Annotated in this window: 40 protein-coding genes and 1 tRNA gene (2 of these 41 cut by a window edge); 30 read left to right on the top strand and 11 right to left on the bottom strand. The window is 59.8% G+C overall.

The window, feature by feature from the left end; genetic code table 11:
- The 3 genes from H3S97_RS06750 to H3S97_RS06740 all read left to right on the top strand — a co-directional run.
- Positions 1 to 938: the 3' portion of an Nramp family divalent metal transporter gene (locus H3S97_RS06750; protein ID WP_232342605.1), read on the top strand. Its footprint begins 505 nt before the window's first position; 938 of the gene's 1,443 nt are visible here — the last part of the coding sequence; the start codon falls outside the window, past its left edge; its stop codon occupies positions 936 to 938.
- A gap of 321 nt (positions 939 to 1,259) precedes the next feature.
- Complete coding sequence (locus H3S97_RS06745) at positions 1,260 to 2,702, top strand: catalase (RefSeq protein WP_198183617.1); 1,443 nt, start codon at positions 1,260 to 1,262, stop codon at positions 2,700 to 2,702.
- Positions 2,703 to 2,828: 126 nt separating this feature from the next.
- Positions 2,829 to 2,916, top strand: a tRNA-Ser gene (locus H3S97_RS06740).
- A 606-nt stretch (positions 2,917 to 3,522) separates the two neighbouring features.
- On the opposite strand, the gene H3S97_RS06735 is transcribed toward H3S97_RS06740, so the two are convergent.
- Together H3S97_RS06735 and H3S97_RS06730 are read right to left on the bottom strand one after the other, a co-directional pair.
- Positions 3,523 to 4,956 (bottom strand): MDR family MFS transporter, encoded by a 1,434-nt coding sequence (locus tag H3S97_RS06735; protein WP_198176891.1) that lies wholly within the window; start codon positions 4,954 to 4,956, stop codon positions 3,523 to 3,525.
- A 63-nt stretch (positions 4,957 to 5,019) separates the two neighbouring features.
- Positions 5,020 to 5,469 (bottom strand): MarR family winged helix-turn-helix transcriptional regulator, encoded by a 450-nt coding sequence (locus tag H3S97_RS06730; protein ID WP_198183615.1) that lies wholly within the window; start codon positions 5,467 to 5,469, stop codon positions 5,020 to 5,022.
- A 531-nt stretch (positions 5,470 to 6,000) separates the two neighbouring features.
- Between H3S97_RS06730 and H3S97_RS06725 the strand changes: the two genes are divergently transcribed.
- On the top strand, positions 6,001 to 6,438 hold the full coding sequence (locus H3S97_RS06725) for a MarR family winged helix-turn-helix transcriptional regulator (protein ID WP_198178630.1): 438 nt from the start codon (positions 6,001 to 6,003) through the stop codon (positions 6,436 to 6,438).
- On the top strand, positions 6,435 to 8,708 hold the full coding sequence (locus tag H3S97_RS06720) for an ATP-binding cassette domain-containing protein (RefSeq protein WP_198183613.1): 2,274 nt from the start codon (positions 6,435 to 6,437) through the stop codon (positions 8,706 to 8,708). The genes H3S97_RS06725 and H3S97_RS06720 overlap by 4 nt, the downstream gene beginning before the upstream one ends.
- 26 nt (positions 8,709 to 8,734) lie before the next feature.
- Here the strand turns inward: H3S97_RS06720 and H3S97_RS06715 are convergent, their stop codons facing one another.
- Positions 8,735 to 9,157, bottom strand: a complete 423-nt coding sequence (locus H3S97_RS06715; RefSeq protein WP_332468274.1) for a GNAT family N-acetyltransferase — start codon at positions 9,155 to 9,157, stop codon at positions 8,735 to 8,737.
- Positions 9,158 to 9,858: 701 nt separating this feature from the next.
- Here H3S97_RS06715 and H3S97_RS06710 point away from each other — a divergent pair.
- The gene (locus H3S97_RS06710; protein WP_198183609.1) at positions 9,859 to 10,479 is read left to right on the top strand and encodes an isochorismatase family protein; all 621 of its coding nucleotides are present in this window, start codon (positions 9,859 to 9,861) and stop codon (positions 10,477 to 10,479) included.
- An 18-nt stretch (positions 10,480 to 10,497) separates the two neighbouring features.
- Here H3S97_RS06710 and H3S97_RS06705 read toward each other — a convergent pair whose 3' ends face one another.
- Positions 10,498 to 11,244, bottom strand: a complete 747-nt coding sequence (locus H3S97_RS06705) for an SDR family oxidoreductase (RefSeq protein WP_198176897.1) — start codon at positions 11,242 to 11,244, stop codon at positions 10,498 to 10,500.
- A 219-nt stretch (positions 11,245 to 11,463) separates the two neighbouring features.
- On the opposite strand from H3S97_RS06705, the gene H3S97_RS06700 reads away from it, so the two are divergent.
- Entirely contained in the window at positions 11,464 to 12,387 is a 924-nt protein-coding gene (locus tag H3S97_RS06700) for a glycosyltransferase (protein ID WP_198183607.1), read from the top strand.
- 18 nt (positions 12,388 to 12,405) lie between these two features.
- Positions 12,406 to 14,451 (top strand): DUF6541 family protein, encoded by a 2,046-nt coding sequence (locus H3S97_RS06695; RefSeq protein ID WP_198220071.1) that lies wholly within the window; start codon positions 12,406 to 12,408, stop codon positions 14,449 to 14,451.
- On the opposite strand, the gene H3S97_RS06690 is transcribed toward H3S97_RS06695, so the two are convergent.
- The gene (locus tag H3S97_RS06690) at positions 14,424 to 15,419 is read right to left on the bottom strand and encodes a glycosyltransferase (protein ID WP_198220070.1); all 996 of its coding nucleotides are present in this window, start codon (positions 15,417 to 15,419) and stop codon (positions 14,424 to 14,426) included. The genes H3S97_RS06695 and H3S97_RS06690 overlap by 28 nt on opposite strands.
- Positions 15,420 to 15,572: 153 nt before the next feature.
- Here H3S97_RS06690 and H3S97_RS06685 point away from each other — a divergent pair, with 153 nt between their 5' ends.
- From H3S97_RS06685 to H3S97_RS06640, 10 genes are all read left to right on the top strand, one after another.
- Positions 15,573 to 16,895 (top strand): MFS transporter, encoded by a 1,323-nt coding sequence (locus H3S97_RS06685; RefSeq protein ID WP_198220069.1) that lies wholly within the window; start codon positions 15,573 to 15,575, stop codon positions 16,893 to 16,895.
- Positions 16,896 to 17,449: 554 nt separating this feature from the next.
- Entirely contained in the window at positions 17,450 to 22,921 is a 5,472-nt protein-coding gene (locus H3S97_RS06680; protein ID WP_232356348.1) for an endo-alpha-N-acetylgalactosaminidase family protein, read from the top strand.
- A 296-nt stretch (positions 22,922 to 23,217) separates the two neighbouring features.
- Positions 23,218 to 24,543: an ABC transporter substrate-binding protein gene (locus H3S97_RS06675; RefSeq protein WP_198176903.1), complete on the top strand. Its 1,326-nt coding sequence runs from the start codon at positions 23,218 to 23,220 to the stop codon at positions 24,541 to 24,543.
- Positions 24,544 to 24,674: 131 nt separating this feature from the next.
- Positions 24,675 to 25,631: a carbohydrate ABC transporter permease gene (locus H3S97_RS06670; RefSeq protein ID WP_198176904.1), complete on the top strand. Its 957-nt coding sequence runs from the start codon at positions 24,675 to 24,677 to the stop codon at positions 25,629 to 25,631.
- Positions 25,631 to 26,536 (top strand): carbohydrate ABC transporter permease, encoded by a 906-nt coding sequence (locus tag H3S97_RS06665; protein WP_198176905.1) that lies wholly within the window; start codon positions 25,631 to 25,633, stop codon positions 26,534 to 26,536. The genes H3S97_RS06670 and H3S97_RS06665 overlap by 1 nt, the downstream gene beginning before the upstream one ends.
- Before the next feature lie 49 nt (positions 26,537 to 26,585).
- Positions 26,586 to 28,781: a 1,3-beta-galactosyl-N-acetylhexosamine phosphorylase gene (gnpA, locus tag H3S97_RS06660; RefSeq protein WP_198176906.1), complete on the top strand. Its 2,196-nt coding sequence runs from the start codon at positions 26,586 to 26,588 to the stop codon at positions 28,779 to 28,781.
- Positions 28,768 to 29,847 (top strand): phosphotransferase enzyme family protein, encoded by a 1,080-nt coding sequence (locus tag H3S97_RS06655; protein WP_198176907.1) that lies wholly within the window; start codon positions 28,768 to 28,770, stop codon positions 29,845 to 29,847. The genes gnpA and H3S97_RS06655 overlap by 14 nt, the downstream gene beginning before the upstream one ends.
- Complete coding sequence (locus tag H3S97_RS06650; RefSeq protein WP_198176908.1) at positions 29,844 to 31,376, top strand: galactose-1-phosphate uridylyltransferase; 1,533 nt, start codon at positions 29,844 to 29,846, stop codon at positions 31,374 to 31,376. The genes H3S97_RS06655 and H3S97_RS06650 overlap by 4 nt, the downstream gene beginning before the upstream one ends.
- A 59-nt stretch (positions 31,377 to 31,435) precedes the next feature.
- Positions 31,436 to 32,176 (top strand): SDR family oxidoreductase, encoded by a 741-nt coding sequence (locus H3S97_RS06645; protein ID WP_198176909.1) that lies wholly within the window; start codon positions 31,436 to 31,438, stop codon positions 32,174 to 32,176.
- 112 nt (positions 32,177 to 32,288) lie between these two features.
- Positions 32,289 to 32,654, top strand: coding sequence for a TIGR02328 family protein (locus tag H3S97_RS06640; RefSeq protein ID WP_198176910.1), 366 nt, complete (start codon positions 32,289 to 32,291; stop codon positions 32,652 to 32,654).
- A 157-nt stretch (positions 32,655 to 32,811) separates the two neighbouring features.
- Here the strand turns inward: H3S97_RS06640 and H3S97_RS06635 are convergent, their stop codons facing one another.
- Positions 32,812 to 34,062 carry an MFS transporter gene (locus H3S97_RS06635; protein WP_198220068.1) on the bottom strand — a complete coding sequence of 417 codons (1,251 nt, stop codon included), beginning with the start codon at positions 34,060 to 34,062 and terminating at the stop codon, positions 32,812 to 32,814.
- A 531-nt stretch (positions 34,063 to 34,593) separates the two neighbouring features.
- Between H3S97_RS06635 and H3S97_RS06630 the strand changes: the two genes are divergently transcribed.
- Positions 34,594 to 39,051, top strand: coding sequence for an SdrD B-like domain-containing protein (locus H3S97_RS06630; protein WP_198220067.1), 4,458 nt, complete (start codon positions 34,594 to 34,596; stop codon positions 39,049 to 39,051).
- 236 nt (positions 39,052 to 39,287) lie between these two features.
- On the top strand, positions 39,288 to 39,704 hold the full coding sequence (locus tag H3S97_RS06625; protein ID WP_154313260.1) for a glycerophosphodiester phosphodiesterase: 417 nt from the start codon (positions 39,288 to 39,290) through the stop codon (positions 39,702 to 39,704).
- An 82-nt stretch (positions 39,705 to 39,786) separates the two neighbouring features.
- Here the strand turns inward: H3S97_RS06625 and H3S97_RS06620 are convergent, their stop codons facing one another.
- Together H3S97_RS06620 and H3S97_RS06615 are read right to left on the bottom strand one after the other, a co-directional pair.
- Positions 39,787 to 40,557, bottom strand: a complete 771-nt coding sequence (locus H3S97_RS06620) for an MIP/aquaporin family protein (protein WP_198187579.1) — start codon at positions 40,555 to 40,557, stop codon at positions 39,787 to 39,789.
- Positions 40,558 to 40,814: 257 nt separating this feature from the next.
- Complete coding sequence (locus H3S97_RS06615) at positions 40,815 to 44,309, bottom strand: SNF2-related protein (protein WP_198220066.1); 3,495 nt, start codon at positions 44,307 to 44,309, stop codon at positions 40,815 to 40,817.
- Between the two features lie 160 nt (positions 44,310 to 44,469).
- On the opposite strand from H3S97_RS06615, the gene H3S97_RS06610 reads away from it, so the two are divergent.
- The 4 genes from H3S97_RS06610 to H3S97_RS06595 all read left to right on the top strand — a co-directional run bounded on the left by H3S97_RS06610 (position 44,470) and on the right by H3S97_RS06595 (position 49,202).
- Complete coding sequence (locus tag H3S97_RS06610) at positions 44,470 to 45,942, top strand: DHA2 family efflux MFS transporter permease subunit (RefSeq protein ID WP_198220065.1); 1,473 nt, start codon at positions 44,470 to 44,472, stop codon at positions 45,940 to 45,942.
- Positions 45,943 to 46,043: 101 nt separating this feature from the next.
- On the top strand, positions 46,044 to 47,279 hold the full coding sequence (locus H3S97_RS06605) for an FtsX-like permease family protein (RefSeq protein WP_198220064.1): 1,236 nt from the start codon (positions 46,044 to 46,046) through the stop codon (positions 47,277 to 47,279).
- Complete coding sequence (locus tag H3S97_RS06600; RefSeq protein WP_198220063.1) at positions 47,276 to 48,238, top strand: ATP-binding cassette domain-containing protein; 963 nt, start codon at positions 47,276 to 47,278, stop codon at positions 48,236 to 48,238. The genes H3S97_RS06605 and H3S97_RS06600 overlap by 4 nt, the downstream gene beginning before the upstream one ends.
- Positions 48,239 to 48,260: 22 nt before the next feature.
- Positions 48,261 to 49,202 (top strand): hypothetical protein, encoded by a 942-nt coding sequence (locus H3S97_RS06595; RefSeq protein ID WP_198220062.1) that lies wholly within the window; start codon positions 48,261 to 48,263, stop codon positions 49,200 to 49,202.
- On the opposite strand, the gene H3S97_RS06590 is transcribed toward H3S97_RS06595, so the two are convergent.
- Positions 49,181 to 49,846, bottom strand: coding sequence for an HD domain-containing protein (locus tag H3S97_RS06590; RefSeq protein ID WP_198176919.1), 666 nt, complete (start codon positions 49,844 to 49,846; stop codon positions 49,181 to 49,183). The genes H3S97_RS06595 and H3S97_RS06590 overlap by 22 nt on opposite strands.
- A gap of 231 nt (positions 49,847 to 50,077) precedes the next feature.
- Here H3S97_RS06590 and zwf point away from each other — a divergent pair, with 231 nt between their 5' ends.
- The 3 genes from zwf to pgl all read left to right on the top strand — a co-directional run bounded on the left by zwf (position 50,078) and on the right by pgl (position 53,435).
- Positions 50,078 to 51,559, top strand: a complete 1,482-nt coding sequence (gene zwf, locus H3S97_RS06585) for a glucose-6-phosphate dehydrogenase (protein WP_232340616.1) — start codon at positions 50,078 to 50,080, stop codon at positions 51,557 to 51,559.
- Positions 51,556 to 52,563, top strand: coding sequence for a glucose-6-phosphate dehydrogenase assembly protein OpcA (locus tag H3S97_RS06580; RefSeq protein ID WP_198220061.1), 1,008 nt, complete (start codon positions 51,556 to 51,558; stop codon positions 52,561 to 52,563). The genes zwf and H3S97_RS06580 overlap by 4 nt, the downstream gene beginning before the upstream one ends.
- Before the next feature lie 80 nt (positions 52,564 to 52,643).
- Positions 52,644 to 53,435: a 6-phosphogluconolactonase gene (gene pgl, locus H3S97_RS06575; RefSeq protein WP_198187586.1), complete on the top strand. Its 792-nt coding sequence runs from the start codon at positions 52,644 to 52,646 to the stop codon at positions 53,433 to 53,435.
- Between the two features lie 20 nt (positions 53,436 to 53,455).
- Here the strand turns inward: pgl and H3S97_RS06570 are convergent, their stop codons facing one another.
- Positions 53,456 to 54,241 carry a FadR/GntR family transcriptional regulator gene (locus tag H3S97_RS06570; RefSeq protein ID WP_198220060.1) on the bottom strand — a complete coding sequence of 262 codons (786 nt, stop codon included), beginning with the start codon at positions 54,239 to 54,241 and terminating at the stop codon, positions 53,456 to 53,458.
- 232 nt (positions 54,242 to 54,473) lie between these two features.
- Between H3S97_RS06570 and H3S97_RS06565 the strand changes: the two genes are divergently transcribed.
- Genes H3S97_RS06565 through gnd form a run of 3 tightly spaced genes read left to right on the top strand, consistent with a single transcriptional unit; the run spans position 54,474 to position 57,599 of the window.
- Positions 54,474 to 55,919: a GntP family permease gene (locus tag H3S97_RS06565; RefSeq protein WP_198176923.1), complete on the top strand. Its 1,446-nt coding sequence runs from the start codon at positions 54,474 to 54,476 to the stop codon at positions 55,917 to 55,919.
- Between the two features lie 36 nt (positions 55,920 to 55,955).
- Positions 55,956 to 56,633: a gluconokinase gene (locus H3S97_RS06560; protein WP_232356347.1), complete on the top strand. Its 678-nt coding sequence runs from the start codon at positions 55,956 to 55,958 to the stop codon at positions 56,631 to 56,633.
- Between the two features lie 9 nt (positions 56,634 to 56,642).
- A complete protein-coding gene (gene gnd / locus H3S97_RS06555) occupies positions 56,643 to 57,599 on the top strand; it encodes a phosphogluconate dehydrogenase (NAD(+)-dependent, decarboxylating) (protein ID WP_332468275.1) in 957 nt (318 codons plus the stop codon).
- On the opposite strand, the gene H3S97_RS06550 is transcribed toward gnd, so the two are convergent.
- Positions 57,589 to 57,671 carry the 3' portion of a family 43 glycosylhydrolase gene (locus H3S97_RS06550; RefSeq protein WP_198220058.1) on the bottom strand. 847 nt of this gene lie beyond the right edge of the window, so 83 of the gene's 930 nt are visible here — the last part of the coding sequence; its start codon lies off the right edge, out of view; its stop codon occupies positions 57,589 to 57,591. The genes gnd and H3S97_RS06550 overlap by 11 nt on opposite strands.

Genomic DNA, 57,671 nt, shown 5'->3' with positions numbered 1-57,671 from the left:
TCGGCATTCCACTGATCCTGGGCGTGACGCTGACCGTGCTGGACGTGCTCATCCTCCTGCTGCTGACCAAGATCGGCTTCCGACGCATCGAGGCCATCGTGGCCACCCTGATTCTGGTCATCATGGCGGTATTCCTCTACGAGGTCTTCCTTGCCAGGCCCGACATGCCCGCGGTCTTCCGCGGCTTCATCCCTGACAAGGCCATCCTGGGCAACGGCCAGCTGACCATGGCTCTGGGCATCGTGGGCGCCACGGTCATGCCTCATAACCTCTATCTGCACTCATCCATCGTCCAGACCCGCGACTTCGACCGGAGCGACGACCGTCAGGTTGCCAACGCTGTCCGCTTCGCCACCTGGGATTCCAACATCCAGCTGTCCGCCGCCTTCGTGGTCAACTGCCTGCTGCTGATGCTGGGTGCGGCCATGTTCTTCGGACACGGCGAAGGGCTGGATACCTTCACCGCCCTCTACAACGCCCTTGGCGACAAGACCATCGCCGGTCCGGTCGCCTCCGGTCTGCTCTCCACCCTCTTCGCCGTAGCCCTGCTGGCCTCGGGCCAGAACTCGACCATCACCGGCACTCTGACTGGACAGATCGTCATGGAGGGCTTCATCCGCATGAGGATTCCTCTCTGGCTGCGCAGGCTGGTCACCCGTGTGATCTCCATCATCCCCGTGCTGATCTGCACCATCGCCTTCGGCGGCAAGGAGTCCGCCCTGGATAGTCTGCTGGTCTACTCCCAGGTCTTCCTGTGCGTGGCCCTGCCCATATCCATGATCCCCCTGGTCTGGTTCACCTCCTCCAAGAAGATCATGGGCAAGTACGCCAACCCTCGATGGATGGCCTTCCTGGCCTGGATTGTGGTGGCGGTCCTGACGGGGCTCAACCTCCAGCTGGTCATCCAGGATGTGGGAGAACTTATACAGCTGCTCTGAGCACAGGTGCTCTGATGAGAGCCGCCGCCATTTGCCGATTGAATAAGGCAGTGCCGGCGGCTCTCTTGTAATTCCGCCCGCAACAGACACGTCACTCTTCGTCGTCATGAGCATCTTGCTCGATTAGTGACATATCTGACTCTCGCTCAGCGCGCATATCCACCAACTCAATCCCCAGTCAGATACGGTGGAGAATAGCAGGATTTTATCAAGAGTCCTGCCATCAGCGACCGGACAGTCGACCAGGAGCTGGGTCGCAGACCTGGCTCGCATGGGACCGTCAATCGCGAAAATCATAGGTGTCAGAGGAATCGAGCAGACATGAACGACAAACTTACTACCAACGAAGGGCAGCCCTGGGCAGACAACAACCATAGCCAGACAGCGGGCACCCGGGGGCCCATCCTCATGCAGGACTACCAGCTCCTCGAAAAGCTGGCCCACTTCAACCGCGAGCGCATACCAGAGCGCGTAGTCCACGCCAAGGGAGCCGGAGCCAAGGGAACCTTCACCTTGACCAAGGACATGAGCGCCTACACCAAGGCCGACGTATTCAACGGAGCAGGCAAGACGACGCCCGTCCTGCTGCGCTTCTCCCAGGTGGCCGGCGAATCCGGCTATCCCGACACCCTGCGCGACGTGCGTGGCTTCGCCCTGCGCTTCTACACGCAGGAAGGCAACTACGACGTGGTGGGCAACAACACCCCCGTATTCTTCGTCAACGACCCCCTGAAGTTCCCCGACTTCATCCACTCGCAGAAGCGGGACCCGGCCACACACCTACGCAGCCAGGAGATGCAGTGGGACTTCTGGTCCCACTCCCCCGAGTCTGTCCACCAGGTGACTTATCTGATGGGCGACAGGGGCAACCCGGCCAGCTACCGGAACATGAACGGCTACGGAAGCCACACCTTCAAGTGGGTCAATGCGAAGGGTGAACAGTTCTGGGTCAAGTACCACTTCCTGAGCGAGCAGGGCGTGAAGAACATGACCGACGAGACTGCTGCCAAGGTCGCCTCCGAGGACACGGACTTCCTCCTGCATGATCTTTACGATGCCATCGACAGGGGCGACTACCCCAAGTGGAAGGTCTGCGTGCAGATCCTGCCTTACCAGGAGGGACTGGACTACAAGGACGATATCTTCGACGTGACCAAGGTTGTCTCCAAGAAGGACTATCCGCGCATTGAGATAGGCGAGTTCGTGCTGGATACCAACCCGACCAACTACTTTGATGATGTAGAGGAAGCCGCCTTCTCCCCCGCCAACTTCGTTCCAGGCATCGAGCCCTCGCCCGACAAGCTGCTGCAGGGCCGCCTGTTCGGGTACAAGGATGCTGAGCGCTACCGTCTGGGCGCCAACTACGAACAGCTGCCCATCAACCGCCCGGTCAGCGAGGTCCACAACTACGAGCGGGACGGTTTCATGTCCCAGGGTCAGGATGGATCGGTCAACTACGAGCCCAACAGCAAGGGCGGCCCCGTGGAAGACAACGATGCCAAAATGCACAGCGATGCCGTCCAAGGGCAGACCGAATACTCCCGCCCCTATGACAAGGACTACTATTCCGCAGCCGGCCGTCTCTACAGGCTGATGAGCCCGGAAGAGAAGGACCGCCTGATCCAGACCATCAAGAACACCCTGGGATCCGTCGATGACCAGGAGATCCAGGTTCTCGAGACCAGGCAGTTCTACCAGGCTGACCCCGACTACGGCCAGCGCGTGGCCGAAGCTCTTGGCCTTTCCATGGATCAGATCAAGTAACACAGGAACAGGGCGGGAATTGTCGGCGACACGTCTGGACTGGCCTGCAATCCCCGCCCTGTGTTACTATTTCCTAGTTGCCTTGATCAGGGTCACGTAGGCTACGGCCCCGTTCATTGCAGCCTTGGAGGATTCGCCTAGTGGTCTATGGCGCACGCTTGGAAAGCGTGTTGGGTTCACGCCCTCACGAGTTCGAATCTCGTATCCTCCGCCAGCAGAGTCTTGGACAGTGACCCAAGACTCTTTTTGTATGCGCAATTTCGGCATCACCATCCTTTTCGCTGTCTATCCTGTTCCTTTCCACTTTGTCTGGTCTTAGCAGGTCGTTTACTATAGCGAGCTAGGCGGTCTTGTTACGATAAGGCGCCTGATCACCTAAGTACTTGGCAAGACAGGGATGTCTGGAGACGACAAGACGCTGCGAGCAGAGCGAGACAAAGAAAGTTCAAGGCCATGCCGTTGAAGACTTACGGCAAATGCGAGAGAGGATACGCTCAGCCCCGTCACCAGCTACAAGTTGGCACACATAGATCTTTGCGACGGGTGATCTTACTTAAGCGAATCACCGGTCGCTTCCTGGACAGGCTGATAGGCGCCTCTTCTGGTCTGAGCGCTGAGTGCATCCACAGCAGACTGAAGGTTATACGATCTGCAAATGTAATGATCGGCATCATATCAATTTCCATTTCGTACATCTAAATAAGCGTCATACCTTTTTAAGTATCAAATTATGACCGATGCCTGTATCCCTGCTCGTTGGCATCATGAGCCAATCGATGTCAGCAACGGTCCCTGCTTTGAAAGCGAAAAGACACCTTTCTTACTCAGTCGCAGTTCTATTCGGTTTAAGGAAGAAAGAGCTGCATAGACCGATTAGGGCTACGAGCATAAGGAAGATGAAGGCCCATTGGTAGCCCTGGTCGAGTGCCTGGGCTGACGTGGCTCCGCTGAGACTGCCGCGCTGAGTGCCGATGGTCACAATCATCATGGCTACGGCCGTACCCAGTGAACCGCCGACCTGGCGGACAGTCGAGGCAGCCGCGTTGCCATGGGCCGTGAGTTCTGTAGGCAGTGCGTTGATGCCCTCGGTGAAAGTAGTCATCATGACCAGCGCCACTCCTGCCAAGCGCAGAGCATAACAGGAGGCGATCACGATAAGACTGGTAGTGGTGCCGAACCATATCATCGGCAAGGTTCCGGTCAGCAGCACCGCGTATCCCAAAAGGGCGATTCTCCTCGCCCCGATTCTTTGGTAGATCAGACCAGAAAGTGGGTTGAATACGCCCATGACAATGGCTCCCGGCAGCATGACCAGACCAGAGGTGAGCGCGCTTGACCCGCGCGTATTCTGCAAGTACAGGGGAAGCACCAGCTCCACCCCGACCATGGCAATGTTGCTCAGGGTGCTCAGCAGACTGGTCAGGTTGAAGGTGGCATTCATGAAAACACGCAAATTCACCAGCGGAGACTTCAGATGCAGCTGACGCCGACAGAACAGGATTACTACCAGCACACCAGCCAGTAGCAATCCCAGGTCAAGCACTGACGCACCGCCCGCGTCCCCAATGGCCGACAGGGCGTACAGAATGAGCCCGAAGCCCAGGCAGGAATAAACTACGGAAGGCACGTCCAGCCGAGTTCTCACCTGGTGGTTGACCGTATAGACCAGGAAGAACGAGGCCACCAGAATCGCGGCGCTCAAGACAGCAAGCAGCACAAACAAGGCCCTCCAGGACCAGTGCTCCAAAACAAACCCCGAGAGCGTGGGGCCAACCGTCGGACCCAAGGCCACCACCAGGCCCACCATGCCCAGGGCCACACCGCGCCTATCCGGCGGGAAAAGCAGCAGCACCACATTCTGAATGAAAGGCATCAGCGATCCGGCGGCTATGGCCTGGATGATTCTGCCCGCCAACAGCAGCGGGAAATGCCCTTCGGAAAAGACACAGACCAGGGAGCCAGTCAGGAAAATAGCCATCATGGCCATGAAGGTGTGCTTGGACCGGAAGTTGGAAAACACCCAAGCCGATACGGGTATCATCAGCCCCACCACCAGCAGATAGGAGGTGCTCAGCCACTGAGCAGTGGATTGGGACACATGGAATTCCGCCATAATGGTGGGCAGAGCATTGTTAAGGAAGGTCTCCGCCATCAAGGCCAGGAAAGCCCCTGCCAAAAGCGTGCCCATCATCGCGGTGCGACTTCCCTCAGCCCCGCCTTGGCTGCCTTCCCTCTTGCGGCCATCCTTATTCATACCGCATCCTCTCCGTCCTTCACCGGCTCGGGCCGAAGCCTGCGTGATCCAACTAAAAGCAGATCAGGATTCCATGTTTCTAATGATTCGTTCCAGGTAGCCGACCAGCTGTTTACTCTCCTGCTCATCGAACCCTTTCAAGGCAAGCTTGCCCGTGGTCTCTAATACATGCCGGATCTCGACCTGGTGGGCGTCAAGCTCGCTCCGCGCCTGCCCGGTGAGCTTAAGAACCATCTGACGTCGGTCATCACTCTGCGGCTTTGCCGTCAGCCATCCTGCCTTGACCAGCCGTTTGACAACTCCCCGAACCGTAGGATGGCTCAAACGGAACCTGTCGCCCACCGTCTTCTGCGTCACCTCCAGGCCCTCATGCTCATACAGGTAATAGACCATGACAAATTGGGGACCAGTCAGATTGGGAAAGATGCTCCGCACACACTCATTCATGTGCTTTTCCAGCAGGGTGTTGGCTATTTTGACCAGTCCCTCTGGCCGCTTCTCCGAGAGCTCCAAAAGATACCGCCTCCCTAAAATGTAGCATGCTACATTATTGACAAAGAAGGCCCAGCTGTCAAATCAAAGAAATACAGAAACCCATCCAACAACTTCCGTAATACGAGGGGAGGGGGGCTCGAGCAAAAGAAGAGCCTTAGCTCAGCCTTTCCGACCGGTGGGCATGCTGGTTTACCTAGCATTTAGGCCTCAGTATCGTCGTTCTGCATAGCCGATTGGCTAAGCAATACTGATAGGATGATAAGTTGACACTCCATCCCACCGCCGCTGTCAACAAATCATGAGCCTTTAGTCCAACAGACCTCCTTTACCTTGGAGCGACCAACAGAGAAAATTGCTAAACCGCATCAAGGGATCCACCAGGCAGACACACGCCTACTCTCATGCAAGAAGCTCTTTCAACAACACAAGGCCAATATTGAACCTCCTGAGACGTGGCTTCATCAGTCAATACAGTCAGATAAGAACGAATTCAGAGAAAAGCAAGCTATCCGGGCAATAAATAGTTTCCGATATAATATAGTTTCTATAATGAAATCAAATAATCCGTCCTCCCTCTACGATGCTCTCATGTATCTGCAGTGCGAATTCGTAGCAGAGCGCAACAGGGTCAACCCGGGGAACATCACCTGGCAACAGTTCGACATCCTCACCGTTCTGCGCACAGGAGCGTCCACGCCCTCACAGATTGGTCAGCGACTCGGCATAACCCGATCCAAGGTCTCCAAGAACCTCAGCACTCTGCGCGATCTCGGATACATCAGGCAGGTGCCTGACGCCCACGACCGGCGAGAGCTGGAGACCAATCTGACCCAGGATGGCCGGGACATGCTTGACATCATCGATCAACAGCATAAAACCCTTGAGGAAGATGCCCGACAGGTCTGGTCCAAAGACGAACAGGAAGAGTTCGCTACTCTTGCCAACAGGCTTATCAACAAGCTACGCCAGGAGCGAGTCGCCCAATGAGGACCGAGTGCATTCTTATTGATCGGGCCTCCACGCACAACCTCAAGCAAGTCTCGCTGGCCATACCAAAGCGGGCCATCACCGTGGTCACCGGCCTGTCGGGTTCAGGAAAGTCGTCTCTTGTGTTTTCCACGCTGGCAGCCGAATCACAGCGCATGATCAATCGCAGCTACAGCTCCTACATTCAGCAGCTCCTGCCCAAGTATGAGCCTGCGGAAGTCGCCCGAATCGACAACCTGCCCTTCTCCATTGTCGTAACCCAAAAGCAGCTCTCGGGCAATGCTCGCTCAACCGTAGGCACCTATACTGATATCTACACTGCCCTGCGCCTGCTGTTCTCCCGTATGGCCCAGCCCTTCATCGGGTACTCCATGACATATTCCTTCAACAATCCTGCGGGGATGTGCCCGATCTGCCAGGGACTCGGAACTGTGCGCACTCTGGTGCTTGATCGCCTGCTCAACATGGATCTCTCGCTGAACCAGGGAGCCATCTACTTTCCCACCTTCCAGCCAGGCGGCTGGAGGCTGACCAGGTATACGGATTCAGGTTATTTTGACAACGACCTGCCCCTACAGGAGTGGGACAGAGATGACCTCGACTTCCTGCTCTACGGCAAGAGGCAAAAACCGGCACACCCTGGCCCCAACTGGCACAAGACAGCCATGTATGAGGGATTGGTGCCCAGGATCACCAAGACCTTCATCAACCAGAGCAACGACAAGTACCAGCATGAGCTGGAGGAGGTTACGCGAATCACCCAGTGCCCCGACTGCCAGGGGGCCAGAGTCAACGCCAAGGTGCGCTCAGCCAGGATCCGCGGACTGAACATAGCTGACTGCTCCGCCATGAGCGTGGCAGACCTCCAGGAATGGCTTGGAAAGATTCATGACGATCAGACTGAGACCATTCTGCAGGACTTGAAACGCAAGATAGCCAATCTGATAACGGTGGGTCTGGGCTACTTGAGTTTGGAGCGTGGCACCTCCACACTTTCCGGAGGAGAGGGACAGCGTCTGAAAATCGCCAACTGCCTGAACAGCCCCTTGAATGACGTCCTATACATCTTCGATGAGCCAAGCGTTGGCTTGCACCCCCATGACCTGACTGGGATCAAGAAAATCTTTGAGGGCTTGCGAGACAAGGGCAATACGGTAGTGATCGTGGATCATGACCCCGAGCTCATCGCCATTGCGGACCATATCGTCGATATGGGGCCAGGGGCAGGCAGTGAAGGCGGACGGATCGTCTTTGAAGGGAACTATCAGTCTCTGCTGAGAAGCGGCACAGCAACTGGCAGAGCCCTGGGAGATCCAGGCGTGGTAAATGAACCATCGGTGCCTTCGCATGGCTTCTATACAATAGACAAGGTCACTGCCCACAACGTCAGAGAAGCCCACGCCAAGATACCCCGGCAAATGCTGACTGTGGTGACCGGGGTGGCCGGCTCAGGTAAGAGCACCATTATTAAGGAAGGCTTCATGGCTCAACATGAGGCCTTACTCCTGGATCAGAAACCAATCAAGACCAGCGGACGCTCCAACCTGTTGACCTACTTGGGTGTCTTCGACCCGCTGCGTAAGGCCTTTGCCAAGGCCACAGGCGAGTCCCCCTCGCTCTTCTCATTCAACGCTGCCGGAGCCTGTCCGGTCTGCAAGGGCAAGGGGGTCGTCACCCTGGATATTGCCTACATGGGCGACACCAGCACTATCTGCGAAAGCTGCCATGGAACCAGGTATTCAACGCAGACCTTGTCTGCCAGATACCGTGGTCTCAGCATCGCCCAGGTGCTGAAACTGACTGCCAGCGAGGCTATGCACCAATATCGTGAAGTGCTGGGGCCAGCTATGAAGGCCCTGGAGGATGTGGGTCTGTCTTACCTATCCGTTGGGCAGGCTCTTGATACGCTCTCGGGCGGTGAGCTGCAACGCCTCAAGCTGGCCAGACTACTCAAGGAGGGAATTCATGAGACCCTGATTTTGGATGAGCCTACCAGCGGCCTGCATGAATCCAATATCCTGCAGCAGATTGCGCTCCTACATAAACTCATCACCAACAAAGGACTCACTATCATCGTCATAGAACATAACCTGCGCTTCATCGGCCAGGCCGACTGGGTGATCGATATGGGCCCAGGAGCCGGAAGCGCGGGCGGCAAGGTGTTGTTCGAAGGGGCTCCGCTGGCACTGATGCACCGCAATGACACTCCCACAGCCCGAGCCTTGAATGCCTATTTCGGCTTTATCAAGGATGCCGCGGTGCAACCATAAGCGGCTGCATTCGGATCAGCGCTAGCTCAGCAATCTTGCAGACGGCGCCTTTGCATGCCATCCTGATCGAAATTGTCATCATCCAGCCAGGTCTCCAACCGCTCTTTCACTGCCGGCCATTCACTATCCAATATGGAAAACCAATCCGTGTCCCGAGTGCGGCCCTTGTAGACCATATCGTTTCTGAACCGGCCTTCAGCCTTGAATCCCAGCCTCAGCGCAGCCGCCCGGGAGGGCGCATTGAGGCTGTCGCACTTCCACTCGTATCGGCGATAGCCCAAGTCCTCGAAGACATGCCGAGCCATCAGATACTGGGCTTCGGTAGCCTGCCTGCTTCTCTGCAACTCCCGGGTGTAGATAACGTGGCCCATCTCGACGCTTCCCATATCCGCCCGAATGCGCATCAAGGCATACATGCCCAACAGGTCCGACGAATCATGAAGCTGCACATGCTTGCGTATATCCGCGTCCTTCAGGCCTACAGACCGACCGACACCAAACTCGGGTGCAGACGGCTTGCGGAGAATAGCAAAGAAGAGAGGATCCCGACTGTCAGTCATGGATGCGAACCCTGAGTCGAATGCTGGCCTGTCAGGGAAAAGATCGTGAGTGCTATAGGTCATGATGGATTCGTCGCAATCCGGACCGAAAATCCGCTCATAGAAAGCATCACCTTGGTTGTCGTTTAAGGGCACTACCAGAACGGTCCTGCCAGTCAAGTTGACAGGCTCCGGCATCATGGCCCCGGCAAACGAAATCACGTCCCCTATAGGTTGCCCAAACTCATTGACTCCCATACCCGCGTCTCCTCCCTCGGAACGATGCTCGCTCCGTCATCGTACGGAAGGAGGCAGCCCTGGCAACACCTGCTATAACCCCGTACAATCCTGGCAATTAGGATACCAGGCAAACACCCCCCAAAAGTCCGTATGAAACCGCCTCACGCAATCACACGTGTACTCTCCCTTTCCACCTCCTTTGTCATCCTGTCCACAGGATGCTGATTTGCCACAATATTTGTCCACATGCAACAAAATGGAAGGACTGACGCTTCTGCGAGAATTAGACTGATACCTAAGAGGAATGCTCGAGGAACATCAACTGGTATTTTCTCTGCCTAACGTCAGCATCGACCAAGGGAGTAATCACCATGTCCAAGGCTTTGATCGTCGTGGATGTTCAACCGACTTTCTGCGAAGGAGGTGAGCTGGGAGTCGAGGGAGGCAACGCTACAGCCAGTAAAATCGCCGACTATGTCCACGGCCATGCTGGCGACTACGCCTACATGGCCACCACCCAGGATTGGCATATCGAACCCGGATCCCATTGGTCCGATCACCCGGATTTTGTGGACACCTGGCCCAAGCACGGCGTAGCCGGCTCACCCGGGGCGGAGCTGCATCCCAGGATTCGAGGGCTGGGCATCGCCCATCACTTCAAAAAAGGTCAGTATTCTGCCGCCTACTCCGGATTCGAAGGCATCGAAGACAACACCGATCGGATCCAGAGCAGGGACGAGTTCACTGCAGCCAGATTATCCGGTGTCACCCTGGCCGACGCCCTGGCACAAGCTGGCGTCGACCAGGTGGACGTTGTCGGCATCGCCGAATCCCACTGTGTCAAGGAGACCGCCCTGGATGCCGCGAAACTCGGTTACCAGGTCACGGTCTTCGAGGATCTGACAGTCCCGGTCAGCGAGGATCAGGGCGTTGAGGCCCGAAAGGCCATGGCCCAAGCGGGCATTCGTCTGTTTTCCTCCAACGACGACTAAGGGCAGCGGCAGCGGAATTCACCAAGGCTGAATGGTGGGGCCTACGGTGAATTCCGATACATTGGTGTCCTCAGGCTGATCAATGGCGAAGGCCACCACCTGTGCCACCCGTTCGGGATCAATCTGGTAGCTGTCGTAGGTCTTGTTCATATCGGCCAGGGTCTGCTTGTCCGTGATGGTCCCCAGCAGTTCAGTCTTAATGGCCGCAGGATAAATAGTAGAGGTACGGATGTGTGTTCCCTCCTGGGCGGACTCCATCCTGAGCACCTCCATCAGATCTCGCAGGCCCCACTTGGTTGCTCCATAAACCGCTCCTTCCGGGTAGGCCTTGAGCCCAGCCACCGAAGAAGTGGCAATGAACTGCCCGTGACGCTGCCCGATGAACTCCGGCAGGGCCGCAGCAATGCCGTACAGTGCGCCTTTGAGGTTGACGTCAATGGTCCGATCCCACTCGTCCACATGGAGGGCCGACAAGGGCGAGTTAGGCATGAGCCCGGCGTTGAGGAATACCACGTCCACTCCACCGAACTGCTTCTTGGCGAAAGCCACGAAGTCCTCATTGGCCTGCCGATCGGTCACATCCAACGCCATGGAGGCCGCCTGGCCACCAGCCTGAACGATGTCGTCGACAATTGTGTCCAGCCGATCCTTACGGCGAGCGCCCAGCACCACCTTGGCCCCTCGCTGTGCCAACAGCCTCGCCGTGGCCTCACCTATGCCGGAAGAAGCTCCGGTGATAAGCACTGTCTTGTTCTCAACAGTCATAACAGTCCCACCTTTCCTTGATCTTCAATCGGCCTGATGGTACAACTTCGAGTCGCTGGAAGTGCAAGTCTTGCTACAGCCAAGTCCGAACCAACAATCGTGACCAAATGCGTGGCATGGGGCTGAAACTATTGAGAAGGACAGATCAGTCAGGACTGAGCTGGCCGGGCACATGTAGAATCGACGCAGTAATCCACGAAGAAAGGCGGCCGCACTGCCATGAGCGCAAGGAACCAGAGTCGCACTCCTTTTTCCCTCCTGATGGCGGTCTATGCCGGGGACACACCCTCCTTCGTTGCCCGTGCATTGAAATCCGACACCATTGAACAAACCCTCATGCCCAATCAGGTCGTCATTGTGCGCGATGGTCCATTGGGCAAAGAACTGGGCCAACTGGTTGATCAGTACCCGACTGAGCTGAAGAGACACTTGCTTCAGGCCGACAGGGCCGAGGAAATGCCCGAGTTTACAATCGTGCGTCTGCCGACCAACAGAGGACTCGCCCACGCACTGAATCTCGGGTTGAAGTCCTGCAAGTACGAACTGGTGGCCCGGGCGGACAGCGACGATATCTCCCTCCCATCGAGATTCAGCATTCTCATCCCCCTGTTGGCCTCATCGGGTTTAGATGCCCTGGGCAGCGCCATCCAGGAGTTTGCAAACGACGAGCACACTCCCGGTCGGATTCGCTATCTGCCAGGAGGAGGATCCGGACTTCGGACATATGCCACCCTGCATTCCCCTTTGCACCACCCCAGCGTGGCATTTCGCAAAACCAGCGTGTGCAAGGTGGGCGGTTATCCGGAGAATACCGGGCGCTTTGAAGATTACCGTCTTTGGGAAACCATGCTGGTCAGCGGCGAACATATCGGCAACATCAAGGAACCTCTTGTCCTATACCGATCCGATACGGCTATGTATCACCGCAGGGGCGGCATGCGCATGTTTCGGGACGAGCTGCGCCTGCAAGCCGATTTTCTGCATGATGGCTTCATCAGCCCTATACAATATGTCAGAAACATCCTCATCCGCGCCTGCTACCGTCTGTTGCCCGACCAAGTACGCAGCTGTCTGTATGCCATCATGACCACCCTGCTCAACCGGCTCCATGGGAAGTCGGTGAATGACAGCCGAAAGAGGTGAATCATGCAATCAACCCTGATGACCTGGCAACAATCCTTGCCGCTCTTGCTGTTCATCATCGCAGCCCTGTATCTACCCGGCTGCCTGCTGGTGGCAGCGCTGGGCAACCGTAAACCCATCTTCGTGGCGGCGCTTGGCCCTGTGGCCTCCATTGCACTGGCCGGCATTGATGGCGTGCTCTTCCAGCCGCTCGGCATATCCTGGAGCTGGCGCTCCTATGGACTTTCGGCCGTAATGCTCATTATCGTCATTCTTCTGGCACGCCAACTTTTCAATCATTTTCGTAATTCAGATGAAGTCGGCCGAGAATCCTGGGTACCGACTACCAATGTCGGAAAAACCAAACCTCGATTGAGGCACTTCCTTCCGGCACTTCCGGCAATCATCGGCACAGTACTGGCTGCTTGCAACATCGGCATCAGACTGATGCACGCCGCACCTTCGCCTGATCAGGTCACGCAAAATTACGACTCGGTCTTCCACTACAACGTAGTGGCACGAACTGTGCTCACTGGCCAGGCTTCATCACTGCATGCTCTTCCGCCCATCAGGGAAATATACCCAATCGCATTTCAGCAGTTCGCTGCCATGGGCGCGATGGCCTACAGACCTGCCACCGCAGTCAGCGCCGTCACCTGCACTTGGCTGGTCTTTGCTGCTCTGATATGGCCGATTTCCATGCTCTTCCTGATCAGAATCCTGCTGGGCAGACATGCCTGGAGCGATCTGCTCACACCGGTACTCGCCTCATGCTGCGCGGGTTTCCCCTTCCTCTTGCTGGATTGGGGCACCTTGTATTCCATGTTCGCCGGTCAGGTCATACTGCCTGTTTTCGTCGCGCTTACCTGGGCTTGGTGTACAGACGGGTGGCGGGAAGGCCGCCGATCCCTAGCCGGCCTTGCCTGGATTTTTCTCAGTGTCGTTGCCGTTTCCTTCTGCCATTTCAGGGTCATGATGACCGGCGCTCTTCTTGTACTGCCAGTGATTCTCATCTGGCTGATCAGGTCAGGAAGGCAACTGGCCCAAACCAACAGGCACCGTTTCCGTCTAGTCGCCGGGCTGTTGGCTGCCGGATTCCTGATCCTACTGGCTACAGGCCTCAAAATCTTTCACAACCTGTACCTGCGTGGTCCTGCCCGGAAAATATCGGATCATCTCAACGGCGGCCCGGCACAACCCACGGAAGACCTGCCATCCGCCATAGTGCGCTTTCTGCTGGGACAGCCCATTGATTCAGGCAGCCGTCGGCTGCCGGTCTACTGGCCCCTGGCCCTGGCCCTGATCCTGGCCCTGATTGTCCTCTGTCTGCACCACAGCCGAAAGGACATGCTCCTAGTGTCCTCCTTCATGCTGCTGGGCCTGGTCTTCGTCGCCTGTGCAGGCACCCACGCCGATTGGGCCAAGATCCTTACAGCCCTGTGGTACAAGGATCAACGCCGACTGTTCTCTGCCTGGCCTGTAGTAGCCATACCCATCATGGGCATGGCCTTGGAGCATGGCATAGGAGCCTTGAAAAGGTATACGCCTCAGGCTGAGAAAATGATATCAATGCCAATTATGATGTTGGCAGCCACGGTAGCTGTTCTGATCTGCGCCGTGAATCCGCAGTTGGACTCCATGGAGAAGACCTTGGGCTCAACATATGCCTTCGCAGCCAACGACGCCGATGCCCCGATGCTGTCAACCGACGAATTCCTGCTGATGAAGAGAATGGGCCGCCATGTCTCGACCAGCGAGCAAGTCCTGTCCGATCCATGGAACGGCAGCGGCTACATGCTGGCTGTCGGTGGCACTACACCCTTCTACGCTCATCTGAATATGAACTGGGATCATGATCATGCCTACCTGGCCACAAACTTTGAGCACATAGGTTCCGATCCACAGGTATGCAAGATCCTGACCGATCATCACATTGACTGGTATGCGGACATGGGCGGACCATACGTTGCCAACGACCCCCAGCATCAGATCTTCAATGGCCTCCACCCCGTTCCGCAAGCCCTACAACTGGTCGACAGCCAGGGTCGGGCGAAGCTCTACCGGATTACCGCCTGCCGTCCCTGATCGACACGGTCTATCAGTGCCTGAGCCTCAGATTCCTGGGCAAACAGATCATGGTTGCTGCCAGGGCGTGTAGACATGCCGGCTTTCAATCCTCGAGACAGGCAATGCAGGATCAGTCGCCGATCATGCGCCCTGATAAGGGTAAGAAGCCACCGTCTGCCAGTAGCAAGGAGCAGTGCCAGAAATTCAATCGTTGTGAAATTGCCCCTGCTGAATCGGAACATCCATATCTTGTTGCGCACCTCGTAAAAGAAGCGGGAACCCGGGTCGGCATCGCTGGAGCCGAAGACCTTGGTTTTATGCCATACCCGACTGGCAGGAACGTAATAGCCTATGCCTGTTTTCAGCAGTCTGGAAGTGTATTCGAAGTCGTCATTCCAAAGGAAAAAGGCGGCACGTGGCAGGGTTCCTGCAGCTTGGACGGCCTTGACGTTCACCAGGCAGGAGACAAAGGACAAGGAACGGACCTGGTAGGCATGGGCGCTGGCCTGCAACTGTGGTCTGCCTCTTCTGATCGGCAGACGCCGACGGGGCTTGTTCATCCCATGCACCCTGCCGTCAACCCACACAGCCTCAGAACCTAAAACGGCCGGCCAGGAGCCGTTATCGGCTCGAGCCTCGGAGGCAGCATCAAGCAAACCGGACAGGGCATTGGGCTGGGGCACCACATCGTCATCCATCAGCCACAGGTAGGCTTCAGACTGAGGAGGAATCTTCGCCAGGGCCGCTGCCATGCCAGCCACGAATCCTCCTGCACCGCCCATATTGTGATGCAAAGGGATCAAGTCAGGCTTCAAGGGGTGCGACAAGACCACATCCACCGATCCGTCCACACTTGCGTTATCTACGACAAGGACTCGATCAGGCTTGCGGGACTGGCCACTTATGCCATCCAGGCACTCCTGAAGGAGTTTGGAGCGGTTGTAGGAGACAACAACAGCGACGACAAAAAACCTCATAGTCTGCATTGTAACGATAGGTGAAGGTCAAATATTGAACTACAATTAGTTCTTAAATTTCCCATAGTGGACATTCAGAACAGGCGAGCCTCAGATCAATGGGAGCATACAAACCAAGCACTAATTGGCTAGTCCCGATTCCGCGAGAGGAAGGCCCCAGTCATGTCGACGACACCGACACAGCCCTCATCACGAAAACAGGCTGTTTATCCCTACCTGATTGTGCTGTCGGGCATCGTCTTCACGGCCATCCCGGTATCGCTGGTCTGCAGTTGTGCAGGCATCTTCTTCACTCCTGTCAGCAGCTACTTCCATGTTCCCAAGGCCGCATTCACCGGATATTTCAGCATATTCAGCATCACCATGGTCATCTTCCTGCCCGTAGCCGGATGGCTGATGCACCGCTACGATCTGCGCATCGTTCTGACGGCAAGCACCATCCTGGCCGGACTGGGTTGCCTTGGCATGTCCCGATCATCCGCCATGTGGCAGTTCTATCTATGCGGAGTGGTTCTGGGAATCGGTATGCCGCCCATCCTCTATCTGTCAGTACCCACACTCATCAACGCCTGGTTCCGCAAACGGGTCGGGTTCTTCATCGGCCTGTGCATGGCCTTCACCGGCATAGGCGGGGTGATCTTCAACCAGATAGGCACCATGATCATCAGGTCCGCCCCTGATGGATGGCGGCGGGGATACCTGGTCTTTGCCATTCTGATTCTGGTGGTCACCCTGCCCTTCACCATCTTTGTCATTCGCGGCACGCCCGAACAGATGGGCCTGCATCCCTACGGCGCCGAGCAAGAGCCTGCTGCAGCTGAGGCTGCCTCCAACAGCGCAGACACTGGAAGCAAAGACAAAAAGGACTCAAAGATTGCCGCTTCGACTGTGGGCATGACCGCTTCCCAGGCCTTGCGCTCCCCTGCCTTCTGGGCGCTGGCGCTCTTCTGCGGCCTGATAACCATGAATCAGACCATCTACCAATTCCTGCCCTCCTATGCGGCATCCCTGCCATCCATGGCGGCCTACACGGGCCTGATCGCCTCCTCCTGCATGGCCGGCCAGGCTATCGGCAAAGTCATCCTGGGCATGGTCAATGACGGGAGCATCGTGGGCGGGCTATGCCTCGGCATCGGCGGCGGCATCCTCGGCGTCTGCCTCATGGTCGCCTTCCCCGGATTGCCCGCACTCCTCCTGCTGGGGGCCTTCGCCTTCGGCCTGGTCTACGCCTGCACTACAGTGCAGACGCCAATCCTGGTCACTGCGGTCTTCGGCTCGCGTGACTACACCAACATATATGCCCGGATCCAGATGGTGGGGTCCCTGGCCTCGGCCTTCGCCGCTCTCTTTTGGGGCGCCATCGCTGACCAACCCCACGGCTACATCATCATGTTCGGTCTGAGCATCCTGATTATGGTTGCGGCCTTGTTCCTGGGCATTATCCCCCTGAAAGGTACGCGAAAGTCGGCCACTCAAACCGCCTGACCGAGTCCTGCAACTGGCAGCCTCCGCAACATTCCGCTTTCGTCATGCATCAAAAGAAGGCGGAAGACCGCCGCTACTACCATCTGGGCCCCGTCACAGCTGTATGGCCATCGCGAGCCGAGGAGAAACCGGGGCCGGATGGCAAGGGCCGAGTGCCTGTCACTATCACCAACCTCGGTCTTGACAGACCTGTGAATCATGAACTCTGCCGCCATCTACTGAGAATCCGAGTGCAGCCGCGGCAATAATCCACGAGAGAAGAATTATTCATTCATCGGCCCTTCAGCCACATGCATGGATGACCGCAACATCTGCAAATGCAGCTTCGAAGAACCTTTCGGCCACAATATGACAAGTACATATACAAATAACCAAGCCTGATTTTGTAACCTGTATCTACTTGTACAATAACATTATCTTTACTACACTTACATTTGACATTGACGTGACGTTCTGACCAAAACAACGACGTAGTAGGTTCCGGGCGGCCTCTTCCTCGGTTCATGGTTCAGTCGTCCATCATCACATAGACGGCAAGGAGGCTTGTCTAGAATATGAAACGCATCATATCCATGGCCCTGGCGACAGTATTCGCCTTGGCCACCGCAGGGGCCGCGGATCCGGCCTTCGCAACCACGGGGAGTCAGCCCTACCAAGCCAATGCTCCGTCAACCCTGGCAACAGGATCAGGGACAAAAACCAGAGCTGCTGGCACCAATCCACGGATCACTCCCGTCAATCCTGCAGACCACAAATGGACTCTGGACTCCTCCACCACCAAAGGCGGCGAGGTGCTGGAAAAGTCCAATGGCTGGCTGCACTTCAAGGCCTCAGCCGCCAATGGCAATTCCACGACAGCCAGCGAGCAGTACCCGGCCATCGCCCTGGACGCCACCACCTACGACTTCACCAGCCCAGGAGCTCTGACCTTGACCATGAGCTCACCCCAGCCTGGCACTGAGAACAGGTTCGGGTTCTACCTCGGTTATGCCAATCCCAACTCCGGTCTCTTCATCGGCTATGACTCGGGCGGCTGGTTCTGGCAGCGCTACGGCGGGGACGGCCAGTGGTACACGGGAACCAGACTTCCGGCACCGGCACAGAATACCCCGACCACGATAAGAATCACTTGGACTGGTCAGCGCGCAGGACTCACCGTGGACGGACGTGCTGCTTTCGATGATGTCGACTACGGCCCAATGGCTGGCGCGCTAACCGGAAGGTTGGCCATGAAGGCTGGCGTTTACCAAAACCAGATCACTGACGTCAAGCTCAAGCTCAAGGAAGACCCGGCTGATCTGCATTCGGTCGTCGGGCGAATCGTTGATGCAGACGGCGGAGCCATCGCCGGAGCCAAGGTCCATCTGACGGGAGCTTCGACATTGACAGACACCGAAGGCGCCTTCACCCTGGAGCAGATCAAATCAGGCAGATACACCCTACAGATCGGCAAACAGGGCTACGAGGACGTTACTAAGGACATACAGGTGGACCGTGCCGACCTGAATCTGGGATCCTTGCAGCTGAACAAAGCCACCCCAGAGGCCAAGGTCACCCTGAGCACCCCCGAGATGAGCGTGCAGGTCAGAAAGCACTTCCCCTCAGTGGTTCAATACACCATGACCAAGCTGGACAACAGGGTCATGTACGGTCGACATCAGGATCTGCGTCGTCTGAACATCAATGGCATAGACATGGATCTGACTGATTCGGACGTGACTTTCACCCAGCAAGGGACAGACAAGGCCACCTACCAGCTTCGCGCCCAAAAGCCCGACCAGAATATCGATGCCACAGTGACAGCGGTCCTCTGGCTCAAGGCCAACACCCTGCACCTGGACATCACCAAGATCGAAAACGCTGCCGGAAAAGACCACCCCATCCAGACCATAGCCCTGCCCGGGCAGGATCTGGTATCCGTCAGCAGCGATCAGGACGGAGCTCAATTCACAGGCGCACGCATGTCCTCGAATACCCAGGTACCTGGCGACACCACCTTCCCCATCACTGACGACACCGCAGTCGATCCCAACAAGGCCGATTACACCTACGGATTCGTCTCGGGAGGATCACTGAGCGCCGGGCTATGGAGCAACAGCGAACATGACGGCACCACGGCGGGCAGCTCAATGTCCGGAGGCGCTCGAAACACCCGTGTGCTCACGGATGCCACCAGCGTTCATGGATCAACATCCCTCGGACTGTCCAGCCCTGCCTGGTACTACCATCGCCAGGTCCGGGACTCCAAGAACCGCTCTTTCACAGTCGAACAGACCGAAATGCCCAAGATGGCCGTGGCCATCACAGGCGACGAGAATCAGGACGGCAGGGTCGACTGGCAGGACGGGGCCATCGCCTATCGAAACATCATGAACAATCCTTACGGAGCCCAGGAGGTGCCCGATCTGGTTTCCTGGCGTATTGCCATGAACTTCGGAAGCCAGGCCCAGAATCCCTTCCTCAGCACCTTGGACAATGTGAAGAAAGTAGACCTTAACACCGATGGGCTGGGTCAGTCCGTCCTGCTCAAGGGCTACGCCAACGAGGGGCATGATTCCGGCCACCCGGACTACGGGGACATCGGCACCCGGATGGGCGGCGCCAAGGACATGAACACCCTGATGAAGGAGGGAGCCAAGCATGGCGCCCGCTTCGGCGTACATGTCAACGCCGACGAGATGTACCCGGAGGCCAAGGCCTTCAACGAGGATCTGGTCCGCCGCCGGGCTGACGGCAGCCTCCAATACGGCTGGAACTGGCTTGATCAGGCGGTCGGCATCGACGGCATCCACGACCTGGCATCAGGCTCCCGCCAAAGCAGGTTCGGCGAGCTTAAGAAGAAGGTCGGCGACAATCTGGACTTCGTCTATGTGGATGTCTGGGGCAATCAGACCTCCGGCAGCGAGGATTCCTGGGAAACCCGCAAGCTCTCGAAGATGATTACCGACAACGGCTGGCGAGTAGCCACCGAATTCGGCGCAGCCAACGAATATGACGCATCCTTCCAGCACTGGGCGGCTGATCTGACCTACGGAGGCTACACCAGCAAGGGGCAGAACTCCCAGGTCATGCGTTTCCTGCGCAACCATCAGAAGGACAGCTGGGATGGCGACTACCCCTCTTACGGGGGCGCAGCCAACGCCCCACTTCTAGGCGGCTACAGCATGAAGGACTTCGAAGGCTGGCAGGGCCGCAACGATTACGATGCCTACATAGCCAACCTTTACACCCACGATCTGTCCACCAAGTTCATCCAGCACTTCAAGGTGACTCGCTGGGTCAACAATCCCTTGGACCAGCAGTCCCCCAAGGATCCTTCGGCCAACAACGGCCAGGAGCGGATAATCCTGAAGGACGACCTGGGCCACCAGGTGATCATTGACCGTGGATCCAACGACCAGTCATCGTCCGCCTACCGCGAGCGTACCATCACCCTGGACGGCCGAACCATCCTGCAGGGAGCGGTCTCGCCCGGAGACGGCAGTGGCCAGGGCACTGAGTCCTACCTGCTGCCATGGCTCTGGGATGCCAAGACAGGCAAGCCCCTATCAGTGAGTGACCAGAAGCTCTATCACTGGAACACCCGGGGCGGCATGACCACCTGGACGCTGCCCGACTCCTGGCACGATCTGTCCGCAGTCAAGGTTTACCGACTGAGCGACCAGGGCAAGACCGACCCGTTGGATATACCCGTAGTCAACGGACAGATCACTCTGAACGCCAAAGCGGGGACCCCCTACGTGGTTCATCGCGGGGCCTCGGCCAATCCGGACGTCGCCTGGAGCACAGGTTCCCATTTGGTCGACACAGGCTTCAACGGCGGCAAGAAAAGCCTTGAGGACAACTGGCAGACCAAGGGTTCCGGGAGCGCCACCATCGTCAAAAGCGCTTCCAGTAATCCTATGCTCAAGCTGGATGGCCGAGTCGAATCAACACAGACCATAAAGGATCTGGAGCCTGGTGCACGTTATGCCCTCTATGTGGGCGTGGATAACCGCAGCGACGGCCAGGCGCGCCTGGAGGTCCGCAACGGTGACCAGGTGCTGGCCACCAACTCCACTGGACGCAGCATAGCCAGGAACTTCGTACAGGCCGATCCCCACAACACCAACTGCGCCACGATAGACGGCAGCAGCCTCTTCCAGAACATGTACGTCTTCTTCACAGCGCCGGATCAGGGCAAGACGATTCTGACCCTTTCACATCAAGGTGATGGATCCGCCTACTTCGACAATTTGCGCCTGGTGAAGAACGGGTACAAGGGTCTGGAAACCGACGCAGATGGCGGCGTGAAGACCTTGACCAATGACTTCGAGCACAACGCCCAAGGCATATGGCCCTTTGTGGTCTCGGGCGCAGAGGGCGTGGAGGACAACCGCGTCCATCTTTCCGAACTCCACGCCCCCTACACTCAGGCAGGCTGGGACGTCAAGAAGATGGACGATGTGCTGCAAGGAGATTGGTCAATCAAGATCAACGGGCTTACCGAACGCAACACCTTGGTCTACCAAACCATTCCCCAGAATGCCCGGTTCCTGACCGGAGCCACCTATCGAATCTCCTTCGACTACCAGGCCGGCTCCACCGGCTCCTACGCTCTGGCCATAGGACAGGGCGAGTTCGACCCAGCCCGCACCCAGCTGAAACCCTTGGAGAAGGCCCTGGGCACCACGGCCCACTACCAATTCGAGCTGACTGGCGGACCTCGGGACGCCTCCTGGTTCGGCATCTACTCGACCGACAAGGCACCCGACCGCCAGGGAACATCCGGCGATGCGGCCAACTTCGGTGGGTATCAGGACTTCGTCCTGGACAACCTGCGCATCGAGCGGTTGCCAGACAAGTCCAAGACCCAGGAAGAGGCCCGAGCCAAACTCCAGCAGGTGCGTGATCGCTTCGACGACAGCCGCGCAAAGTACAGCGACCAGGCTTGGCTGACCTACCTGCATACGGTGGATCAGGCCCGTCTGCTGATCGAAAAGGACGGCTCGGGACCGCAGGACTGGTCACATGCCTACGGAATCCTGACGGCCCTTGAGGACTACATGGCCACGGCACCTGGGTCGCAAGCAAGCGATGGCTGCGACATAGCCAAGGATAAGTATGCAGTCAGCGCAGGCAGTGAACAGCCCGATGCAGGCGGCGTCGAGGGACCCAAGGAGTACGCCCAGGATGGCAAGCCCTCAACTTACTGGCACACCAAGTGGGGTGCAAACGCCCTTGAGGACGGCTCAGCCTGGTATCAATTCGACCTGCAAGAGCCCACCACTGTCAATGGACTGCGTTACCTCCCCCGGCCGGGCGGCGATTCGGTCAATGGCAAGATCAAAGGTTACAAGATCACTCTGACCCGTAGCGGGCAGTCGGAGCCGGTAGAGATAACCGGCACCTTCGACACACAGACTACCTGGCAGAAGATCTCCTTCACTCCAGTATCCGATGTGATCAGAGTCAGATTGACCGCAACCGAGACCACGGGCCAAAGCAGCTCGGAAACCAACCATTATGTATCGGCAGCCGAGCTCCGTCTGACCACGGATTGCACCCTGCCGACCTTGGCGGAACCTGTAGACAAGGGCGAGCTGCAGGATCTGGTGAATCAGGCTACCGGACTCAAGGAGGCCGATTACACTCCAGACAGCTGGAAGACCTTGCAGAATAAGCTAGCCACAGCCAAGCAGGTGTTGGCCGACGAGCAGGCCACGGCCTATCAGGTGGCCTTGGCTGCAGCCAATCTGCAGACGGCCATCGGCAAGCTTCAGCCCGCAATACCCGGAACCGGCATAGGCGGTACCGGCACTGGATCGGATACCGGAAAGAATCCGATCACCGGCACAGGCAATGGTTCTGGCCTCGATGGCGGCAAGGGGAATATACAGCAGAAGCCGGCCCATCCCAACGCTGACGGGCAGGACGGATGGCTATCGGCGACAGGCGTCGCGGTGACCTCCCTGCTGGTCGTAGTCATGCTCGGACTGACGACTGGTCTCCTCCTGACTAGGCGCAGTCAGGGGAAACGAAGTTAACTAATAAAAAATAGCCCTGACTGAAAGGGGCGGCGAGGTCTTGTACCCCGCCGCCCCTTTCAATATCTCTAGACTGCAATTACCGCTGATACCAATTTCTCAACAAGTCGGCACGGTCAAGCTTGACCGATATGGGGGCGGCAGAACCAAGAGCATTCCCGGAAAATCGATTTCACCGTCAAGGCAGGAAGGCCGACTTATGAATTGTAAATAGTGTTGACAATTAGGTCTGATGTGTTAATCTGAAACTGGTCGTCTGGTGACGACGACGGCCATTTACCGTAAAGGAGCGGGAAATGATATTCGAAGGAAAACGACTACTTGCCGCGGTGACGTCGCTGGCGGCCCTGAGCATAGCCCTGTCGGGCTGCGGCTCATCGGGAACGTCTAAGTCCTCGTCTGAAAGCGCGTCTTCCAAGTCGGGCGAAAAGGTGCAGATCACCTACCTGCACCGGCTGCCGGACAAGCCGAACATGACCCCCGTCAATGATATCGTCGCGCGGTGGAACAAGTCCCACCCCAACATTCAGGTCAAGGCAACCAAGTTCAACGGCAAGTCGGCCGAGATGATCAAGAAGCTGGAGACCGATGTCAAGGCTGGCAACGCACCGGATCTGGCCCAGGTGGGCTATGCCGAGCTGCCGGAAGTCTACACCAAGAGCATGCTGGAGGACGTCAGTGCCCAGGCCTCCAAATACAAGGACAATTTCTCCCCCGGCGCCTACAAGCTTATGGGTATTGACGGCAAGATGTTCGGCCTGCCGCAGGACACCGGCCCGCTGGTCTACTTCTACAACAAGGCCGAATTCGACAAGCTGGGCATTTCAGTGCCCACCTCCAAGGACGAACTGATCGAAACCGCCAAGAAGGCGGCTGCACAGGGCAAATACATCATGTCCTACCAGCCCGACGAGGCCGGCAACATGATGCCAGGCCTGGCCGGCGCCACCAAGCCCTGGTACACCGTGAAAAACGATGCCTGGGTGGTGGACACCCAGACCGACGGCTCCAAGCAGGTGGCCGACGTTTACCAGCAGCTGCTGGATGCCAAAGCTGCCCCCACCAATCCGCGCTGGGACCCCTCTTTCGATGCTTCACTCAAGAACGGCCAGCTCATCGGCACCGTGGGCTCCGCCTGGGAAGCACCTCTTATCGTTGACACCATGGGTGATACCGGCAAGGGTGATTGGCGCGTAGCCCAGCTGGGCGACTGGTTCGGCAACTCCGGCAAATCCAGCCCCGACGGCGGATCCGGTGTCGCTGTGCTCAAGGGCAGCAAGCATCCTGAACAGGCCATGGAGTTCCTCAACTGGTTCAACACCCAGGTCAAGGACCTGACCTCCCAGGGCCTGGTACTGGCCGCCACCACCGAGGACGCTAAGACCCCCGAAAGCTGGTCATCCTTCTTCGGCGATCAGGACCTCATGAAGGAGTTCGCCACTGCCAACAAGAACATGGGCGATTTCACCTACATGCCGGGCTTCTCCTCAGTAGCTGCGGCCATGACCGAAACCGCCGCCAAGGCTGCCACCGGGCAGGCCAAGGTTGCCGACATCTTCTCGCAGGCTCAGACCACATCTGTAGCCACCCTCAAGGACTACGGCCTGGCCGTCGCCAAGTAATCGACACGATCAGGGCCGAGCGGGACCATCCCTGCTATTTGGGGCCCGAAGACGTTGAACGCGTTTCGGGCCCCAAACATGCTCGGCCATAATCCCATTTTCTCTTCAAGACAAGGACAGGTGTACCCAGAATGAGTGCTACACGGCGGTCGTCAGCTGCCCGACCGGGCAGGACGGGACGCTCGGATGCGGTGAAACGGGCCGAACGCACGGGTTGGGCTTTCATGGCCCCCTTCGGCATCCTGTTCATCGTGGTCTTCATCATCCCCATCATCTATGCCATTTATTCCAGCTTCTTCCAGGATGTCGCATCAGGCGGCGGCGCCTATGGGGGCGGAACCATGGTCAATAAATTCGTAGGTCTGACCAACTTCAAGTACGTGGTGACCTCGGCCGCCTTCTGGTCGGGAATCGGGCGAGTGCTGATTTATACCCTGATTCAGGTGCCGATCATGATCATCGCCGCCCTGGCGCTGGCCATGGTACTGGATTCCTACATGGTCAAGCACGTGACCCCCTTCCGGCTGGGATACTTCCTGCCCTATGCCATCCCCGGGGTGGTCGCATCCATCATCTGGGTCTTCCTTTACAACCCGCAGATCTCACCCATCGTCAAGGGCCTGTCCTCCTTGGGCATCACTGTGGATTTCTTCGCCGGCAAGGTCGTGTTGGCATCCATGGCCAACATCACCACCTGGACCTTCACCGGATACAATATGCTTATTTTCCTGGCGGCCCTGCAAGCCATCCCTCATGATTTGTACGAGGCGGCCCGCATCGACGGGGCCACAGGCCTGCAGATCGCCCTGCACATCAAGCTGCCCAACGTGCGCGGCGCCGCCCTGCTGGCCATGCTGCTCTCCATCATCGGCACCATTCAGCTCTTCAATGAGCCGCAGGTCATGCAGACAGCCGATCCAGGCATCTCCAACTCCTTCACGCCCATGATGATGGCCATGAACACCTCCCGTGGGACTTTGACCCCCAAAGGCAATGGTCCTGCATCGGCCATCGCCATCGTCATGGCCCTGATTGCCGGCGTGCTGGCCTTCCTCTACGCCTGGATCGAAAGGAAGGTGAACGAATAATGCGCATCTTTCACACAAGAAGCGGGTCCACCCAGGAACTGCCACGTTCCATGCGCCCCTCCCACCTGGCCAAGATCATCACCGTGGCCGTCCTGATCATCACCTTGATCTACTTCCTCTTCCCCATCTACTGGGCTGTCATCGCCTCTACCAAGTCGCCTTCCCAGCTGATCGGCAGCAATGGCATCTGGTTCGCATCGAGCCTCAAAGACCTGCCCGGCGCCATAGCCACCAATTACAGCAAGCTGCTGGGCTGGACACATGCCAGATTCTGGCAGTGGGTTGCCAATTCGTTGATCTACTCAGGCGTATCCGCGGTGATCGGAACCATCGTCTCGGTCATGGCAGGCTATGGAACAGCTAAATTCAACTTCCGCGGGAAGGGCATAGCAATGGCCGTCGTCATGGCATCCCTGCTCATGCCTGCCGCGCTGATGACCATTCCCCAGTACTCCATCTTCCAGGCCCTTCATTTGGACAACACCATGCTGTCCATCATCATTCCCTGCTCGGTCTCGCCCTTCGGATTCTTCCTAGGAAGGGTATATGCGCAGAGTTCGGTGCCCACGGAACTGCTGGAAGCAGCCAGAATCGACGGAGCCGGCGAGGCGCGCATCTTCTTCACCATTGTCCTCAGGCTGCTGGCGCCGGCCATGGTGACCATTTTCCTCTTCCTGTTCGTGGCCACCTGGAACAACTTCCTGCTGCCACTGATGATGCTCTCCGGCGAAGGGCTCTACCCGGTGACCCTGGGTCTGTATGGCATGGTCTCCCTGCCCACATTCAACGACAGAGGCGCCCTGATGATGGGGGCCCTGCTGGGCGTGCTGCCGGTCATCATCCTCTTCCTATGCCTGCAGCGGTTCTGGCAGGCCGGTCTCGCCGCCGGAGCCGTCAAGGGCTGAAGCTCATCCACCGACCAACCCATACATCTGCGAAGGAGCATGCTGACATATGAGCACCACAGGCCGATTCACGTTGCCTGGCGAGGAGCATTTCGTCAAGCAAACCGAGGAGCTTTGCCGACGGTGGGGGGCGGATGCCATCCGCAACTCCGACGGCACCAGCCTGGACAGGGAGCTGCTGGGACTGGGGAAGAAAGTCTATAGCGCCTATTTCCCAGCCAGAGGCTACAACGAGTGGATCCGCGAGCATATGGACGAGACGCCACAGGTCTTCCTGCTGACCGATCGGGTCCTGGCCCAGAACGGGCGGGTCGACATAGATTTGATGGCCGGCTTCTTCGACCAGCAATTCACCCCCAACCGCGATGACGACCCCCACCGATACTGGGAGGTGATAGACCGGACCACCGGCGCGGTGCTGCCCGACGAATCCTGGAATCTGGATCCTGACCTGGACCGTGTCCACATCGAGGGGGCCATGCCGATGCATGAATATACGGTCACCTTCCTGGCCCGCATCATCTGGGATCCGGTGGAGATGTACAACCACCTGACCAACGACTGGGGCGACCGGGAGCACCAGATTCCCCTGGATATCTACCACCCCGCCACCCGCGACTTCGCCATGAAGGCCTTCGCCCGATGGCTGAAGGACAACCCCTCCACCGACGTGGTCCGCTTTACTACCTTCTTCTACCAGTTCACGCTGCTCTACGACCAGCATCAGCAGGAAAAGATCGTCGACTGGCTGGGCTACGCCTGTACGGTCAGCCCTAGGGCCATCGAGGATTTTTCAAAGGAATACGGATACCGCCCACGGGCCGAGGACTTCGTTCGGGACGGCTCCTACAATTCCTCCTTCCTGGTCCCCACCCGAACACAGCGCGACTGGATGGACTTCATCAGTCATTTCGTAAGGGCCAATGTGGCCACCATGGTCGACATGACCCACGCAGCCGGCAAGGAAGCCATGATGTTCCTAGGCGACCAGTGGATCGGCACCGAACCTTATCGGCCCGGGTTCTCCGATCTCAAACTGGATGCCGTGGTCGGATCCGTCGGCGACGGAACCACCCTGCGCATGATCGCCGACATTCCCGGTGTCCGATACACCGAGGGACGATTCCTGCCATATTTCTTCCCCGATACCTTCCACGAAGGCAACGACCCCAGCATCGAAGGCTTGGACAACTGGAGGAAGGCCCGACGGGCCATCCTGCGCAGCCCCATATCGCGTATGGGCTACGGCGGCTACCCCTCACTGGCGATAAAATTCCCCAAGTTCGTGGACACCGTGGCGGCCATCGCCGAGGAGTTCCGCGACCTGCACCGGCACACTGGAAGCCGTCCAGCCGCCACACAGCTGACCGTGGCGGTGCTCAACTCCTGGGGGGCCATGCGCTCGTGGATGGCCTATACCGTGGCCCACGCCCTGCCCAACCAGCAGACCGCCTCCTACTACGGCATCCTGGAGGCCCTCTCGGGCATGCGAGTCTCCGTCCGTTTCATCAGCTTTGACGACCTGCTGAATCAGGGCGTGGACCCGGACATCGACGTCATCATCTGCGGCGGGCCGGAAGGCACCGCTTTCAGCGGCGGAGCGGTTTGGAAGAACCCCGAACTGATCAGGATCCTGCGCACTTGGACGGACAACGGCGGCGGCCTGATCGGAGTCGGCCAGCCTACGGCTCTGGACTGGCAGGGACGCTTCTTCCAGCTGGCTGACATCTTCGGCGTGGATCAGGAGCGTTACCGGACGCTTTCCGTGGACAAGCACTTCTCCCCACCTGTCCAAGACCACTTCATCACGCATGACCTGCCGAGGGATGCCCGTGCTGACTTCGGCCATCCGATTCTCGACACCTACCCCATCGATGGACGTACGGACCTGCTCAAAGCCGAGGGCGGCCAGGTCCAGCTGGCCGTGCGAGACTATGGCAGCGGACGCGGAGTATACCTGTCCGGCCTGCCCTATTCGGCAGTCAACGCCCGCCTGCTGGAGCGAGCCCTGTTCTGGGCGGCCCGCAAGGAGGAGCAATACCGGAAGTGGAGCAGCGACAATCCCGAATGCGAGGTGGCCGTCTTTCCGCAGGCCGGAACCTTCTGCGTAATCAACAACAGCGAAATGGAGCAGAGGACCGAAATCCGTCTTCCTGATGGAACAAGCCGAGTTCTTGACCTGGAACCCTCCGCCATAGTCTGGCAGCCGCTGCCTTCGGAAAAGAGGGATCATGAGGATCGATGAGAGCACACCGCGTCAGGTGGCGGAACACTTCGCCGTGGAGGGCAACCTGGAGGACGTCACCCCCTACGGCAACGGGCATATCAATGTCACCTACCTGGCCAGGACCGACCGACATCGGTACATTCTGCAGCAGATGAACACGACGGTTTTCCCCGACACTGCGGCCCTGATGCACAACATCGAGCTGGTCACCGACTTCCTGCGCTCGCAGGGGCAGGAGACCCTGGACATCGTGCCCACCGATCAGGGCGCCTCCTGGTACCAAAGCGACCAAGGAGCCTGGCGGGTCTACAAATTCATCGAGCACACGCGATCCTATGAGATGGTGCCCAACCCCCAGGTCTTTCGCAATGCCGGAGACGCTTTCGGACGTTTCCAGAATTATCTTGCCGGCTTCGATGCCTCCCAACTGAACGTGACCATCCCCCATTTTCATGACACACCCAAACGCTTTCGTGATCTGATGACCGCTGTCGAGGCCGACCGTCTAGGCCGGGTCAGGGAATGCCTGGAGGAGATTGATTTCTTCCGACAACGCGCGGATCGTTACGGCACCGTGATGGGGGGCCTGGCAGATGGAACCATCCCCCTGAGAGTGACCCACAACGATACCAAGCTCAACAACATTCTCATGGACGAGACCACCGGCCAAGCCAGGGCAATCATCGATCTGGACACGATCATGCCCGGCTCCATGCTCTTCGACTTCGGGGATTCCATCCGCTTCGGGGCCTCCACTGCGCTGGAGGACGAACAGGACTTGGCAAAGGTGCACTTTGACACCAATCTCTTCCAGGCCTACGCCCAAGGGTTCATCGGAGCAGTCCGCTCAAGCATCACCGATCGGGAGGCCCGGCTGCTTCCCCTGAGCGCCCTGCTGATGACCGAGGAATGCGGCATGCGATTCCTGACCGACTACCTGCAAGGGGACACCTACTTCGCCGTCGCCTATCCTGAGCACAATCTGGTGCGTTGTCGTACGCAGGTGACCCTGGCCCGTCAGATGGAAAAATCCACAGATCAGACTTCCAGCATGGTCAGGCAAATCATGGAGGACACCAGATGATCCCACGGACCGATCCACAGGAATCCGAAAAACAACCTACCCTGGATGCAGACCTGGATGCCCTTCTGGACTTTGCCCGCCGACATCTGGAATTGGACGAACGCGACACGGACTGGACGCGCAATCGCCTGCTGGCACTGCTGGATTTGGACTCCTACGTTCCCAGCGACCGGGCTTCCGCCCGTCAATCGACAGGCCAAGGCTCCACAGCCGAAGAGATCACCGACTTGCTGGCGGCTTTTTGCCGGGATGCCCACGCCGCAGGTGTGTTCACCGCTGATCAGGACGCGGCAGTCACTGATCGCCTCATGGGCCAGATCACACGTTCCCCATCCCAGGTGGCCGACAGGTTCGCCGCCGTCGAGGCAGAAAAGGGATCCATGGCCGCCATGCGCTGGCTTTATGACTACGGGATCGCATCGACCTACATCAAAAAAACCGACCTGGATCGCAACCCCAGGTTCGAATCCCAGGGCCTGATCATCACCATCAACCAGGCCAAACCCGAGTTCCGCACCATGGCCAAGGCCGCAGCCGGCAATCGGGTCGGCAGCGGTTACCCGGCATGCACCATATGCAGAACCAACGAAGGCTTCGCCGGACGAGGCAGAAGCACCCTGCGCACTCTGGGCATGACCCTTGGCGGTCATCCCTGGTTCTGGCAGTTCTCCCCCTACGGCTACTTCGACCAGCACGGCATCTGCGTCAACGCCGAACACAGACCCATGCGTGTGGACCGGGAGACTTTTGGCAATCTTCTGGACTTCGTGGATCGTTTCCCAGGCTACTTCCTGGGATGCAATGCCGCCCTGCCGGGAATCGGCGGGTCGGTGCTGGCCCACGACCACTACCAGGGCGGAGGGGAAATCCTGCCCCTGCATAAGGCGCCAGCCAGAATGGCCATGTCCCTGCCGGGCACGTCTGGCATGCTGATCGAGATTCCGGACTGGCCAGGCACAGCCATCCGCCTGATAGATCATGATCGGGAAGCCATCATCGAGGTAAGCGACCTGATCCGGCGTGGCTGGATCGATTACTCAGACGAAGCTCTCAACATCCGCCCACAGGGTCCCCGGGGCCGTCAATCAGCGCTCTCACCCAGTGCGCTCATCACTGAGCGGGGATACGAGATGAACCTGATTCTGCGCAATAACGGGGTCAGCGAGCAGTATCCGGACGGCATCTTCCACGTTCATCCTGAGTTCTACGCCATCAAGCAGGAGCCCATCGGATTAATCGAAGCCCAGGGTCTCTTCGTTCTGCCAGGTCGCTTGGTGCCGCAGCTGACGAGACTTGCCCGGGCCCTGGAAGATGGCGAGGATCTTCCAGGGTCCTTGAAAGAATTCCGCAATCAGTGGGATGAGCTGACGGCCATGCTGGGGGGATCACGCGATCCTCAACAGATTCGTTCGGCCATACGCCGGGAATTGGGCGATGTCTGCAAACGGATCCTAGGCAACACCGCAGTATTCAAGGATCCCATGCAGACCAGGGCCTTCCTGCTCGGACTGGGATTCATCGATCGATAGCGTGGGCATGCCATCCCATAGGATGGAATACGGCAGCACATCTCTATAAAGGAGTGGATATGACTGATCGTCTACAAGGCAAGGTAGCCATCATCACCGGAGGAACCGGCGGTATGGGCGTGGGCATAGCCGAATGCTTCGTCCGTGAGGGAGCCAAGGTGGCCCTTACCGACATCAAGGAGAGCGATGCCTCCCGCAGCTTTATGCAGGAGCACCCCGGGCAGGTCGTCTTCCACACCCTGGACGTGACCGATGAGGACCAGTGGGTCTCCACCATCGACACCGTTGAGAAGGAGCTGGGCCAGCTGACCACCGTGGTCAACAATGCCGGTGTCGGCGACAAAGGCGTCACCATGGACGAGGAAAGCTACGATGACTGGAAGAAGATCATCGCCATCAACCTGAACGGGACCTTCCTGGGCACCAAGCATGGCATGCGGGTCATGAAGGGCCGTGGCGGATCAATCATCAACATCTCCTCCATCGAGGGCTTCGTGGGCCTGAGCCGGGCCGGAGCCTACAACGCCAGCAAGGGCGGCACCAGGCTGCTGACCAAGTCCGCCGCCCTGGATTCCGCCAACAACGGTTACGGCGTTCGCGTCAACTCGGTCCATCCTGGATTCATCAAGACCCCTCTGATCAGCCAGAGCCTTGAAGACAGGATGAGCAAGCTGACGCCCCTGGGCCATATCGGCGAGCCCCGGGACATCGGCGAGATCTGCATCTATCTGGCCAGCGACGAATCCAAGTTCGCGCTGGGTGCCGAATTCGTTGTGGACGGTGGATTCATCGCCCAGTAAGTAATTGCAGTAGGGAACTGCCCCAACCCCTTCTTCCGCCAGTCCGCTTCACAGTGGTGCAAGCAGCTAGTCTGAAGGAGGGGTTCACTTATGGCCACAACGAGGGGGCATCATGCGACTGTGGCATCAGGATCTGATCCGGCTGCTTCCCAGACAGCAGCTGCTGGGCCAGCATCGGGAGATCACCGCACTGCGGGGCCTGGGCTGGGGTCGGCGGCATGCCACCGTTGACTATGTCTTCCGCCACTGCCCATACAAGCTCTTTCAATTTCATCTGCTGGTCATGGCAACGATGCGCGAGCGCGGCTACCATCCTGATCCTGCCTGGTATGATCCGCTTTACCGCGGCAGGCACTGCCCGCCATACAAGGATTTGACTGCCGTGCCGTTGACGAACCCCATCTATCCCGAGCACGATGCCGCCTATCTGCAGGAGTGCTTGGAGAACCTGGCAGGGAAAGGCATCCATCTGACCTAAGGCGATACTCAGGACCGCTGTCGGCTGACTACTGTGGCCACACAATTCACTGACGTGTACGGCAATATTTGGGAACGGCTGTTTGAATCCGAGTATCTGCCCAAAGACCGTACTTCACCCGACAACCGGTTGAAGGAGATTTGCCAACCGAAGGGCGTTATTCCCGAGTGAGCCTGGATACCGTGGGCACCAAGAGGGAAACCGCCGCCAGCAAGAGCGCCAAAGGTAGCAGCGCCGGCCGGACACCAGTATGGTCGGCCAGAAATCCGATTGCCGGAGGAATAATCCAGGAGACCCCGTAGTAGGCAGTGGAAATGACCGAAGCACGCTGGGCCGCCATGGCTGGATCCCTGGTTGCCAAAGTGGTGACGATTGGCACGCCCAAAGCAGCTCCGACCCCCCAGATCCCAGTGCCCACAAGGCTCAACACAAAAGAGGGCGAAAGAGCGTAGACCAGGATGCCCAGAGCCGAGACCAGAAGGGTCAGGACCAACGAGCGCATGTTCCCCAATCGCTCGACCAGATGCGTCCCCAACAACCTTGAAACGATCATGGCCGCAGCGAAGATGGTGGGAGCAAGACCGGCTTGAGACTCAGGGACGCCGAAGGCATCGACCAGGCCAATCCCGCTCCAGTCGTTGACGGCACCCTCGCTCGCCTCCAGGGCCACGTTGATCAGGGCAAGTATGAGAACCAGGGCATCGCCCCAGGCCGCCAACTGCTTGCCGAAGGCGGACGATCGCCCTTCCCCCTCCTGCCGATCCGAGCGTTCGTCGTCAGCGCCACCCTTGTAATCCCCTAAAGGCTGAGCCGGGCAGAGCCGAACGCAGGCGACCACCAGAGCCAGGCTGACCAACGCATTGACCGCCAGGTGCGCGCCTATGGCCACACCCAGATGAGACAGGAGCGAGCCCAATCCCAAAGCAAGAAACATGCCCAGGCTGTATGAGGCATGGAAGCGCGGCATTATGGACCGAGAGGAGAAGCGCTCCACCGCACCGGCCTCGACGGTGTTGACCGTTCCCCAAAGGCTGATTCCCGCCGAATTGAAGAGCAGCCCTAAAACCACTCCAGGCACCGAACGCAAAGTGACGGCCAGTGCCGCGATTACCATGCCCAGGCACCAGGTGGACGCTGCCAGCAGCATGGCCCGCCGCACGCCCAGCCGATCGGTCAGAACCCCTGAGACCAGCATCCCGACAAGAGCACCGCAGCCGCCCAGGATGGTCATCAGAGCCAGGCCCGAAGGTTGCAGACCGAGGCTGGCCTTGACTGTCGGCAGTCGAGAAATCCAGGCCGAAGTACCGATACCCATGATGATGAAGAACCCGTAGACAGCCGACCGCTCGCGCATTCCGTGACCCGGAAAATCGGCCACCGAGAGGTCACGATGATTCCGTTGGCTCATGCGGGCCTCCCTGCTGTATGCATAGTTGACCCTTTTCTCCGGAGGTGCACAGCAATAGCGCAATCATAGCCAATGACTTTGTATACTGTTCCATATCATAAACATCGAATGACTCGAGAACCATCGTAGACAGTCGACCGGATGACCTGAAGGGGATGCCCGGCCCGACGCCCCAAGCGGTCGTCGGCGCTCAAAAGGAGAAACGTGGCAAAGGGTAATTTGAGCGGAAAAATCCTGGCCGGCCTGATGGCTATGGCCATGTTGATACCCACTATGGCCATAGCCGACAGTGGACAGAAAGCGGATGCCCAGACCACCACATCCACATCAACATCTGCAACGACACATACACGGCAAGCTACTGCGACAAACCAGGCGTCGTCCACGTCGACCCGAACCTCGGCTCGGCACTTAGACGCTGCCACGTCCGGGACGGCTCGAACCACTCAGGAGTCGAAGTCGACCAGCCCGAACCAGGCCGCGCCCATACAACCCAGCAGAAGGCCGACCGCCAAATCGGCAATCAAGGACATGCTGGACACCGACGACGCCGTGGTCACCACCCTGTCCCAGGCCTCACGCTCCACCGGCACGGCTCCTTTCGACAAGGACAACAACCCCGGCAATGACCACGATGCGGACAATGACATAGTGCGCACTTTCGATAAGTTGTCCTACACCTACTCTTTTGCCGTAAATACCCGCAGCGAGACAACCAGCTACCGCCGGGGCCGAATAGGCTTCCAATTCAAACTGAGCCAGCCTGAGGATCGGGTCACCTTTGATGTGGATTCCATGGGCTGGGTGGACAATACGCCGGGATACCAGCCAAAGCAAATTACAGAGACCATCGACGGTCAACCGACACAGGTGCTAACCGTTTACCGGCTACTCACCGCCACAGAGAATTTGTCCACCGTTATTCCGGGATCCTCCAGCGTCACTTTGGTCCTCCGGGTCCGAAGCATGCCCAATGGCAGCAAATTCGCCCCCGAGATCCAGGCCTGGGGCGCTCCGGATACCACCACCAAGACCGATCCTGCTTCGGCCACGTCCGAGCCGGTCACCGTATCGGCCAAGCTCAATCTGAACCTGCGAATCACTGGCGGAACCAATGAAGGCTCCGGCAACCAAACCTTCAACTTCAACACCCCAGCCGCCAGCAATTACCCCAACCATGAGTTGGGCAAGCGCAAGGGGATCATCAGCAAGTTCAACTGGGCCGTTGACATGCGTTGGCCCGATCGGACCAAGGGTCTCAAGGGTCTGGAGGCTCCCATTGGCCCCATAACCTTTTCCCTGTCGCTGAGCAATTTATGGCAGACCGCTGGCGGAGATGCCTACCCGAAAATAGAGGATCTGCAACCCTACTTCTGGGACATCGGCACCATCGACGGCGACTTCAACAACAGCGGGCGCAACACCGGCGATCAGGGCTGGAGACCCACTCTCAGCAACTATGGCTATGCCCGATCCACGGGTGGCACGGCTGGGATGGATCGGGTCCAAGGCAATGGTCAATACACCGTGGCTGAACAGCGCAGCAGCCAGGGCCTCAGGCTGGACCTGACTTTGAAGGACTATGAAACCAACGATCCCTTCCCCTACCTGGGACACACTTATGCACGAGACACCAAGTGCACGCCTGCCCTGGCCTCGACTGACTGCACGAGACAGGAAGTGGCCGAAATCTCCACTGGTTACCTATATGTCTTCAACCCCTCCACCGTCGGCGGCAAGGACGTGGCCAACTACTATGGACAGACCGGTCTGAGCCTGCAGAGCAAGGTCGACGACGGCAACCTGGGTGCGAAATCGCTATCAAACCAGTCTTTGCCCCCTGCCTCTGGCCCCACGGACACGTCAAACCAAACCGACCAATCCGATGACATGTGGCACAACGTCATCTTCACGCAAGGCTCCAGCACATTGAAGGCAGGCATCAGCAACATCATCCAGTACAGTTGCATGACGGCGTCTAACTATTTCGATAACGGCGTGGATTGCGGATGGTGGACTGCTCCTGACAATCTACGGGGGACCGACTCAGCAGTCGCAGGGACCAAAGTGCGGGTAACGGCCGGCTTTAACTTCAAAACCAGCAAGGCCGATCTGCCACTGCTGGGAATGTCCTTGGTCAAGATCGATCCAAAGGTAGTTGGGCTGCCGGACTCCGACGGCCTGGATCTTCCCTGGGGCAATGGCATCTGGCAGAACGGCAAATACAATGATACAACGAGCGATAAAAACCCGTTGCTGGACCTGGTCATGTACGCCACCAAACCCGACGGGAAGGACTGGGAAAACGACACTGAGCAGGCCAATGCCAACATAGAGGACCTGAACTTCTATAGCACACAGGAGGAAGCAAAGAAGCATGGCACGGTTATAGGCATACTGCTGGGCGGGCGCACCGCTGCGCCCTCCAGGTTTGCCGAAGAGAATTCCCGATTCGGCTTCGGCGGATTTGTGATCAACGTCCTCCCCGAGGCCAAGGTAGGTTCGGTAGCCCAGCTGACATCGGTTTCGCGCGCCTTCACCCGCAGCCAATTAGCAGCTATGGCCGGGCTGAACCCTGAGGACTCAAGCGATCAGGAATGGGAGGACTGGGCCAGGAAACAGAACCCCTATGATCTGGCCAAAATCAAATCTCCCGACTTGGCCACGTCGGTCGGCGGCTATACCAAGGCCCGCTATGATCAAATGAACGGTTACCTGGGCGGGGACACCGGCGGCAATGAACACGGGGACAGCCTCTATGTAGCCGGCGAAACCAACACCATCTCCAACGCCGTAGCACAAACAAGCACCAATTCCAGACCCAAAGAATACTTTGACATAGACAGCGATCAACGGTTCGTTGACTGGCGGCTAACCATCAACACCGGCAGTTCAGCTTCCCAAGCCAACAAGGGCGCCCAAACCGAACTCTACATCACCGACAAACTACCAGCAAAGCTCCACTACATCCCCGGCAGCGCCCGATTGGGCGGCACATATACGGAAGCCACGCCTGAAATGGGCCACATAGAGGGCGGAACCGCCTGTGAGCCATCAGTGAGCACGGACTCCGCAACCGGAATCACTACTCTGTCCTGGACACTGACCAACATCCCTGTGGACGGCAACAGCCGGGTCATCCACTTCTCCACCTCCCTAGGCGACCTGACTGACCCTGGCAAAGACATCGGTCCCAACGAGGACCTGACGACCTCTGCCACAGTCCAGTCAAAATACAATATGTCCCAGCCCAACACATACTTGAAGACTGCCGACTCCTTCACCATCCACGCCTGGCGGACCAACACCACCAGCCTTTCCACTTCGGCCGTACAGGATACCAATGAAGCCGGTGCACCAATCGGCTTCACCAACATGCTGAGCAGCACCCCAGGCAGTGGCAAGCAGCATCACTATGCCATCGACATCATGCCGTACAAGCAGACAAGCGGCAAACCCGACTTCCACGGGGAACCTACTTTTGCCGATATGAGCATAAAAGCCTCGGCGGGGGCTGGTCTGAGCGGAGTCACCATCCGCTACACCACAGATTCTCGATGGCGGGTGAATGACACGAGTTCCATACAATCCCGGGATTACCTCTCTTGGGACGCGGCTGACCTGAACCCAACAAGTGGCGAAGTGAAAATGCCTGAAAACGTGGTCGCCTGGGCCTTCATCATCGATGGGCAGCCCAACCAATTCCGCTATGACATTACCTTCCATATAAACCCTGGAAACAACTCCTCCGGCGACCGTTATCGGAATCGCTGGGGCAATGCATTGAACCAAATGCCTGCCCAGGCCATGGTTGTCCAGCGTTCCATCAGTGGCATCGTATGGTACGACGTCAATGGGGACGGCATCCGCTCCTCGGGAGATATTCTGCTTAAGGATGTCAAAGTGACCCTGCTCAACGATACTGACGACAAGCCCGCCAAGTCGGTCGTCACCCCACATGATGATCTGAGCACAAAATCTGATTCCCAGGGCAAGTACGAACTGACCAATATACCGGCAGGGAAATTCCACCTGCGCTTCGACCCCGCTCCGAACACGAACTGGACCCACCTGACTACAACAATCCAAAAGGCCGACACAGCCACCCAGAGCGAAAATTCCTCAGCCAGCGACTTTCTGGAGGACGGAACCATGAAAGGCGCCGTCATCAACGATATTGAGTTCCAGAAGGCCGAGGATATGGTGGACGCGGCCAGCCAATCCCTGGATTTCAACAACTGTGGCCTGACAGGAATGATGGACACCGATGAAGTGTCTGCCGGAGTCGAAGTACGGATCCAAGGCAGGAACTGGCTCGGTACAGACTCCTTCGCGTTGAATGTCAAGCCCCTGGATGGCGCACCGTCCGCAGCGTTGCCCAGCCAAATCACCATCAACGCCGACAACCAAAATACCCAGGTGCCCGTCAACGTGTATGATTTGCCCGGCGATGGCAGCTACAGGTATCGTATCCACCAGGAAACCGGCTCCATTCCTGGCCTGACGTATGATCAGAACGCTGCAATCCTGACCATCACTTTGACAACCGATGCAGCTCGGTTACACCGTACCGCCAAGGCGCAGTGGACCGACAGCAAGGGCAGCAAGATAGACACGGCGGTCTTCACCAACACCTACCAGGCCAAGCCTGATAAGCCGGATCAACCAGATAACCCCGCCGACCCTGGCAACTCCGGCAACTCCGGAGAGCATGACAAGCCGAATCCGCCGGTAGAACCGAGCAAGCCGAGCGAGTCCGATCGTGCACCCAGCAAACCGGATCAAACCGGTTCCAATAGCCAAAAGACGGCACCGGGAAGCCAATCTTCTGATGGCCAGGCGAAGTCCTCTACGGATTCCCCGCCCCTAGCCGCCTCAGGCTCAGACCCAGTCATGCCTGCAGCGCTGACTTTCGGCACTGCCGTCCTCGGCCTGGCGCTGATGTGCTTGCTTCGGCATCGCAGGAATCGAGAGGCCGACCTGGGCTGATAGTTTACCGCATGCGAACACAGTCGGACACGTTTCTCACTAATGACAGCCGCCTATGGCGAACCTCACGGTTCCCTGCCCCTATCCGCAGACGAAATTTGGTATTCTTGCAAGTGGAAGGAATCTTGCATCCAGAGGTCACCGTCGACGATGGACGGTCACCTGAACGGTCATGGCCCTGCACGGTCATGATGTCGATTGTCACACGTGCAGGCCGTCATACAGAAAGGTCAGTCATGGCAGACGATACAGTCATTGTTGTTGATACTTCCATGTTCGGAAAAGATGCCGCCGCGAAGACCGCCAAGGCCAACGAGGTCGCCCGCAAATACGGCATCAGCGACGAGGCCCTCAAGAAGGTCGAGGATTACAAGGATCAGTTGAGCTACCACCAGGCATGGGACCTGCCTTTCCTGGGCTACGTGGACGAGGACGGCTATGGATATGCCTACGTACCCAACAAGGCTGTCGCGGCCGACGGCTGGGATGCCCATAAGGCCTTCCTGGACCTGCCCGATGATGCCCAGACGGCATTCGCCATCCGTATGCTCTTCACCCATCGCGACGTCGACCGCCATGGCGCAGAGATGTTCCTTCACCACGGCCGCGGGCTGACAGTCCGCTTCCAGGAGCCCACCTCAGCCAGCTACTGAGCTCGAGCTACCTTAACCAACTCGCCCCCGGTCCTGTCGTAATAACCCCCTGACAGGGCCAGGGGCTTTTCCATGCCGACGATCAAGGCAGAAGCCCCATCCAGGCAGGCGCTAACACCCCGATGCAGGCTCCGACGATCGGCCCGACAAAGGGTATCCAGGCGTAGCTCCAGTCCGCATCCTTCTCGCCGGACATGGGCAGAAGGCAGTAAGCCAATCGAGCGGAAAAGTCACGTGCTGGATTCATGGCCGCACCAGAAACCCCGCCCAGGGCCATGACCAGAACCGTGATGACCAGGGCTACGCCCAAGGGCCCGACCTGGGTAGGTGTCCCTCCATTGAGGAAAACCCAGGTAACGAGGATGGCCGTACCGATGGCCTCCGATGCCAGATTCCAGAAATTCGAACGTATGGCCGGTTTGGTGCAGAAAACCATGAGTTTGGTATCTGTATCGGTCGGAAGTTCGAAATGCTTGCGAGTGCCCAGGTAGCCCAGGCAGGTGCCGAAGAAAGCCCCCAGGAACTGGGCGGAAACGAAGATGGCCACATTGGCTAAGGTGACCGGAATACCGCCCTTGCCCATGGCCAGACCGTTAAGGGTCGCCTGTGGATCAATCCAGTGACCGACCACCCTGGCCAGGGTCACGGCAGGATTGAGATGGCCGCCCGTTCTCCACCCCGCATATACGCCTACATAGACAGCAAGACCCCAACCCAGCGAAGCGTTGATCCAGTCGGCTCGATAGGCCCCTGTCCTGGGGAGCGACCTGCTGGCTGCAACCATGAAGGCGATGGCCATCATAAGGGCCGTGCCCATGAACTCTGACCAGAACATCTGCGCGCCGCTGATCATGCTCTCTCCTCCAGCTTCCCATCATCAAAGGAGCTGAAAATGGCCAGGCTCCCATAACCCGATAATCGACCGCCGCCGAACCGACAAAACACCGAAGGGGCAGCCGTCAATCTGCTCATGCACATAGTCTTTCGATTTGACTACCGCACCAAGAATAACCGGACCATGGCCCAAGGGTCTCGCAATTGATGATGCCGCCGCATTCAAGACCACCGACCATGAGATTCGAGTGGATTCACATCCCGACGCGATCACAATCAGCCCAGCAGAGCCAGGAGGTCTTTTCTGCTCAGTCTGGCCACGCCGGCGGCGCCGGTGGAGGCGGCGGAATCGACGAAGCGCGATGCCAGGTCACTCTTGCTGTGCTGCAGGTTGAGGATGCGTTCCTCGATGGTGTCCTTGGCCACGATCTGGTAGACGTTGACGTCCTGGGTCTGGCCGATCCGGTGGGCGCGGTCGTTGGCCTGCTCCTGGGCTGCGGCGTTCCACCAGGGGTCCGCATGCACCACCACACAGGCTCCGGTCAGGTTGAGCCCGGTATTGCCGGCCTTCAGGGAGATCAGAAAAACCGGCGTGGCATCCCTATTGAACTGTTCCACCAGCTCCAGCCGCCTCTTCTTGGATGTGGCGCCGGTGATCAGATCATAAGACACGTCCAGCCGACGTAGGCGTTGGGCTATCAGGTCCAGGTAGGAGGTGAACTGGGAGAAGATCAGCATCTTGCGCCCGGCGTCCTGGCAGGAGGCCACCAGATCCTCGATGGCGTCCAGCTTGGCCGAATCGCCACGCCGGTCCCGACCCTGATCCTGGTAGACCAGACGCGGATCGCAGCAGACCTCCCGTAGCCTGGTCAGCTGGGCCAGGACCTGGATTTTTCCGACCTCGTACTCCTGATCCCTCTCCTTGTTGAGGGTAGCCCTCAGCTCCTGTTCCAGGGCCGCATAGAGCTTGCGCTGACGACCCTGCAGGGGCACGCTGATCACGTTTTCGATCTTCTCGGGCAGATCCGTCAGCACCTGTGACTTGAGCCGGCGCAAAATGAAGGGTCCCACCAGGGCCTGGAGCCGGGACTGGGCATCCTGGTCGCCGCTGAGTATGGGCATTTCGAAGCGGTCCCGGAACCGGGAGTAGGGGCCCAGCATCCCAGGCATCAGGAAGTCGAAAATGCTCCAAAGCTCGGAAAGCCGGTTCTCGATGGGTGTGCCCGTCAGGGCGAACCGGTGCAGGCTGTCCAGAGCGCGCACAGCCCGGGCGGCCTTGGTGGCATGGTTCTTGATGTACTGGGCCTCGTCCAAGACCAAGGCATACCAGGGCAGTCTCCGATACCGATCCAGGTCCCGCCTGAGCAGATCATATGAAGTAATCAGCAGGTCGTAGGACCTGGCCTGATCCAGCAGATCCTGACGCTGGCTGCGCCCCCCGGCCAGGACCGCCACCCGCAGATCCGGCGTAAAACGGCGGCATTCAGCCTCCCAGTTGTAGACCAAGGAGGCCGGGCAGACAATCAGCGAAGGTCCACGATCCCTGGCCTGATCCCGACGGGAGAGCAGGTAGGCCAGCATCTGTATGGTCTTGCCCAGGCCCATCTCGTCGGCCAGAATACCGCCGAATCCACGGTCGCTCAGCGTGCATAGCCAACGCAAACCTTCGACCTGGTAGGATCTGAGCTGCCCGCGCAGTCCGTCGGGGACCCTGAACCCCTGAGGGTCGGGCCTGCGCTCCTTCAGGTAGTCGCGGAAGCTGGAATCGCGGTCCTTCTCGGGCACCAGCGCATCCAGGTAGCCGAGCTGGAAGTCAGGCACCCGGACCGGCCCCTTGGCCAGATCAGCCGGGTCGATGCCCAGGTCCTGGGCCAGGGTGTCCACAGCCTCGGTATTCAGATCCGCCAACTCGACAAAGGCCCCGTTGCGCAGGCGATGGAAGCGCCGACGGCGGCGATGGTCGGCCAGAATGGCAGCAGCCTCCTCGGGCCGTACCTCATCGGCGATGGGCGAAATCTCGACCAGACCGGAACGTACTCGCACACCCACGCGGATCTGCGGATGAGAGACGACGCTCAGCCCGTCGAAGGCCGGGGTGGAGAAGACCCGCCCCAGGCCCTTGAGCACGGGCAGGCCCCGGGTCAGCAGGGTGTGGATGGCCTCCTCGTTCTCCTCGGGGATGCGGGCCAGCCCCTCCTCCATCAGAGGGAAATAGCGGCGGACCGTCTGCCGGGCCAAAGACTCGCTCTCCCGGTCCCTGCCGGGTTCATCCTCCGAGGCAGGGTCGACGCCGACGGACAGAAGACGGTCCCCGTAGCGGGCCCTGAGGTCACAGCTGACCCCCTGCCGATCCCTGTCCAGGTAAAGCTCGATCCTGCAAGGCGGCCGCCGCCGGGCATCCAGCTCCTCGGGCAGACTGGCGGAGAGCCCGGATCCTTCCCGGGCACCCTGATCAAGGTCGGGCAGGACGGTCAGGGCGAACAGGTCCAGGTCGTCGGCATCCAGGTGCAGATCACGATCCTCGCCAGGGCGGCAGAGGGTTTCCAACAGGTCCCGATGACGCATGAAACGCGTGCTGCAACGGTGGATGACCGGCCCTGGATCCAGCCCTAAGCCGGGCTGCGAAGGCCGCACGATGACGAAGGAAGAGGCCTGGCCTACGATGAAGCGCTCCACGGCCAGGGCATGGGTGATCCGGTAGCCGTCCGCCTCCTTGCTGACTGCGATGCCGGGATCCGGATCTCCGCCGACCACGGGGGCAGGCATGGTCTGCAGGAAGGAGTCCTCGGGAGGCGTGTAGTCCAGGGTGAGCCCGGAATCCACGAACAGGTCGAGGATCTGCGCCACCTCGTCGTCGCTGAGCCGGATCCCCGCCAACCCTGCGCGTGTAAGACGGCGGCGCATGCCCCCCTCCTGTTCGGCCAGGCTGCGGCGGATGGCGCCGGCCCTTTCCAGAATGGTCAGCAGAGCCTGGGCCCGGTCATCAAAAGTGTCACGAGAATGAATGAAGGCCAGCCGCCTTCCGTAAGACATGAATTCGCCCTGGTCCACGGCGCGCAGCAGGGCCGGCAGATCCTTGACCAGGTAGGCGACCCCGTGGGAGGACATGGTGATGTGCAGACGGACCAGCCATCCTCCGCGCTCACTGGTCAGGTCGGGGATCAGCCCGACCGAGCCGATGGGCAGGTGACGGCCGCCGACCGGCCCGTTCTCCTGCTTGAGCAGGCTCAGCTGGCGGTCACGGAAGGCCTGCCGCCGCCGACCCTCCTGCCGATGCATGTAGGCTGCCAGCGGTCCTGAGGTCGACCGGGCGGACCGGGATCGACCCTGGTCGCCGACCCAGTCATCCGATCCTTCAAAGGCCTGGCTGGACTCGTTGTAGGCCATGATCAGGGCGACTACATGCTTGCAGGCAGAACCCTGGCGCCCAAAGGCCCGGCAGGTGCAGGAGGAGTCGATGACCCGATGTGCCTGCTCGTCCAGCCGAGCCTGGACCATGCAGTCGCCATCCGGCTGATAGGTGGCGGGCACACGCCCCTTGAGAACGGTCAGAGCCCCCAGGTGCCGCAGGCGCAGGTCTGTAAAGCGGCGGTCATCCAGCAGTTGATGGGCGCGGAAGTAGGCCTTGCCGCCCAATCGGCGCAGAGCGGCGTCAGAGATGGTGTCCGGGTCGCCGAAGGTCCGCCCCTCCTCCTCATCGCCCGGATCATAGAAGCCATGGCCTCCTGAACCACCCGCTCTTGACCCGTAGACCGCTGCATGCCAATCCACACACACCCTCCTTATGGTCTCTGACGACCATTCCCGAGCATAACCTTTTCCGTCCAGATGTGGCACGCCTTCGGCGAAGCGAGTAGACATGCCGACTTACGAAAAAATGACCGCCTCCCTAAGATGGCGTGCTGTTTGTCTGAAGAAGGAGATCATTATCTTGCAAAACACGTCCACCTCTGCCTCCGTTCACCGGTCACACCCGGCCGTCCCCCACCCCTGGCCGGCCATCGCCGCGCTGATGATCGGGGCCTTCGTGGGCATGCTGAGTGAAACCTCGCTCAATATCGCCCTGCCCAACCTGATGGAGAGCTTCCAAATCCCGGCTGCCACCGTACAGTGGCTGGTCACGGGATACATGCTGGTCATCGGCATCGTCCTGCCCTTCTCCAGTCTGATCTCCAAGTGGTTCACCACCAGGCAGACCGTGATCTTCGGCCTGGTCGCCTTCCTGGCGGGCTCGGTGGTCTCGGCCATGGCCCCCACCTTCCCCGTCCTTCTGACGGGACGGCTGATCCAGGGCATCGGCACAGGCCTGATCCTGCCGCTCATGTTCACCGTGGCCATGCTGATCTTCCCGCCGGCGCGACTGGGCACGGTCATGGGCATGTGCGCCCTGGTCATCATGTTCGCCCCCGCCATCGGCCCGACCCTGACCGGGATCATCCTGGGCAAGCTGACCTGGCACTGGATCTTCTGGTTCTTCACCCCATTCCTGGTTGTGGCCCTGATCTTCGCCGTCGGCTTCCTGAAGAATGTAGGGACCATCACCCACCAGCGGCCCGACCTGGCATCTATTCTGGAGTCCATTGTCGGCTTCGGCGGACTGGTGGCAGGAGTCAGCCTGGCCAGCCGGTACGGATGGCTCTCCCCGGTCACCCTGACCATCCTGGTTGTAGCCCTCGTAGCCCTGGTCCTTTATATTCGTCGTCAGCTGGGCCTGGAACACCCGGTGCTCAACCTGCGCATCTTCTCCATCCCGGCCTTCCGCTACGGCGCCACCCTGGTCATGCTGGACTTCGCAGTCATCCTCTCCTCCATGTATCTACTGCCCCAGTTCCTGCAGCGGGGACTGCTCCTGCCCGTGGCGATGACCGGCATCCTCATGCTGCCCGGCGGAGCCATCAACGCCCTGGTCTCGGCCTTCGCGGGCCGGCTCTATGACGGCTTCGGGGCTCGTGTGCCCGTCCGCTGCGGATTCCTTATCGCACTGGTGGGTACGGTCATCCTCCTGTTCACCGGCCCGCACACGCCTGTGGCCCTGGTGGTGGCGGCCCACATCATTTTGATGATCGGCTGCCCCCTGGCCATGTCACCGGCCCAGACCTACGCGCTCAACTCCCTGAGCGGCCCGCAGTCCGGCGACGGAAGCACGATCATCAACACCATGCAGCAGATTGTGGGAGCCGTGGCCACGGCCATCACCACCTCCCTGCTGGCCATGGGCGAAGGGCAGGCAGCCGGAGTTGATAAAGCCCAGGCCTTCACCAGGGGCACCCACTACGGATTGATCTTCACCCTGGTGCTGATTCTGGCCGCTCTGGCCGTCTCCCTGAAGGTGCGCAACTTCTCCCACGCCGAGCAGCCAGAGGCCGAGCAAGACATTCAGCAAGCTCCAAGTTCGCACCGCTAGCTTGGGAACGTCCCTGGCTAGACTGGAGGACGACGACCGGACTTAAGGCCTGCCATCGTGGGCCGCCCGGTCATCCCTGGAACGCTATCAGGAAGGGTGTCATGTTCGTTCTCAAGAACGCCTGGTTCACCATCAGGCGGCATGCGGCGCGGAGCCTGGTCATGGTTCTGGCCTGCCTGGTCGTGACGGCGCTGGCTACGACGGCGGCCACCGTGCTCCAGGCTGACACCAAGGCACGTACCACCGACTACGAATCCCAACAGGTGGATGCCGTCATCAGCCCGCGCAAGGGGACCAAGGCCTCCCCCCTGGGCTGGAACGAGTATTCCAAGTACGCCCAGCGCCTGCAGATGGATGGCATGCAATACAAGGCCTACTTCCATGAGACCGCCGACATCAGCCCGGAGGGGCTACCCCAGTCAGGCACCTACTCCCTGGTGGGCGTCTCCGACAAGGCGGCCGAACCCACCCTGCCTCACGGCCCCTTTGTGCTGGACCAGGGCAGGGGACTGGATTACGCCTCTCAGAATGCCTCCGGCACCCAGACCGTACTGATCTCCAAGCAGATGGCACAGGCCAACAAGCTCAAGGTGGGCGACACCCTGACCATCAAGGATCCCCGTCAGCAGGATCAGCAGGTCAAGCTGACCGTCTCCGGCATCTATCACTACCGCAAGGCCGCCGACAAGGCAGCCAACCGGGCCATCTACACGGCCTATCCCACCTTTGCCATGCTGGGGCTGGATACGGCCAGCAGACCAGGAGACCCTGGCCATGAACTGCTCGTGGCCTTCGTCCTGGATTCGCCGAGCACCTATCAGAAGTTCATCAAGGAGCTGCGCAAGGACGGACTCAAGGCCTCGCAGTACGACATCGACTCTCCCAGTCTGAAGGACTACCAGCGCCGGATGGAGCCGGTCCACCAGGCTGCCGGCCAGGCACGAACCACCATCATCCTGGTCTGCCTGCTGGGCGTGCTGATTCTGCTGGGTTGCCTGATCCTCATGCTGCGCGGCCGTACCAACGAAATCGGCATGGCCATCACCATCGGAGTCCACAAGGCCCGGCTGGGCTGGCAGTTCGCACTGGAGACCCTCTTGCTCACCCTGCCCGGTCTGGCCCTGGGCCTAGCGCTGGGTGCCGCAATCAGCCGACCGCTGGGCCGGTCGCTCTTCCGGCTGGGCAGCCTGGCCAGCATGCCTAATGCTGGTCTGATCTGGAAAATGATCCTGATTGGCCTGGCCGTCTGTCTGGTCCTCGCTCTGGCAGCAGCCGCCAGGGTAGCGGCCTTCAGAACCGCCCAGCTATACACCAACGACCTGGAGGACGAGGCATGAGCGAAAAGACATCGGACCAGCAGCCTAACGAAGAGTCCCAGGCAAAGGCCGCGACCACGGCCGACGCTGAGCAGAAGACCGACGAGAACACCAGCGCCGAACCTCTGTCTGAAGCCGGGGAAGAGGCAGCCACTCAGACGGACGAAAAGTCCGAGGAGGATGGTTCTTCGGAAGAAGATGTCCCGCTGGCTGCCTTCAAAGTGGTCATCGAACATGAAGACGCCGAAGATTCCGACGGCGATCAGGAGGAGGACTCGCTGCTGGAGACCGAAGACCAGCAGGTGCTGGTTCCTGGCGGCTACCCGGTGCTTTCCGTAAAGCATGTGGATTACACGCGCAAGGTCCAAGGCCGCCCCGAACAGATCCTGGACGATGTAGATCTGGACTTCCAGCGCCGTCGTATCTACTCGGTGGAGACCGCATCGCCTTCCGGAAGGGCCGCTCTGATGGCCCTGATGACCGGTCTGCGCGCTCCCACCCAGGGCAGCGTGCTCTTCCGGGGCACGGACCTGCGCCAGTTGCTGGCCTCTGACTACCGCGGCCACCAGATTGGAGCCATCTTTGGCACCGATGCCTTGAGGCGCGACCTGACCGCCGTACAGAACCTTGTCTACACCATGGATGCCAGCGGGCGCACCTTCCTGGGCCCCAAGGACAATCTGGCCCGTCACCTGCTGGACGAGGTGGGCTTCCCGGAGCGCCTGCAGGACAAGCTGACCGCCGATCTGGGACATCTGGACTTCCGTCTGGCCTCCGTGGCCCGTGCCCTGTGCTGCGAGTGTGACGTGCTCATCGCCGACGAACCCACCGAAGGGCTGGAGCCGGGCGACTGGGACACCCTGCTGGCCACACTGAAGCGGGTCTCCCGCCGTCATGACTGCACCGTGATCATCCTGACCTCGGGCGGTTCGGACACCGTAGACGAGGGCACCTACGACGACCGATTCATCGTCGATTGAGCCCCGGCCTTCCGGACCGGGGATGGACAGCACTGCACTGATCTGTTCGGTCATCACCCATGAGGAGTGGATTCCCCGGGTCATGGCCGAACAAATCGATTCGTGCAACAAGGGCACGCTTCGGCAACGGAGCATTATCCTGCATCACCACCATGGATTCGGACCCGTTAGGGGGGTCGGCGCCAAGGAAGCCATATGGATCACCCCGGGGCTCCTGATCGCCCAGAACGCCTGGCTGGCATCCCAAGGCCGTCCCTCATGGGCCCTGTCAGCACCACCGACCATGTGGCTGGATGGGCTGGACCAGTCCCTGATCGGACGCAGAATTCTGACCGTGACGGCCGAAACCATCCTGACCTGGCGCCGACTGCCATCGGGTCTGGGACAGCGCCCTTGGTCGCAGTTGGCTGCCGGCCGGGTATCAAACCTGCCTGCAGCCCGACGAACCCTTGAAGATCTGCAGAGCCATCTGCGGACGGCCCCTGCGCAATCGCTGATTCGCATCCAGACCCACTTGCCCGATATCCATGAGGAGTGGCGGGTCATCGTCGACCAGGGCCGGATTGCAGCCTCCAGCGGATACTGCCTCCATGAGGGCGAGGACTCCAGGGTCATTACCACGGTCTTTGACGGCGCCGTTTTCGATTCCCAACATCGAAGAATCGCCGAGGACTGCGCCCTCCAGGCAGCCAAGGGTCGATCTTCTGCCCCAATCAGCGTGGATCTGGCCTTCCTCCGTGGATCGGATCGGCCTCTCGTCCTGGAGGGAAACCCGGTCTGGTGCGCAGCCCCTTACGCTTACGGACCACAGGGCATGGCCTCTTTCCTGAAAGCCGTTGCGGCCTGCCGGACCGATCCAGTCGACCCCTATCGACCAGACCCGTGGATGCTGCGCGAATTCGGCGGTCGCTTCCGCGGTTCCTGGGGGCCGGTCCGGCAGGATCAGACGATGGTCATGCCGTAGTGCTTAGCCAGGGGCTGCAGGTCCGGCACCCCGTACCGGGCCACCAGTTGCCTCCAGCGGGCCAGATTGTCGGGACCATACTTGGCCGTGCGCTTGGCGGCAGTGGGCTCGGAGACGAAGATCGGCGGCTGGTGCTTGCTGTGGAACTTGTCCGCGTACATGACCACCTCCTGCTCAGGGTTGACCGGCAGGTAGTCGTCCGGCGGCAGGTTCAGATGCTCCTCCTCCACCTGGCGACGGGTCAGCCCCACCCCGGTGTGGTTGCGGGCGAACTGGGCCACCGACTCGTCCACCCCGGCATCCAGCAGCAGACGATAACCCTCCAGGCCGTGCTCGATGTACCGCTCGCCCTGGAAGGTCAGCGGCCGACCCTGGGAGCCGTCATCCTTGAGGATTCGGTAGGTGCCGATGTCGTGCAGCAGGGCACCTGTGCGTACCAGGTCACGATTCAGGGGCCGCTCGGGCAGGATCCCGTCAGGGTCGTCACCACGCAGCAGGCGTTCGTTGACCTGGTCGGCCATACGCACCGCAAGGGCGGCGATGATCTGGCAGTGGGTGTGTATCAGTTCATAGGCGGCTCGGGAGGGCGCATACTGACGATGCAGGGCCTCAGCCATGGGAACATTGGGAATCATACCGACCATTCTAGGGACCCTGTCGCAAATGTGACCTTTGCGACGCTATGCGCACTTCAGCGGATAATCAGCCCTGCCCTTCCACTGCCGACAGTAGACTGGGAGCCACGGTATTTCACGAGGAGCACTATGGACACTTCACCACTTGTGCGCTCCGCCGACCAGCCCGCTCCCCCCGATGAGGACGGCGGCCGACAGGCGCCTTGGCACAACCCCCTGCTGGACCCGCGCGATCTGCGCATGCCGCGCATTGCAGGACCCAGCTCATTGGTCATCTTCGGCGTCACCGGCGATCTGGCCAAGAAAAAGCTCTTGCCGGCCGTCTATGACCTGGCCAACCGGGGACTGCTGCCAGCCAGCTTCGGGCTGATTGGTTTCGGGCGGCGCGACTGGAGCGACCAACAGTTCGTCGCCTTTGCAGAGGAGAACGTCCGCGCCCACTGCCGCACACCCTTCAACGAGTCCACCTGGCGACATCTGAGCCAGGGCATGCGCTTCGTCACGGGCAGCTTCGACGATGCCGAGGCCTTCCGCCGCCTGTCGGCCACCGTCTCGGAGCTGGACCGGGTCCGGGGCACCCGTGGCAACCATGCCTTCTACATGTCGGTGCCGCCCAAGGCCTTCCCCCAGGTTGCCCGTCAGCTGGCCGAGTCGGGACTTTCCCACTCCACTGAAGGGGCCTGGCGCCGCGTCATCATCGAGAAGCCCTTCGGTCACGACCTGGCCTCTGCCAAGGAACTTGACCGGGTGGTCTCCGAGGTCTTCGAACCGGATTCGGTCTTCCGCATCGACCACTACCTGGGCAAGGAGACCGTGCAGAACATCCTGGCCCTGCGCTTTGCCAACATGATGTTCGAGCCGGTCTGGAACTCCAACTATGTCTCCCATGTGCAGATCACCATGGCCGAGGACATGGGCATCGGCGGCAGGGCCGGCTACTACGACGGAATCGGAGCAGCCAGGGACGTCATCCAGAACCACCTGCTGCAGCTGATGGCCCTGACGGCCATGGAAGAGCCTGTCTCCTTCTCGGCATCAGATTTGACTGCTGAGAAGACCAAGATTCTTTCCGCCGTCCGTCTTCCCAAGGATCTGGCGGCCCACACCGCCCGAGGCCAGTACACGGCAGGCTGGCAGGGCTCCCAGCACGTGGTCGGTTACCTGGATGAAGACGGGATCGACCCCTCCTCCACCACCGAGACCTATGCGGCCATCAGGCTGGATGTGGACACCCGCCGCTGGGCCGGCGTCCCCTTCTACCTGCGCACGGGCAAGCGCCTGGGCAAGCGGGTCAGCGAGATCGCCATCGTCTTCAAGCGTGCCCCCCACCTGCCCTTCGAGGCCACGGCCACCCGGGAACTGGGCGCCAACGCGGTGGTCATCCGCGTACAGCCCGACGAGGGTGTGACCCTGCGCTTCGGGGCCAAGACCCCCGGATCGGCCATGGAGGTGCGTGACGTCAACATGGACTTCTCTTACGGGCGTTCCTTCACCGAGGCCTCTCCCGAGGCCTACGAGCGGCTGATCCTGGACGTGCTCCTGGGAGACCCGCCCCTCTTCCCCACCACCGAAGAGGTCAATCTCTCCTGGAAAATCCTGGACCCCATCGAGGAGTTCTGGGCAGGACAGGGCCAGCCCCAGCCCTACCGTGCCGGCACCTGGGGTCCGCGGGAGGCTGATCTGATGCTGGCCCGCGACGGATACCACTGGAGGATGCCATGATCGTCAGACTGAACAACACCACTACCTCCGCCATCGCCCGGGAGATCGACGAGCTCCACGTTGAACGCGGAGAGGCCGCCCAGGGAAGGGTGCTAACCCTGGTCATCGTCACCGAACAGGCCCATCTGGAGACGGCCCTGGAGACCGTAAACGCCGCAAGTCGTGAACACCCCTGCCGGGTCATCGCCATAGTGACCAATGCCGAAGACCATCAGGCCGGGCAGGAGGCGGACCAGCGGACCGCTGCGGCACAGTCCTCTGAAGACTGCGTCTCCTACAAGGACACCAAACATGACGGTGACCGCACACTGGATGCCGAAATCCGCTTCGGCTCGGATGCCGGTGCCGGCGAGGTGGTGGTCCTGCGACCAGTGGCTGCTCTGCTGGACCATTCCGATGCTCTGGTCATCCCCCTTCTGGTGCCGGATGCCCCTCTGGTGGTCTGGTGGCCCACCAATCCGCCCCAGGATCCCTCACAGGATCCCATCGGGACCATGGCCGCCAGCAGAATCACCGATGCCATGGATGCCGACGATCGCCAGGCCACCTTCGCCGGGCTGTTGGCCCATTCGCGCGATCAGGACGTGGACCTGTCCTGGACCAGGATCACCATCTGGCGAGCACTGCTGACCTCCATGGTGCAGCAGCCGCCCCACCTGCCCATCCGTTCAGTCAAGGTGACCGGCCAGGCCCACTACCTGCCATTGGAGCTGCTGGCCTCGTGGCTGGCCCTGAAATTGCAGGTGCCGGTCTCTGTCGAGCGTGACCCGAAGGCCCAGGCCGTCACCGGCGTCTACTTCGAACGCCCGGACGGGATCATGAGCATGGAGCGTCATCACGACGACCAGGCCCGGATCAACCAGCCCGGCCAAGCCCCACAGACCATCTCCATGCCCCTGCGCACTGCTGTGGACTGCATGAGCGAGGAACTGGGTCGGTTGGATCCTGACGAGGTCTATCAGGAGGTCATCCACACCGGCTGGGGAATGGTCGACCACCAGTAGGCGCCCCGCAGCGACTCAATTCAATGCAAATGCCCGGGTGTAGGCTGAGGCCAGCATCACCTGCATGCAAGGAGGATCAGATGACCGATCGTCGTACCGTGACCTATGCCACAACCAAGTTGCTCAACCAGGCTACAGCAGCCCGCATCCTGCTGGAGCTGGGAGACCTCCTGGCCCGTCAGGATCGGGCCGACCTGGCGCTGACCGGCGGGCGGGACGCGGCGGATGTCTATGCCCTGATGGGCGCTGATCCCCTGAGCCAGAGCGTGGACTGGAGTCGGGTCCACCTCTGGTGGAGCGATGAGCGGTTCGTGGGCCTGGAAGACCCGGACCGCAACGACGAGCAGGCACGACGGGCTTGGTTCGGCGGGCTGATCGACCAGGGGCTGCTGCCGCAGGCCAACGTGCATTCCATGCCCGTGGATACCCGCAGCCCAGCCCAGGTTGAGGCCGCCGACCAGGAGGAGAACGAACGGGCTCTGACCCAGGCGGCAGCCGCGTATCAACAGGAGATCATCGACCAGCTGGGGCCTGAGGGCCGGATGGATCTGGCCGTCTTTGGCGTAGGCCCCGACGGTCACTATGCCTCTCTCTTCCCCGACCGCCCCGAGGTCAGGTTGCAGGACGACGCTCTGCTGGTGACGGGTGTCAGTAATTCCCCCAAGCTTCCCCCGCTCAGGGTCACCATGACCACGCCATTCATCCGCCGGACCCCCAAGGTCTGGCTCTTCACCTCAACTGCAGAGAAGGCCTCGGCCGTGGCTGCCGCCCTGGGAACCACGGACGATCCCCATGTCCCCTCCTCGTATGCCAGGGGCACCCTGGAGACCCTCTGGCTCCTGGACGCTGATGCCGCCTCGAAACTGAGCTGAACCCTCTGCGCCAAAAACCTCTACAGACCTGGGGACTCCGAAGATTCCTTATCCGCAGCACGAGCGGAATCTTCGGAGTCCTTTCGTGTCATTTGTTCGACAGCCCGATCGGATTCGTCGACGATCCAATCCATGGCATGCCTTGCCCCCTCTGCGTCGCCCCGACGTATCAGGGCAGCCACGTCGCCGTGCAGCCGCAGAGCCTTCTCGTCGGCCCTCCTGGGCATAAGCTCATGCCGGGTCCGCCCAGACAGCACTGAGGCAATCACATCGCCCAGCGCCGCGAACATGGCGTTGCCCGATGCCTCAAGCAGGGTTCGATGGAAGGTTTCGTCAGCCCGAAGATAGTCCGGCCCGTCGGCGCGGTCAGCGTTGGCCACCATGTCTATAGCGGCCCGCGTCAGCTTCGCCCATTGATCATGATCAGCGTGGCTGGCCGCCAGCTGGGCAGCCACGGGCTCCACGCATGCCCTGAGCTCGGACAGCTCATGCAGGGTCCGCCCCCGGTCAGGTCCGCGCAGCCTCCACTCGATCACCCGAGGGTCATAGATATTCCAGAGCCGGCAGGGGTTGACCGTGGCACCGACCTTGCGTTTGACAGTGACCAGACCCATGGCCTCAAGAACCCTGGTGACCTCCCGGGTCACTGTGCGCGAAGGCCTCTGGCTATCCAGGTCCGGGGCGGGCAGCCTGTCACCCGGTGCGATGGTGCCGTCGACGATGGCCGCCCCCCACTGGTCCAGCAACCGGTCATGCAGGGTGCCTTCTGTAGCCGTTTCGTCATCAGGCTTGCTCGCGCTTTCCACGAATTCCACTCTAGCAACCGGACTCGCGCCCAGAGCCATCAGACGATTCTGCAGACAAGCAGAGGCTCAATCCTGCCCTCAGCATGCCATCTTCCAATCCGTCCCAGGTTCGTGTAAGATATTGTCTGTTAAGGCATACTTAATATCACGCTGTCGATATTAAGTAATGCAAAAATAAGAGCCGGAAAGCTGATCAGGCCGGACGGTTCGCATCCTCAGAGAAGAGGCAGCCATGCTTTTAGCGTCGCAGCCGACAGCCGACGGGTATCTGACCCTGGCGGCGAGTCAGGCCGTTTCCCTGAACACCACCCAACTGGGCATCAGTCTGGTGCTCAGCCTGGCGGTGCTCATTTTCCTGGTCACTGTCGTCAAACTTCATCCCTTTGTCTCCCTGCTGGGTGCCGCCCTGGTGGTCGGCATCGGTTCCGGCTACGGTCCCGTGGCCACCCTGACCAGCTTTACCGGCGAATTCGGCTCCACCATGGGCTCCGTGGGCATTCTGATCGGCCTGGGAGCCATGATCGGCAAGGTCCTCATGGACACCGGAGCCACCGACCAGGTGGTCAACACCCTGGTGGCCAAGTCCAAGCCCGCCACCATCCCCTGGATCATGGCCCTGATCGGCGCCCTGATCGGCCTGCCCATGTTCTTCGAGGTTGGCCTGGTCATTCTGGTCCCGGTCATCATTCTGGTGGCCCGCCGCACCAAGCTCCCCCTGATGCGGGTGGCCATCCCCACCCTGGCAGGCCTGTCCATCATGCACGCCTGTGTGCCTCCCCACCCCGGTCCCCTGGCCGCCCTGAGCCAGTTCAAGCAGACCGGCAATGTGGGACTGACCATGATGTTCGGCATCCCCTTCGCCCTGATCACCCTGGTCGTCGTGGGCCCGGCCTTCTCCCGGCTGGCTTCCCGCTGGGTGCCCATCCAGGCACCGGCAGATTTCGTGGCCAAGAGCGAGCAGGCGGGCAAGGAGGAGACCCGGCTGCCCTCCTTCGGCCTCTCGGTCTGCTGCATCCTGCTGCCGGCAGTCCTCATGCTGCTGACCTCCATCTTCGAAATCGCCGTCCCCGGGTTCAAGGATCGCACGGACGGCCTGGCACAGACCATCAACTTCATCGGCAACCCGGTCATGGCCCTGGCCATAGCACTGATCGTCTCCATGCTGGTCCTCAAGGCCGCCTCGGGCATCTCCTGGAAGACCGTCAATGACTCCCTGGGAGCCTCGCTGCCCGCTGTGGCAGGCATCCTGCTGATCGTGGGCGCAGGCGGCGGCTTCAAGGGTGTTCTGGTCTCCACCGGCATCGGCAAGATCATCGGTACCTTTGTCGAGCACTCCAACATCTCCATCTTCCTGCTGGGCTGGGTCATCGCCGTCTTCGTGCGCATCGCCACAGGTTCGGCCACCGTCTCCATCCTGACCACGGCCGGCATCCTCAGCAACGCCATGACCATGATGCATGCAGGCTCCACGGCCACCACCCTCCTGGTCATCGCCATCGGCGCCGGGTCCATATTCCTCTCCCACCTCAACGACGCGGGCTTCTGGCTGATCAAGGAGTACTTCGGCCTCAGTGTCGGCGAGACCCTGAAGACCTGGTCGGTTCTGGAATGCCTGCTGTCGGTAGTGGTCCTGGTCCTGGTCATGATCGCCAGCATCTTTGTGCCCATCACCGCCTGAGCGTCGTTGCCGGATCACTTTTCAGAAAGGTTGCACATGGTCGACACATCGTTGAAGAATTCCGACGCGCTGAGCGCAGAAGATCACCCGGAGCCCCAGGTCCCCTCTGCAGTGGACAACACGGTTCCCCCGGACTACTTCCAAGGCCGCACCCCTGTTCTGGTCATCATGGGGGTCGCCGGCTGCGGCAAGACCACCATGAACGAGCACCTGGGCAACAAGCTGGGTTGGGACATGGCCGAGGCCGACGACTTCCACCCCCAGGCCAACATCGACAAGATGGCCCGTGGCATCCCCCTGAACGACCAGGACCGTTGGCCCTGGCTGGACAGCATCCACGATTGGATCGAGGACCACATGCGCCGTGGAGTGCCCGGAACCGTCACCTGCTCGGCCCTGAAGCGGATCTATCGTGACCGGCTGCGGATGCCGGGCGTGGTCTTCATTCACCTGAGCGGGGACTACGACTCCATCATGGAACGGCTCTCCAAGCGGAAGGGCCACTTCATGAAGCCGCAGATGCTGCGCTCCCAGTTCGATGACCTGGAGCCCCTGGGACCGGACGAGGTTCATTTGACCATCGACGTGGGTCTGCGCATGTCTCCTGAGATCGAGGCCGAAGAGGTCATCGACACCCTGGGCCTGCAGTGCGACGTCAAGGCGCACACCGCCCAGGTCCAGGCCGAGCGCGCCCGACAGGCAGCCCGCAAGTAGCACCGACAAATCGGCCAGACCGCGGCCGAGCACCAACCATCGCGGTCAACTTCACACTGTTGCAGTCAATGGAGAGGAACTGACGCTATGAAGATTGGCATGATCGGCCTGGGACGCATGGGCAAGAACATGGCGGACCGCCTGAGCACCGGCGGCCACCAGGTGGTCGGCTACGACATCGCACCGGACTCGGGCAGGGATGTGGATAGCCTTGGGGCCCTGGTCCAGGCCCTGGAGGCCCCCCGGGTAATCTGGGTCATGGTCCCGGCCGGCAAGCCCATCGAGTCCACTCTTGATCAGCTGGGCGAGCTGATGGAGCGCGGCGACCTGGTCGTGGATGGAGGCAACACCCGCTTCACCCAGGACCAGGAGCACGCCCAAGCCCTGGCCGCCAAGGGCATAGGCCTGGTGGACGTGGGCACCTCCAACGGCATCTGGGGCAAGGAGAAGGGCTATGCCCTGATGGTCGGCGGATCGGACCAGGACGTGGCCCGGATCCAGCCCGTTCTGGACACCCTGAAGCCCGAGGGCGACTATGGTCTGGTCCACGCAGGAGGCACCGGTGCAGGCCACTATGCCAAGATGGTCCACAACGGCATCGAGTACGGGATGATGCAGGCCCTGGCCGAGGGGTATGCGGTCCTGGAGGCCTCCGACCTGATCAAGGAGCCTGGCGAAGTGGTGGAGTCCTGGCGCAAGGGCTCGGTCATCCAGTCCTGGCTGCTGGACCTGCTGGCCCAGGCCCTGAAGGAGGACCCGCACCTGAGCGGGATCGCCGGCGAGGCCGACGAGACCGGCGAGACCAAGTGGATGATCGCGGACGCCCTGGAACTGGGAGTACCCACACCGGCCATCACCTCGGCCCTCTACGCCCGCCAGTCCTCCAAGATCGAGGACCCCATGACCATGAAGGTGGTCTCCGCCCTGCGCAGCGCCTTCGGCGGCCACCCCATCGTCAGGGAGTGACCGGATTCCGGGCCGGATACCAGTAGGATCCCACCTGCGGACGGACCTGGACCAGGGCGCCGTCATCAGTGA

Source organism: Bifidobacterium choladohabitans (genome assembly GCF_016102005.1).
GTDB lineage: Bacteria > Actinomycetota > Actinomycetes > Actinomycetales > Bifidobacteriaceae > Bombiscardovia > Bombiscardovia choladohabitans.
This window is presented reverse-complemented; position numbering and strand designations above follow the sequence as displayed.

What these genes read in the sequence shown, in the direction of transcription:
- H3S97_RS06745 (WP_198183617.1), top strand. Translation starts at nt 1,260, where the DNA reads ATGAACGACAAACTTACTACCAACGAAGGGCAGCCCTGGGCAGACAAC.
- H3S97_RS06735 (WP_198176891.1), bottom strand. Translation starts at nt 4,956, where the DNA reads ATGAATAAGGATGGCCGCAAGAGGGAAGGCAGCCAAGGCGGGGCTGAG.
- H3S97_RS06725 (WP_198178630.1), top strand. Translation starts at nt 6,001, where the DNA reads ATGAAATCAAATAATCCGTCCTCCCTCTACGATGCTCTCATGTATCTG.
- H3S97_RS06720 (WP_198183613.1), top strand. Translation starts at nt 6,435, where the DNA reads ATGAGGACCGAGTGCATTCTTATTGATCGGGCCTCCACGCACAACCTC.
- H3S97_RS06710 (WP_198183609.1), top strand. Translation starts at nt 9,859, where the DNA reads ATGTCCAAGGCTTTGATCGTCGTGGATGTTCAACCGACTTTCTGCGAA.
- H3S97_RS06705 (WP_198176897.1), bottom strand. Translation starts at nt 11,244, where the DNA reads ATGACTGTTGAGAACAAGACAGTGCTTATCACCGGAGCTTCTTCCGGC.
- H3S97_RS06700 (WP_198183607.1), top strand. Translation starts at nt 11,464, where the DNA reads ATGAGCGCAAGGAACCAGAGTCGCACTCCTTTTTCCCTCCTGATGGCG.
- H3S97_RS06695 (WP_198220071.1), top strand. Translation starts at nt 12,406, where the DNA reads ATGACCTGGCAACAATCCTTGCCGCTCTTGCTGTTCATCATCGCAGCC.
- H3S97_RS06690 (WP_198220070.1), bottom strand. Translation starts at nt 15,419, where the DNA reads ATGCAGACTATGAGGTTTTTTGTCGTCGCTGTTGTTGTCTCCTACAAC.
- H3S97_RS06685 (WP_198220069.1), top strand. Translation starts at nt 15,573, where the DNA reads ATGTCGACGACACCGACACAGCCCTCATCACGAAAACAGGCTGTTTAT.
- H3S97_RS06680 (WP_232356348.1), top strand. Translation starts at nt 17,450, where the DNA reads ATGAAACGCATCATATCCATGGCCCTGGCGACAGTATTCGCCTTGGCC.
- H3S97_RS06675 (WP_198176903.1), top strand. Translation starts at nt 23,218, where the DNA reads ATGATATTCGAAGGAAAACGACTACTTGCCGCGGTGACGTCGCTGGCG.
- H3S97_RS06670 (WP_198176904.1), top strand. Translation starts at nt 24,675, where the DNA reads ATGAGTGCTACACGGCGGTCGTCAGCTGCCCGACCGGGCAGGACGGGA.
- H3S97_RS06665 (WP_198176905.1), top strand. Translation starts at nt 25,631, where the DNA reads ATGCGCATCTTTCACACAAGAAGCGGGTCCACCCAGGAACTGCCACGT.
- gnpA (WP_198176906.1), top strand. Translation starts at nt 26,586, where the DNA reads ATGAGCACCACAGGCCGATTCACGTTGCCTGGCGAGGAGCATTTCGTC.
- H3S97_RS06655 (WP_198176907.1), top strand. Translation starts at nt 28,768, where the DNA reads ATGAGGATCGATGAGAGCACACCGCGTCAGGTGGCGGAACACTTCGCC.
- H3S97_RS06650 (WP_198176908.1), top strand. Translation starts at nt 29,844, where the DNA reads ATGATCCCACGGACCGATCCACAGGAATCCGAAAAACAACCTACCCTG.
- H3S97_RS06645 (WP_198176909.1), top strand. Translation starts at nt 31,436, where the DNA reads ATGACTGATCGTCTACAAGGCAAGGTAGCCATCATCACCGGAGGAACC.
- H3S97_RS06640 (WP_198176910.1), top strand. Translation starts at nt 32,289, where the DNA reads ATGCGACTGTGGCATCAGGATCTGATCCGGCTGCTTCCCAGACAGCAG.
- H3S97_RS06635 (WP_198220068.1), bottom strand. Translation starts at nt 34,062, where the DNA reads ATGAGCCAACGGAATCATCGTGACCTCTCGGTGGCCGATTTTCCGGGT.
- H3S97_RS06630 (WP_198220067.1), top strand. Translation starts at nt 34,594, where the DNA reads ATGCTGGACACCGACGACGCCGTGGTCACCACCCTGTCCCAGGCCTCA.
- H3S97_RS06625 (WP_154313260.1), top strand. Translation starts at nt 39,288, where the DNA reads ATGGCAGACGATACAGTCATTGTTGTTGATACTTCCATGTTCGGAAAA.
- H3S97_RS06620 (WP_198187579.1), bottom strand. Translation starts at nt 40,557, where the DNA reads ATGATCAGCGGCGCGCAGATGTTCTGGTCAGAGTTCATGGGCACGGCC.
- H3S97_RS06605 (WP_198220064.1), top strand. Translation starts at nt 46,044, where the DNA reads ATGTTCGTTCTCAAGAACGCCTGGTTCACCATCAGGCGGCATGCGGCG.
- H3S97_RS06600 (WP_198220063.1), top strand. Translation starts at nt 47,276, where the DNA reads ATGAGCGAAAAGACATCGGACCAGCAGCCTAACGAAGAGTCCCAGGCA.
- H3S97_RS06595 (WP_198220062.1), top strand. Translation starts at nt 48,261, where the DNA reads ATGGACAGCACTGCACTGATCTGTTCGGTCATCACCCATGAGGAGTGG.
- H3S97_RS06590 (WP_198176919.1), bottom strand. Translation starts at nt 49,846, where the DNA reads ATGGTCGGTATGATTCCCAATGTTCCCATGGCTGAGGCCCTGCATCGT.
- zwf (WP_232340616.1), top strand. Translation starts at nt 50,078, where the DNA reads ATGCCGCGCATTGCAGGACCCAGCTCATTGGTCATCTTCGGCGTCACC.
- H3S97_RS06580 (WP_198220061.1), top strand. Translation starts at nt 51,556, where the DNA reads ATGATCGTCAGACTGAACAACACCACTACCTCCGCCATCGCCCGGGAG.
- pgl (WP_198187586.1), top strand. Translation starts at nt 52,644, where the DNA reads ATGACCGATCGTCGTACCGTGACCTATGCCACAACCAAGTTGCTCAAC.
- H3S97_RS06565 (WP_198176923.1), top strand. Translation starts at nt 54,474, where the DNA reads ATGCTTTTAGCGTCGCAGCCGACAGCCGACGGGTATCTGACCCTGGCG.
- H3S97_RS06560 (WP_232356347.1), top strand. Translation starts at nt 55,956, where the DNA reads ATGGTCGACACATCGTTGAAGAATTCCGACGCGCTGAGCGCAGAAGAT.